Below are 55,902 nucleotides of genomic sequence, written 5' to 3' on the forward strand. Positions count from 1 at the left end.
GCTGGCTGCCGGGCGCGCGGGGGCGGGCGCGGCGGGCGCCGGCGCCGCGGGAGCGACGTCCTGTTCGACGGGCGCGGCTTCGGCCTCGCCGGGTTTGCCCAGGATGCGGCGGCGCTTGACCTCCACGACCACGGTGTTCTGACGGCCATGGCTGAAGCTCTGCTTCACCTTGCCCGTCTCGACCGTGCGCTTCAGCCCCAGCGGCGGGCGCATGCCCAGTTTCGGCTTGTCGTTGTCCGTATCACTCATCGACTGATCTCAAACCCTTCATTCTTGTCCGCCGTCATGCGCCCGTGGCGCATGAACCCTGCACCGCATTTGCGCAAGGCTCCGCTTCCGATTCACTTCCGATAAAATCCCGCCAGCGGACGATGGCGTTTTTCACGCGCTCGGCTGCTGCCCGATCGGTCACCGCGACATGGACCGCGTTCTCGCGGCCCAGCGCCATCGACAATATAGTGCGTCCCACCGGCAAAGTCATGCCCCTGAGGTCGCTTCCTTCGGCATCGCTGCCCACGCGCCAGGCCTGGTCGAGCTTGCGCGTGCCGTCCGCGCTCGCATCGGCGGCGTGGAGCAGCAGGCGGACCTGGCCCTTGCGCGCGGCATCCTGGATCTTTTCCGATCCGATCAGCACCGCGCCCGATCGCGATTCGAGGCCGAGCCGGTCGAGCGCGTCACGCTGCAACGCGTCCGCGATGCGCGCGCCCAGATCGGCGGGCGCCGAAACCGTGCCGGACTTGAAGGCGCGCGCCAGCGCACCCTTCAGCTTGCCCTTGGCATTGGCGGTGTCGAGCGTCGCCCGGTCCACGCCGATCCAGGCGCCACGGCCCGGCGCGCGCGCGCGGATGTCGGGCGCGACCACGTCGTCCGGGCCCAGGGCGAGCCGGATCAATCCGTCGCGTGCCTCACGCTCGCCCGACAGGATGCACTTGCGATCGTTCATCCGCGCCCTCCCCGGTGGAAGGGCGCGTCCGAAGGTCGCGATGCCGTTCGATTACGCCTTAGCGTCTCATTGGGAGGTATCCGCAACCGCGTCCTCCCCTTCATCCTCGAACCAATGGGCGCGCGCGGCCATGATGATCTCGTTGCCCTGTTCCTCGCTCAGCCCATATTCGGCGAGCACGCCGCCCTTGTCCTCCGGGCGGTTGCCGTCGTTGCGGCGGCGCGGATCGTTGCGCTTCTTCTGGATCAGTTCGTCGGTGGCGAGATCGGCGAGATCGTCGAGCGTCTTGATGCCCGCCTTGCCGAGCGTGACGAGCATCGCCTCGGTCAGATAGGGCATGCCGGCCAGCGCATCCTCCACGCCGAGCGAGCGGCGCAGTTCGCGATTGGCTTCCTCGCGGCGGTCCAGCGCTTCCTGCGCGCGGTTCTGCAGCTCGGCGGCCAGTTCCTCGTCGAAGCCCTCGATCATCGAAAGCTCGTCGGTCTCGACATAGGCGACTTCCTCGAGCTCGCCAAAGCCCTCGGCGACCAGGAGCTGGGCCAGCGTCTCGTCGACGTCGAGTTCGTTCTGGAACATCTCCGAACGCTCGATGAATTCGCGCTGGCGCTTCTCGCTCGCGTCGGCCTCGGTCATGATGTCGATCGCCTTGGCCGTGAGCTGGCTGGCGAGGCGGACATTCTGGCCGCGACGGCCGATGGCGAGGCTCAACTGATCGTCGGGCACCACCACTTCGATCCGGTCTTCTTCCTCGTCGAGGATCACGCGGCTGACGCTGGCGGGCTGGAGCGCGTTCACCACGAAGGTCGCCGTGTCCTCGGACCAGGGGATGATGTCGATCTTCTCGCCCTGCATCTCCTGCACCACCGCCTGCACGCGGCTGCCCTTCATGCCGACGCAGGCGCCGACGGGATCGATGCTCGAATCATGGCTGATCACGCCGATCTTGGCGCGGCTGCCCGGATCGCGGGCGGCGGCCTTGATCTCGATGATGCCGTCGTAGATCTCGGGCACTTCCTGCGCGAACAGCTTCTTCATGAAATCGGGGTGCGCGCGCGACAGGAAGATTTGCGGCCCGCGATTCTCGCGGACGACGCGCAGGATCAGCGAGCGGACGCGATCGCCGACGCGGACCACTTCGCGCGGGATCTGCTGGTCGCGGCGGATGACGCCCTCGGCGCGGCCCAGGTCGACGACGACATGGCCGAACTCGACGCGCTTGACGACGCCGGTGATGATCTCGCCCGAACGGTCCTTGAATTCCTCATACTGGCGCTCGCGCTCGGCATCGCGCACCTTTTGGAAGATCACCTGCTTGGCGGCCTGCGCGGCGATGCGGCCGAATTCGATCGGCGGCAGCGGATCGACGATGAAATCGCCGACGACCGCGTCCTTCTGCAGCTTCTGCGCTTCCTTCAGGTTCACCTGCTTGAAATAGTCGTCGACCGCCTCGACCACCTCGACGACGCGCCACAGGCGCAGGTCGCCGCTATTGGGGTCCAGCTTGGCGCGGATGTCGTTCTCGGCGCCATAGCGCGCGCGCGCGGCGCGCTGGATTGCATCTTCCATCGCCTCGATCACGATGCCCTTGTCGATCATCTTCTCGCTGGCGACCGCATTGGCGATCGCGATCAGCTCGGCCTTGTTTGCGGAAATGGCTGTAGCCATGGCTTAGTCCTGTCCTTCCACTTGAATGCTGTCCGCGCCGTCGGCTGAAAGCGGCGCGGTCGCGGCGATCAGCCGGTCGGTCATGACCAGCTTCGCGCTTGCGATATTGGCGAAGGGCGCGCGCATCTCGCCCGCCTTGTTTACATCGATGACGACGATATCGCCATCGATTCCGATCAGGTTGCCGGTCAGTTGCTTGCGGCCGTCCTGCGGCTCGGCAAGGTTGATCCGCGCCTCGTGCCCGGCCCAGTCCGAGAAATCCTGGAGCCGGGTAAGCGGACGGTCGATCCCCGGCGAGCTGACTTCGAGGCGATAAGCCTCGTCGATCGGATCGCGGCCCTCGGCCTCCAGCGCGTCGAACCGGTCGGAAATGCGGCGCGACAGCGCGGCGCAATCGTCGATGGTGAGCTGGCGGGTATCGGGGCGTTCGGCCATCACCTGCAGCGTCCGGTCACCTTCGCCGCCGAACAGCTTGACGCGCACCAGCGCGAAGCCGAGCGCTTGCGCCTCGGGCTCGATCAGGCTGGTCAGTAGGTCGATGTCGGCCATCGGGTCTCCGGAAATGAATATGCGGCTTTGCCGCCGGAACCTTGCGGTTGCCGGCCTCGCCATTGTTACCGATGTCGAGAAAGCACGTGCGATATAGTGCGGCTTCGCGCCGGGAGCAAGCGGTGATGCGCGATCAGGCCGGGTTGTGCTTCGTCAGGAACGCTTCGAGCCGGTCGAGCCAGTCCTGCATGTTGGCGGGATCGCTGAAACCATGTCCTTCGGTCTCGTAGGTCCTGAACTCGACATCCTTGCCCGCGCGCTTCAGTGCCTCGGCATAAAGGCTCGATTGTTTGTAGGGCACGGTGCGATCCTCCTTGCCATGCGCGAGCAGCACGGGGATGCGCAGCCTGTCGACCTGCTGGAGCGGCGAGATGGTCGCGAGATCGAAGCCAGGCCCGCCGCGCACGGTGTCGCGCCAGTCCTTCCGGTAGCGCTTCGATATGGCGTAGGTCAGGCTGTATTTGAGCTGGCGGTTGAAATCGCTGACGCCGGCGAAGCTGGCGGCGCAGCGATAGCGTTCCGGATTGCGCGTCGCGCCCCAGAGCGCGGCATAGCCGCCATAGGATGCGCCGACGATGCACACGCGCTTGGGATCGATCAGTCCCTGCTTCGCCAGCCAGTCCATGCCATCGTCCAGATCGTCCTGCATCGCGCGGCCGATCTGCCCCTCGCCCTTTTCGTAGAATTGCTTGCCATAGCCGCCAGAGCCCCGGAAATTGGGCTGGAACACCACATAGCCGCGATTGGCGAGGAACTGCACCTCGGCATCGAAGGCCAGCTTGTCGCGCACGTCATAAGGGCCGCCGTGCGGCAGGATGATCAGCGGCAGATTCTTTTCCGGCCGGCCACGCGGCAAGGTGAGATAGGCGGTGATCGCCAGCCCGTCGCGCGCCTGATATTCGACGGCGCGGGTGGGGGAGAGCTGGTCCGCGCGCAGATCCTTGTTCACATAGGCGACGCGCCGCAGCACGCCGTCGTCGATATTGTAGAAATAATAATAGCCGGGATCGCTGGCCGATCCGATCCAGTACAGCATCTTCTTGCCGTCGGTGCTGCGGTTGACCAACCGGCTTTGCCGCCCCTTCAGCGCCGCGTCGATCTGCGACTGATGCGCCTTCATCGCGGGATCGAACCAGACGACGCGATCCTGATCGTCGACATAGCGGATCGCCTCCACGCCGGTCCCGTCGTCGTTGAGGTCGACATCGGAGAGATCATATCTGGGATCGCCGAACACCAGTTCGCCGCGCGTCCGAGTCGCGTAATTATATTTGTAGAGCGCGAAGCGGCCGGTTTCCTTGTTGGACAGGACGAACCCCTCGTCCGATTCGCGGTTGAAGCGGAGCAGGTCGAAGCTCGCCTCGTCATCGTCGTAGCGGGCCTTGCCGACGGTGCGGAACTTCTCGTCGGCGCCCCTGCGGTAGACCAGCGACCAGGCCCGCTCGCGAAAGGCCATGCCGGCGCGCACCGTGCCGGCCGAATCGGCGAACCACTCCCAGACCGGCGCCATCGGCTTGACGATCTCCTGCATCGCGCCGGTGGCAAGCTCGACACGGTAGACCGACGGCCAGTCGTAGATCGTCTTCTGGATCTGCATCAGCAGATAGACGCCCGCAGGATCGACATGGAGGACGTCGTCGCCCTCCAGCCCCTGATTCTTGCGGCCGATGAAGCTCATTTTCTTGGTCGCAAGATCATAGGCGAGCAGGCGGGTCAGCCGCGCCTCGTCGTCGAAATAGGGGACGGTGGACGCGATGCTGACCAGGATACGGCCGGGGCCGGCCCAGCGATACCAGGCTATCTCCGCCTTTTCGGGTTCGCCGAAGGAATCATAGGTGCCGTCCGCCAGCGTGAAGATCGCGATGCCGTCGCGTCCGCCGCTGGTGGTGCTGGCCAGCAGTTTCAGCCCGTCGGGCGAAAGCTTCGGCCCACGCAGCGTCGGCTGCGTCGCGAAGGTGGCGCTCGGAATCCTGGCGGGCGGGCCAGCGGGACGGGCGGGTTCGCTCGCGGCCGGAGCGTCCGTCGCAACCGGCGCCGTCTGCGCGAATGCGGCGGCGGACGCGCACGCCGCGCCGAGCGCCAACATCGAAAAACCCCGTTTCAAGCCCGCTCCCCCGAACGCCCCATCGGCCCGGATTATGGAAATACGGCTTCGGCTACAAGGCGTTCGGTCCATTTCGGACCCGATAAAGCCCGATAAAGAAAGCCCCGCCCGGACACTGTCCGGACGGGGCGAAGTCGATCGATGCGTGTTCGGTTACATCGCGCCGTGCGCCAGCGCCGCCAGCAGCAGCAGCGCGACGATGTTGGTGATCTTGATCATCGGGTTCACCGCCGGACCGGCCGTGTCCTTGTATGGATCGCCAACCGTGTCGCCGGTCACCGCGGCCTTGTGGGCTTCGCTGCCCTTGCCGCCATGATGGCCGTCCTCGATGTACTTCTTCGCATTGTCCCAGGCGCCGCCGCCCGAGGTCATCGAGAGCGCGACGAACAGGCCGGAGACGATCACGCCCAGCAGCAGCGCGCCGAGAGCGGCGAAGCCGTTGGCCTGCCCCGCCACCGCCGTGATCACGAAATAGACCACGATCGGCGCGAGCACCGGCAGCAGCGAGGGGATGATCATCTCCTTGATCGCCGCCTTGGTGACGAGGTCCACCGTGCGGGCGTAATCGGGGCGGCTGGTGCCGTCCATGATGCCCTTGTTGCTGGCGAACTGCTCACGCACGTCCTTCACCACGTCGCCCGCCGCACGGCCGACGGCGGTCATGCCCATCGCGCCGAACAGATAGGGCAGCAGCGCGCCCAGCAGCAGCCCGACGATCACATAGGGATTCTCGAGGCTGAAACTGACCTGCAGATCGGGGAAGAATTCCCGAAGGTCGGTGGTGTAGGCGCTGAACAGCACCAGCGCGGCGAGGCCCGCCGAGCCGATGGCATAGCCCTTGGTGACGGCCTTGGTGGTGTTGCCCACCGCGTCGAGCGCGTCGGTCTTCTCGCGTACGCTGTCGTCCAGCCCCGCCATTTCGGCGATGCCGCCGGCATTGTCGGTGACGGGACCATAGGCGTCGAGCGCGACCACCATGCCGGCCAGCGCGAGCATCGAGGTGGCGGCGAAGGCGATGCCGATCAGCCCGGCGAGCTGATAGGCGATGACGATGCCGACGACGATCACCAGCGTCGGCAGCGCGGTCGCTTCAAGGCTGATGGCGAGGCCCTGGATCACGTTGGTGCCATGGCCCGTTTCGGACGCCTTGGCGATCGAGCGGACCGGGCGATAGCCGGTGCCGGTATAATATTCGGTGATCCAGACGATGAGCCCGGTGACGGCGAGGCCCACCATCATCGACCAGAACAGGTCCATGCCGGTGAAGGCGCCGATGCCGCTCAGATCGCCGCCGATCGGCGTGCTGAGATCGCCGAGCGTCCATTGCGTGACCCCGAAGATCGCGGGGATCGAGAGGATCGCGGTGGCGAGGAAGCCCTTGTAGAGCGCGCCCATGATCGAGTTGCTCGAACCCAGGCGGACGAAATAGGTGCCGATGATCGAGGTGAGCGCGCAGACGCCGCCCACGCCGAGTGGCAGGCTCATCAGCGCCAGCAGCGTGCTGTCGTCCACGCCCGAGACGAGCAGCGCGGTCAGCACCATGGTGGCGCCGACGGTGACGACATAGGTTTCGAACAGGTCGGCCGCCATGCCCGCGCAGTCGCCGACATTGTCGCCGACATTGTCGGCGATCACGGCCGGGTTACGTGGATCATCCTCGGGAATGCCCGCCTCGACCTTGCCGACCAGATCGGCGCCGACATCGGCGGCCTTGGTGAAGATGCCGCCGCCGAGACGCGCGAAGATCGAGATGAGCGAGGCGCCGAAGGCGAGTGCCACGAGCGCGTCGATGACGGTCCGATCTGCGGGATTGCCGACCGGGTGCCCACCGGGGCCGGTCAGATACCAGAAAAACGCCGAGATCGCGAGAAGCGCGAGGCCCGCCACGAGCATGCCGGTGATCGCTCCGGCCCTGAATGCGACGGTCAGGCCGGATTGAAGCGACCCGCGAGCGGCTTCGGCGGTCCGCACATTGGCGCGAACCGAGATGTTCATGCCGATGAAGCCGGTCACGCCCGACAGCACGGCGCCCAACAGGAAGCCGATCGCGGAGGTGAGGCCGAGAAAGAGGAAGACCAGCACCGCGACGACGACGCCGACTATGGCGATGGTGCGATATTGCCGGCCAAGATAAGCCTTTGCGCCTTCTTGTACGGCGCCTGCGATTTCCTGCATCTTTTCGTTGCCGGCGGATGCTGCGAGCACCTGTCGGCTGGTAATGAAGCCATAGAGCACGGCTATCAGGCCGCACACTATGGAAAGGGTGACGACGGTCATCAGGTTTCCTTCCCCTGTTCCGGGCATATTGAAGCACGCGAACACTCGCCCCCTGTTGTGGTTTTTCGGGGCTATGCAGGGGTATAGGGGGCGGTTTCTCGCTTTTGCAAGCCAGTGCGGGCGCGGCGAGGATTATCCGTGGAGATAGCCCAGCCGGGCGGGTGGCGCGACGGCCTCTTCATGATGGCGGATCGAGAGCCCGCCGCCCGCCGTGACGACGCCGATGCGCGTCGCCGGAACGGGGGGCATGATGGCGGCGGGGGCCGCGAACAGCAGTTGATAATCGTCGCCGGCGGTCGCGGCGGCCAGGCGCGCCTCGCGGCCGTCGCCGTTGAGCGCGCGATAGCCGTCAGACAGCGGCACCGCCTCCAGTTCGATCGCGATCGCGACGCCGCTCGCTTCCGCCATGCGGGCCGCATCGAGCAGCAGCCCGTCGGATACGTCCATCATCGCATGGACGACGGGCGCGAGCGCGCGGCCGTCGGCGAGGCGGGGGGTGGGGCGGCGATAGGCGGCGAGCAATACGGGATCGGCGGCGATCAGGCCCTGGGCCATGGCGAGGCCCGCGCCCGCGTCACCGATCGTGCCGGTCACGAACAGCGCGTCGCCCGGCCGTGCGCCGGTGCGCGAGGGCGCCGGGCCTTCGGTGCGCCCGATCGCGGTCAGCCCCAGCGTGCGCGGCGCGCCCGCCGGCAGCGAGACGGTGTCGCCGCCCAGCAGCGGCACGTCATAGGCGGCGAGCACCGCGTCCAGCCCGGTGAGGAAGTCGGCTTCCCATCGGGTGTCGGCGGCGAGCGCATAGCCTAGCAACACCCCGGCGGGCACGGCGCCCTTGGCCGCCAGATCGGAGAGGTTGACCGCGACCAGTTTCCACGCGACGTCGCCCGGCGGATCGTGCGGCAGGAAATGCACGCCCTCCGCGATCATGTCGTGCGTCAGCACCAGCCCGTCGAGCACCGCCGCGTCGTCGAGAAGGCCGCGCGCCGCCGGATGGCGCGCCAGGCCGCGAAGCGCCGCGATGAAGGCGGCCTCGCGGCTCAGCCGCGCACCGCCTTCGCCACCGCGTCGAGCAGGCCGTTGACGAACCCGGCCTCGCGCTTGTCGTAAAAGGCGTGCGCGACGTCGAGATATTCGCTGATCACGCTGCCGGTGGGCACGTCCGCGCGGGCGAGCAGTTCATAGGTGCCCGCGCGCAGGATCTGGCGCATCGGCTTGTCGAGCCGTTCGAGCGACCAGCCGCTGGCGAGCTTGCCGGCCACGATCGCGTCGATCTCCGCGCGGCGCGCATCGACGCCCGCCACGACATCGTCGAAGAAATCGATCTCGGCATCGGCATATTCGACCTCCTCGATCGTCGCGCCCAGCCGGTGCTGGTGGAATTCATGGAGCAGCACGCGCAGCGGCGTGCCTTCCATCTCCATCTGGTAAAGCGCCTGCACGGCGGCGAGGCGGGCGGCGGAGCGGGATTGGGCGCGGTTGGCGGGTTTGGTCATCGATCGATCTTATCTCAAAATAGGCGCGGTCAGGAGAGGCGGAGCGCGACCGACCTGGCGTGCGCCGGCAGTCCTTCCGCATCGGCGAGCGCGACGGCGGCGGGGCCGATCCGCTGGAGGGCGGCGGGATCGCAGGCCAGGAAGCTGGTCCGCTTCATGAAGTCGAGCACCGAAAGCCCCGACGAGAAGCGCGCGCGCCGCCCGGTCGGCAGCACATGGTTCGGCCCGGCGACATAATCGCCCACCGCCTCGGGCGTGTGGCGGCCGAGAAAGACCGAGCCGGCATGGCGCACGCGCGCGAACAGCGGCTCGGGATCGGCGACGGCGAGTTCGAGATGTTCGGGCGCCAGCCGGTCGACAAGCGGTAGCGCGGCGTCCAGCGACGGCACCAGGACGATCGCGCCATTGGCCAGCCAGCTTTCGGTCGCGGTCGCGCCGGTGGCCAGCGAGGCGAGCTGGCGCGTGACGGCGGCGGCGACGGCATCGGCGAACGGCGCGTCGTCGGTGAACAGGATCGACTGGCTGGTCGGGTCGTGCTCGGCTTGGCTCAGCAGATCGGCGGCGATCCATTCGGGATCATTGTCGCGATCGGCGACGACGACGATCTCCGACGGGCCGGCGACCATGTCGATGCCGACGACGCCGTAAAGCTGGCGCTTGGCCTCCGCCACCCAGGCATTGCCGGGGCCGGTGACGACATCGACCGCGCCGATCCGGGCGGTGCCATAGGCGAGGGCGGCCACCGCGTGCGCCCCGCCGACGCGCCATACCTCATCGACGCCCGCGATCTCGGCGGCGGCGAGGACGAGCGGATTGGTCTCGCCACGCGGCGTGGGCGTCACCATGGTCAGCCGGTCGACCCCCGCGACGCGCGCGGGAATCGCGTTCATCAGCACCGAGGACGGATAGGCGGCGCGCCCGCCGGGAACATAGACGCCGGCGGCGTCGACGCCGCGCCAGCGCGCGCCGAGCCGGACCCCCGCCGCGTCGACATTGTCGCTGTCGGCGGGCTTCTGCTTCAGGTGATAGGCGCGGATGCGATCGGCCGCGAGCTCCAGCGCGGCGCGCAGTTCGGCGGGCAGGCAGTCGAGCGCGGCGCGGCGCTCGGCGCGCGGGACTTCCCAGCCGGTCGTGTCGAGATCATGGCCGTCGAACTTGAGCGTCAGCGCGTGGAGCGCGGCGTCTCCCTCCGCCCGGACGCGGGCGAGGATCGCGGCCACGTCGCGCGAGACATCGGCGTCGCTTTCCCGGCGCGCATCGACCAGCGCGGCGAAATCGCGCGCGAAATCGGGCGCGGCGGCGTCCAGGCGCAGCGGTCCGGCGTCAGGCCGCATCGCGATTTCCGGCGATTTCGCGGAACCGGTCGACCAGCGGCACGATCTCGCCCGCGCGCATCTTGAACGCGGCGCGGTTGACGATCAGCCGCGCGGACACCTGCGCGATCACCTCGACCTCGACCAGGCCGTTCTCCTTGAGCGTGCGGCCGGAGGAGACGAGATCGACGATCCGGCTCGACAGGCCGAGCAGCGGCGCCAGCTCCATCGCGCCGTTCAGCTTGACGCATTCGGCCTGCACGCCGCGCGCCTCGAAATGCTTCCGCGTCAGATTGGGATATTTGGTGGCGACGCGCACATGGCTCCAGCTTCGCGGATCGTCCTTCGCGGCGAGATCGACGGGTTCGGCGATCGACAGGCGGCAATGGCCGATGCCGAGATCGACGGGCGCGTAGAGCTCCGAATAATCGAATTCCTGCAACACGTCCGATCCGACGATGCCGAGCTGCGCCGCGCCATGCGCGACGAAGGTCGCGACGTCGAACGCGCGAACGCGGATCAGCGAGATTCCCGGATGGTTGGTCGAGAAGCTGAGCGCGCGGCTGCCCTCGTCCGAAAACGCGGGTTCGGGCACGATGCCCGCGCGTGCGAGCAGCGGCAATGCCTCTTCCAGGATGCGCCCCTTGGGCACGGCGATGATGATCGGCTGGGCCATGATGGCCGGCGCTTTACTTGGGCGGGCACAATAGGGCAACTGAGCCGTGGCCAGCCAATCAGACTCCACGGTGCTCGACACGTTCCGCGCGCAGGCGGAGGCGTGCCGTGAGATGGGGGCGCCGCGCACCGCCGCGATCATCGACGCCGCCGCCGACCTCGCCGATCCGTCCACATGCACCGGCCGCCGCATCCTGGGCATCACCGGCGATTCGTCGCGTTTCGGCGGGGCGACGGGGCTGCGGCTGGCAGGCGGCCTGCATGCGCTGGCGCGCAGCGGCGCGGTGCCCGAACTCAGCGCCTATTACGCGGCGGCCAGCGACGACGCGCACGCCGCCGTCGCCGCCGCGCTCGGCGCGCGGGATGCATGGCTCGAATCCTGGCTCGATCTGCCGCCCCAGACCAACGAGACCGCGCGCTCGGCCGCGGTGATGGCCGGGCTGCTGGTGATGGCCGAGCGGTTCGGCCTGCCCTTCGAACTGCTCGAACTCGGGGCGAGCGCGGGGCTCAACCTCAATGTCGCGCGGTATCGCTTCGATCTTGGCGGTGTCGTGGCGGGCGATCCCGCTTCGCCGCTGGGCTTCGCGCCCGAATGGCGCGGCCCGCCGCCGCCAGCCAATCCCGTGCGGGTGCTCGCCGCGCGCGGGGTCGACAGGGCGCCGATCATCGTCGCCGATCCGGCCAATCACGAGCGGCTGATCGCCTATATGTGGATCGACCAGCCCGAGCGGATCGCGCGGGTGGAGGCGGCGCTGGCGGTCGCGGCGGCGCATCCGCCCATGCTGGACCAGGGCGACGCCGCCGACTGGGCGGAAGCGCGGCTGGCGGAACCGCGCGCGCCGGGCGTCGCGCGCATCCTCTATCACACCGTCGCCTGGCAGTATTTCGACGAGGATGACAAGGCGCGCATCCGTGCCGCGCTGGATGCGGCGGGCGCGGAGGCGACGGCGGAGACCCCGCTCGGCTGGCTGGGGCTGGAGGTCAATGACGATCGCAGCGCCTATGAATTACGGCTGACGATGTGGCCGGGCGGCGAGACGCTGCACCTGGCCGATTCGCACCCGCATTGCGCATGGATTCAGTGGCACGGGATCGAACGGCATGGCTGACGCCGACACCAATTTGCAGGCATTCGAGGCGCAGGCGCAATATTGCGATGCCAATGACGCGCCGATCACTGCGCGATTGTGCCGGGGCATCGCCGCCGCGATCGATGCGGGGACGGAAACGGGGCGGCGGATCCTGGCATGGCCGGGCGCGCCGATCGCCGACGCGCTGCCGCTCAGGACGGTGGGCGGCTTCCATGCGCTGTGGCGTGACGGCCGCGCGCGCGACCTCGACGCGCTGTTCCAGGGGCGCGAGGCGGATCGTGAGCGGATCGCCGGGGCGGTGCGGGCCACGCTCGAGGCCCATGACGCGGAGATCGCGACCTGGCTGGGCGGTCCGCCGCAGACCAACGAGCCGGGCCGCTCGGCGGGGCTGATGGCCGGGTTGCTGGTGCTGGCGCGGCGGTTCGGGCCGCGCTTCGAATTGCTGGAGATCGGATCGAGCGCCGGGCTCAACCTGCTGATCGACCGATACCGGTTCGATCTGGGCGGGGTGATGGCGGGGCCGGCGGCCTCGCCGGTGCTGATCCGCCCCGAATGGCGTGGTCCGCCGCCGCCCGCCGCGACGGTCGAGATCGAAAGCGTGCGCGGCGTCGATATCCAGCCGATCGACCCGACCTCGGCGGAGGCGGAGCGCCGGCTGCTCGCCTATATCTGGGCCGATCACGCGATCCGCTTCCCGCGAGTCGCGGCGGCGATCGACATGATCCGCGAAAAACCGGTGATGCTCGATCACGGCGACGCGGCGGACTGGGTGGAGGCCCGCCTCGCCGAGCCACAGCAAGCCGGCGTCACCCGCGTGCTGATGCATTCGATCGTCTGGCAATATATCCCTGCCGCCGGCCAGGCCCGGATCGAGGCGGCGATGCGCGCGGCGGGCGAACGGGCGAGCGAGGAACGGCCGCTCGGCTGGGTCCATCTGGAAGCGGACCGGACGATGAACCGCCACGACCTGACGGTGCGGCACTGGCCCGGCGGCGGCGAACCGGTGCTCCACGGCCATGCCCATGCGCACGGCTTCTGGGTGGAATGGCTGCAATAAATTCCTCCCTGGAGGGGAGGGGGACCAACGGCCCATAGCTGTTGGTGGAGGGGTAGGCGCGATGCTGGTTAAGCCTGAAACGCCCGGATCGCCTGTGTCACCGCTTCGGGATTCTCCCACGGCACGAAATGCCCGGCATCGACCTTCACGATCTTCAGGTCGGGCACCAGTGCCTCAAGCCCATCGAGCTGGCAGGGGAGCAGCGCGGTGTCGCCCAGGCCCCAGATGACCAGCACCGGCATCCGGAGCGGCGGGAAGGGTTGGGAGAGGAAGGCTGGCGGTTCGGCATCCTCGCCGGTTTCCGGCACGACGATCGACGATGCGCGATACCAGTTGAGCATCGCGGTCATCGCGCCGGGCTGGCTCCACTGATCGAGATAGACCGCCCTTTCGTCGCCTACCTTCGCGGTATCGACATGCTTGGCGAAGGTGCCGTCGAAGAACGCCTCCAGCCCGATCGCCTCCAGATGCTTCTCGAGGTTCGGGTTGCGGAAGGCGCGGATATACTGGCTGGCGGCGCGCTGGGCCGCGTCCTCGATCAGCGATTTCTGGAAGACATAGGGGTGCGGCGCGTTGATGATGATCAGCCGCTCCACCCGGTCGGGCCGGGTGAGCGCCGCCATCCAGGCGATCGCGCCGCCCCAGTCATGACCGACCAGTGTGAAGCGGCCGATGCCGAGCGCGTCGGCGAGCGCGATCAGGTCGCCCACCGTCTTGTCGGGCGCATAGTCCGAAACCTCCGGCGGCTTGGACGAACGCGCGAAGCCGCGCTGATCGGGCGCCACGACGAAATGATCCTCGGCGAGGTCGGGAAGCTGGTGCCGCCAGGTGCGGTGCGATTCGGGAAAGCCGTGGAGGAAGATGATCGGCGGGCTGGCCGGATCGCCCCCCAGCGCCACGTCGAGCTCGACGCCCGTGGGCAACGCGAAACGTTCGTGCCTGATCTCAGCCATGCGATCCTCCCTGTGTGAGCGCAGCTTAAGACGGTCCGGCGGCGGAGGCGAATCCGCTACGGATAGCTGACGGTATTGGGGATTTCGGGGATCGGGATGAATTCCTTGTCGTCGCCCGGCACCTTGGGAAACCTGTCCTGGTTCCAGTCCTGTTTCGCCTGTTCGATGCGGTCGCGGCGCGAGGAAACGAAATTCCACCAGACATGGCGCGGCGTCGCGAACGCCTCTCCGCCGCACAGCATCACGCGGCCCCCCTGCTCGGATCGCAGCGTCGCGCGCGTGCCGGGCCTGAGCACGTAGAGCGTCATCGGATCGAGCACCATGCCGTCCAGGCTGGCCTCGCCGATCGCGACATAGAGCGCGCGCTCGTCGGCGTCGGCGTCGATCGGGATCGCGCTGCCCGCGCCGAGCAAAATGTCCGCATAGATGGTGCCGGCATAGGTGGTCGTCGGCGCGGTCTTGCCCCACAGGCTGCCCATGATGACGCGCGCCTGCACGCCCTCGTCCCTGACGATGGGCAGTTCGGCCCTGGCGACATGCTCGAAGGCGGGCGCGATCTCCTCGTCCCTTTCCGGTAGCGCCAGCCAGGTCTGGATGCCCGACAGCGCGGGGCCGGCCGCGCGCTCGCGCCGCGGCGAACGTTCCGAATGGACGATGCCGTGGCCGGCGGTCATCAGGTTCACCGCGCCCGGCTCGATCGTCTTGAAGGTGCCCAGCGAATCGCGATGGTCGATCGCGCCGGCGAACAGATAGGTGACGGTGGCGAGGTTGATGTGCGGATGCGGGCGCACGTCGATGCCCTCGCCCACCGGCAGGTGCGCCGGCCCCATCTGGTCGAAGAAGATGAAGGGGCCGACCATGGTGCGCGGGCGCGAGGGCAGGGTGCGGTGCACCTTGAATCCGCCCAGGTCGTGCGTCACGGGCGTTATGGTCTGGATCACGGGATCGTCGGTCATGCGGTTGCTCCGGTGGCTGTCTGGAGGAGTGCGACCAGATCCTCGGGATAGATGCGTTCGGGATGCGCGGCGATCTCATCGGGCGTGAACCAGCGCCACCGCGTCATCACGCGCCGTTCGAGTTCGGTATGACGTGCCGTGTCGATCGTGGCGTCGACCGAGCGGACCAGGAACCAGCGTTCGTCGGCGGTGACGGGCACCCCCTCCAGCGTGACGAACTCGATCTGCCGGCGCGCGATCTCCTCGCCCGGATCGGCGTCGATTCCGGTCTCTTCCAGCAATTCGCGCCGGGCCGCTTCGTAATAGCTCTCACCGGGATCGACCGCGCCGCCGGGCGTGCACCAGAAGGGCGGCCGATCGTCCGGATCGAAACGGAACAGCAGCGCCCGGCCCGCCGGATCGATCAGCAGGATGCGGGCAGCGGGGCGGGCGGTTCGGACATCGGTCATGCGCTGAGCCTAGAGCGGTTCCGGGACAGGTGAAATCGCCTGCCGCGCCGGGATCCGCGACGGACGAACGTCGATCCGAAATGTGAATCAGGCGCTAAGCGACAGGGTGAGGGCGCGATTCACGCTTTCATGGGCTATTCGCCCGGCGCGCGCGCCTTGATGGCGAGCGCGTGGACCGCGCCCTGCATCAGGTCGCCGAGCGCGTGATTCACCATGCGCTGCCGCGCGACGCGGTTCTGGCCGGCGAACGCCGCGCTTTCGATCTCGACGGTGAAGTGCGATTCGCCGCTGCCGTCATCGCCCATATGACCGCGATGCTGCGCGCTGTCGTTGATCACGGCGAGCCGTGCGGGAGAGAGGGCCGCCGTCAGCCGTGCTTCGATTTCAGTGGCCACGGGGCCTTTTGTCGGGGTCTGCATCGGCCCTATATAGGGGGTTTGATCGGGATCGGGAGCGGTTTTGAGCGACGGACAGACAGATGAGGGCAAGCGGCGCTCGCGCTTCCATGGGCGCGTGGAAGGTGGCGGGCGGCTGTGCGATCATGCCGGTTGCGACCAACCGGGCGAGTTCCGCGCGCCCGGCGCCCGGCGTTCGGGGTTTGACGGCCCGGGCGACTGGCGGTGGTATTGCCTGGATCACGTCCGCGCGTTCAACGCGGGCTATAATTTCTTCGAAGGCATGGATGCCGATGAGATCGCGGCGGCGCAGCGCCCCTTTGCCGGCTGGGAGCGCGAGACCCGCGCCTTCGCGACGGGCGGCGCGGACCGGCCGCCGCGCTGGGCCGATTTCTCCGATCCGCTCGACGCCATATCCGCGCGCTTCCGCGACACCGCGCCGCAGCCGCGCGCCGACGGCAGGCCGCTATCGGGCGACAATCGCAAGGATCTGCAATTGCTGGGGCTGACAGCCGACGCGACGCGCAAGGAATTGCGCCAGCGTTACGCCGATCTGGTGCGGCGCTATCATCCCGATCGCAATGGCGGCGATCGCAGCCATGAAAAGGCGCTGGGCGATGTGATCGCGGCCTATACGCGGCTGAAGGGTGCCCCTGCTTTCGCTTAGGGGGCACGAGGCGGGTGAGTTCACTCGCTGGCCTGGATTTCAGTCCGTCGCTCCAGCGAAAGCTGGAGCGACAGGTGATGGGGGTGCCTCAACCGCCGCAGCCGCCGCACCCCCCGCCGCCGCACCCGCCTCCGCCTCCACCGTCACCACCCCCGCCGCCGCTGTCGCCAGAGCTTGCGCTGCGAAGCTGGTGAAAGGCGGCCCAGCCTGAACCGGCGAGCACCGTGGTGCCGAACAGCGCGACGGCAAGGCCGATCTCCGAGTTGGTCGGCGCCTGTTTGAGCCGCGCGGAGCGGGCGGTGGCCTGTTCGAGCGCGTCCTGGCCCGCCCGCGTCCGTCGGTCGACCGCGAAGAAGCGGATGAGCGCGAAGACGGCGGTGACGATCAGGAAGGCGGTGAGGAAGCCGACCGGGCGGCCGCGCGCGTCGCCGATCAGCCATTTGGTCGCGCCGAAGATGATCAGCAGCAGATAGGGCGATGTCTGCCAGAAGCGCATCTGGAACAAGGTCGCCCGATCCATCAGCAGGCCGGAGGCGGTGAGCCGGCGCTCGACCGGTTCGGCATAGGGGCGCAGCGTCTTTTCGATCGCCGGCCATGACATGGGCTGGGGCAGCGCGAGCACGCTGTGCTCGGCCGCGCCCTGGCCGGCATCGCGCGCGACGGCGCGGAAATTGTCCTTGCCGATCATGTCGAGCGCGCGAACCGACAGCAGCCGCGCCACGACGGCATCGGCGAAGCGCGCCGGGCCGCCCGCCAGCCATGCAAGGTCGTCCGCGTCGGTCACGCGCTGGCTTCGTCCGTCGGGGCGCAGCCAGCGCGGAATGGCGAAGCCCGCGAAGATGGTGAGGATCAGCAGTACCCCGTACAACAGCAGAAAGGGTCCGCCGGTCATGTCGAAGGGTCCAAGTGGCATAATCTGGGTCTTTCTCCCTACCAGTAAAGGAAATGGACGACGGCGATGGCGCCGGCCAGCCACAGCAGCGGCCGGACCACCCGTCTCGGAATGATGAGCGCGTCGCGCGGATGGACGCGCCGTGCCCTGGGATCGTCGATCAGCCGCCGCGCCGCGCTTGGCCACAGATCGGCGGGCGGCGGGGCGCCAAAGGCCTGTTCGTAGCTTTTGAGCGTCTCGGCATATTGTTCGAAATAGCGATGTTGCTCGGCGCCGCCGCCCGCGGTCGGCCCATGGTGGAGCGGCCGGCCAAGCACCTCCGGGCAGAAGCGCTCCCAGTAATCACGGCTGTAGGTGAGGTGGAGGTGCCAGGCCTGGTCGACCGCGTCGGACGGCGTCACCTGATGATCCACCGTCGCCGCGAGGAAGCAGAAGCGCTTATATTCCTCGATCACGCGCTGGGCGTGCGCGCCGGTCCAGCCATTGTCGCGCGCCAGCCGTTCGGCGAAGGGCAGGGCGGCGTCTTGGGGGCCGATGATGTAAGGGGAAAGCGCGGCCCAGACCGGGTGGTCAGGTGTTGCAAGCAGACTGTGTGTCTCGCTCATCTATTATGTCTATTAGCATAGTAGATATTGCGAATCGATGAAAAAAAGCCCGGCCTCAACCATCTGAGTAGAGCCTGATTCACGCCATCGGTGGAAGCGCGTAGCGCTTCCACCTCAAGCGATCAGGCTCTAGGCCGGGCTCGAAGAAATATCGCCCTGTCGATGCCGGTCAGTCGACGAGTTCGCCGTCCGCCGCGGCTTCCACCCTGGCGATGTCGATCCGCTTCATCGTGAGCATCGCCTGCATCGCGCGTTTGGCGCGGGCTGGATCGGGATCGCCGAGCAGCGCGATCATCCGCCGGGGCACGATCTGCCACGACAGGCCGAACCTGTCCTTCACCCAGCCGCATTGCTCGGATTCGGGCACGCTCGACAGCGCGTCGGTCAGCCGGTCCGCCTCGGCCTGATCATCGCACATGATCTGGAAGCTCACCGCTTCGTTGAACCTGAAATGCGGGCCGCCGTTCAGCCCGACGAAATTCTGGCCGGCGACGACGAACTCGACGGTGAGCACGCTGCCCGCGCCGCCGCTGGGATTGTCCGCCGGCGAGCGATGAATCGCGCCGACATGCGAATCGGGCAGGTGTTCGGCATAGAAGTTCGCGGCTTCCTCGGCATTGCCGTCGAACCACAGGCAGGGAATGATCTTCTCGGACATGATCCGTCTCCTTGTTTTCCGGTTTACTTGCCTGGTGCGACCAGGCCGAAAAGCGCGCCCTGGGGATCGATCGCGTTGAGCACCATCTCGCCGCCCGGCACGTCCATCGGGCCATGGGTGACGGTGCCGCCGGCCTGTTCGATCCGCGCCTTGGCGGCCTCGATCTCGGGCACGCGGAAGTAAAAGCCCCAGCCGGGGCGCACGCCCGGCATCGCCTTCATCACCGCGCCGATCGCCTCGCCGCCCTCGCTGTTGGCGATGAAGCTGTAATCGCCCATCTCGCCCATCTCCATCACACCGACCTTCTTGATGTCGAAATGCGTGTCGTAAAAGGCGAGCGCGGCGGCATCGTCGGTGGTCTGCAACTCGTTCCAGCTCACATGGCCCATCGCATGCCGGCCATAGGCGGTGCTGGCCTCGTCGCTGGCCCCGCGCATCACATAGATGGCGACGCCCTGGGGATCGCTGACCATCGCGATGCGGCCGACATCGGGGATGTCGCTGGCGGGCAGATGGACCTGGCCGCCCGCCGCCACGATCGCGTCGACGGTGGCGTCGACATCGTCGACCCCGAAATAGCCCATCCAGCCGGGCACGGCGCCGCCCGCGACCATGTCCGCATTGAGCGCCAGCACGCCGCCGACGAAACCGTCGGCCGCCGCGATCATGCGATAATCCATGCCCTGGGAGGGCTTGTCGCCGATCGTCCAGCCGACGACGCTGTCGTAGAATGCCTTCGACGCGTCCGGATCGGGCGTCATCAGTTCGTACCAGATGAATTCGCCATGCGCATTGGCCATGACCTGTCTCCCTCGTCCGTGTTCAGAGCTGTTCGAGAAAGCGCGGAAGAGCGCTTTCTGGCGGCACCGGCTTTCCCCAAAAGCCTCTCAGGCGTCCACGAGCGGCGAGAAGCCGCCATAGATCATGCGCTGGCCGTCGAAGGGCATCTCGGAGCCGTCGGGCTTCATCCGCTCGTCCTCCATCACCTTCTTCCAGCCTTCCTGGCGAGCTTCCTTCGACGGCCATTCCACCCAGGAGAAGACGGTATTCTCGTCGCCCTGGGCTTTCACGGCGCGCGCATAGTCGGTGACCTTGCCGGTGGGCACGTCATCGCCCCATGCTTCCACCACGCGCGTCGCGCCATGATCGAAAAAGACCTGCGACGCCTTGGTCGCCAGCGCGCGATAGGCTTCCTTGTTGCCGGCGGGCACGGGCACGAGATAGCCGTCCGCATAGCCCATGGCGCCTTCGCCGCTGTCGTCGACGATCGCCTCGAAGCCGCCGACGATCATGCGCTTGCCGTCAAACGGCATGTCCGCGCCCATCGTCGCCATGCGCGGATCGGACATCATCTTCTCGACGGCGGCATCGCGCACCGTCTTCGACGGATATTCGAACCAGGAGAAGACGACGACCTCGTCCTCCTTCGCCTGTACCGCGCCCTTGAAATCGGTCACCTTGCCGTCGGGCACGTCGTCGCCCCAGCACTCGACCATCCGGGCCACGCCAAATTCCTTGAACAGCGGCAGCGCCTGTTCGGCGTGCTTGCGATAGGCTTCCTTGTTGGCCGCCGGCACCGCGGCGACGAATCCTTCCACATAGGTCATTGCATCTCTCCTCATGCGAACGGGCGGGGGCTTCGCGCCCCTCGAAAAAACCAAAGCTGACCAGCCGCCATCCGATCGGCCGGCCCTTGTCGTATCGCGCGGCTCAGGCGGCGGCGGGCTCGGCGCTCCACGCGGCCATCGCCGCATCGACATCCATCCACACCAGCTCGACGATATGGCCGTCGAGATCCTCGAAGCTGCGGCCGTACATGAAGTCGCCCATTTCCTGGCGCGGCGTCGGATCGGCCTTCGCACCGGCAGCGGTCGCCCTCGCCATGGTCGCCTCGACTCCATCGCGGCTGTCCTCGCTCAGGCATAGCAGCACCTGGGCGGTGGTGCGGGTGTCTGCGACGGACTTTGTCGTGAAGTCGTTGAACCGTTGATGTGACATCAGCATGAACGTGATCGTGTCGGAAAACGCCATCATCGCGGTGTCGTCCGTGCAGAAACGCGGATCGGCGGTGGCACCCACCGCTTCGTAAAAGGTCCGCGCCCTCGCTACATCCGCGACCGGCAGGTTCACGAAAATCATCTTCGCCATTTCTTGGTCCTCTCGCGACTCGTTGTTTGACCCTGATGCGCCCCGAGGTTATAAAAAGCAACTATGAAGTTACAAAAAATAACCGACTCGTCCGAAGCCGCGCAAAAGCGCCGTTATGACGATGCCTGCGCGGCCACCCATGGCATGGACATCATCGGGGAGCGCTGGGCGCTGCCGGTGATGCGCGAACTGATGCTGGGGCCGCGCCGCTTCAGCGAACTGCGCAAGAGCCTGCCCGCGATCAGCGCGAACGTGCTGACGCAGCGGCTGACCGGGCTGGAGGAAGCGGGCATCGTCACGCGATCGAAGCTGCCGCCGCCGATCTCCGTCCAGGTCTATGGGCTGACGCCCTGGGGGCAGGAGGCGGGGCCGGTGTTCCAGGCGCTGGGGCGCTGGGCAGCGCGTTCCCCCCGGCATGATCCGACGCGCCCGTTCAGCGCGGTTTCGCTGATGCTGTCGCTGCGCACGATGATCGATCCGGCGCGCGCGCGCGGGCTGACGATGCGGATCGGCTTCCATCTGGGCGAGGAGGCGTTCTTCCTGACGATCGACGACGGCGCGGTCGCGATCGGGCGCGGCGCGGTCGAGCGGCCCGATCTGGTGATGACCGGCGTGCCCTCCGGCGTGGCGGCGGCGGTCTATGCGGGCGTGCCGCTCGACGACCTCGCGCGGGAGGGGGTGCTGACGGTGGAGGGCGATCGTGCGCTCGCCGCGCACTTCACCACCTTGTTTCCGATTCCGGCGAAAGCGCCGCCGGGCGTTGTTTGACGCGTTCGCGTTGCATCCGCGCGCGCCAGCCTTTAACCGGGCCGCGACTCTCTTGCATGCAGGCCGATCCATGACCGACATTCCCAACGCCCAGCCCGACAGCCGCGAGTCGACGGTGCTCGACGCGCCCGACAAGCAGGTGAGCGTCCGCGACCTGTTCGGCATCGATACCGAGATGATGGTGCCCGCCTTCAGCGAGGCCGACGAGCGCGTGCCCGATCTCGATCCCGCCTATGTGTTCGACGGCGATACGACGCTCGCGATCCTGGCCGGCTTCGCGCACAACCGGCGCGTGATGGTCCAGGGCTATCACGGCACCGGCAAGTCCACGCATATCGAGCAGGTGGCCGCGCGGCTCAACTGGCCCTGCATCCGCATCAACCTCGACGCGCATATCAGCCGTATCGACCTGATCGGCCGCGACGCCATCGTGCTGCGCGACGGCCAGCAGGTGACCGAGTTCCGCGAAGGCCTGCTGCCCTGGGCGCTGCAGACACCGACCGCCCTGGTGTTCGACGAATATGACGCGGGCCGCCCCGACGTGATGTTCGTGATCCAGCGCGTGCTGGAGACCGAGGGCAAGCTGACCCTGCTCGACCAGAACCGCGTGATCCGGCCCAATCCCTGGTTCCGTCTGTTCGCCACCGCCAACACGGTCGGCCTGGGCGACACCAGCGGCCTCTATCATGGCACGCAGCAGATCAACCAGGGGCAGATGGACCGCTGGAACATCGTTGTCACGCTCAACTACCTGCCCGCGCAGGTCGAGGCGCAGATCGTGCTCGCCAAGTCGGGCGAATATGATCACGAGGGCGGCAAGAAGGAGGTGGAGAACATGGTGAAGGTGGCGGACCTGACCCGCCAGGGCTTCATCAATGGCGACATCTCCACCGTGATGAGCCCGCGCACCGTGATCACCTGGGCGCAGAACTCGCTGATCTTCAAGGATGTCGGCTTCGCCTTCCGCCTGAGCTTCCTCAACAAGTGCGACGAGGCGGAACGCGCGCTGGTGGCCGAATATTACCAGCGCGTCTTCGGCAAGGACCTGCCCGAAAGCGTCGTGGCGAAAGCCTGAGACAGGGTGGCCGAGCAGACGCCCCTCGACCGCTTCAAGGCGGTGCTGACCGGCACGGCGCGCGCGATCGCGCGCGAGCCGGAGGTGGAGCTCGCCTTCACCGCCGACGCGCCGGTGCAGGCCGGGCGGCACCTGAAGGTGCCGATGCCCGGCCGCAACCTGCCGCCCGAACAGGTGGCGGAGGCGCGTGGCTTCGCCGACAGCTTCGCGCTGAAGCTGCGCCATCACGACGCCGCGCTGCACGCGCGCGCGGCGCCGGGCGACGCGGTGGCGCGCGCCGCGTTCGACGCGGTGGAGCAGGTGCGGATCGAGGCGCTGGGCGGCCGCAACATGGCCGGGGTGAAGGCCAATCTGGCCGACGCCCATGCGATGCGGATGCGATCGGACCCGATCACGCGCGCCCGCTCGCGTGAGGAAGTGCCGTTGTCGAGCGCGATCGCATTGCTCGCACGCGAAAGGCTGACCGGCGAACCGGTGCCCGAGGCGGCGAAGGGCGGCCTTTCGCTGGTGCGCGACTGGATCGAGGAAAAGGCGGGCGCCGATCTCGACGCGCTCGGCCTGGCGCTCGACGACCAGGCCGCGTTCCAGAAGCTCGCCACCCGCCTGCTCGAGGATCTCGAGCTGATCGACGGCGAGATGGTGCCCGAATCGGGCGACGAGGGCGGCGAAGAGCAGGAAGGCGAGGATCCCGAGGAAGGCGACGAGAGCGAGGGCGAGGACGAGTCCGGCGGCTCGGACGGCCAGAGCGACGCGCGCGGCGAGCCCGATGGCAGCGAGTCAGAGGACGGCGAGGCCGGCGAGGCGCAGGAGGACATGGCGTCCGAAACCGACGCCGAGCTGGGCGACGAGGGCGAGGAGGGCATGTTGCCTGTCCGCCCCAACCGGCCGGTGCCCGATCTCAACACCCAGTTCGACTACAAGGTGTGGACCGAGCAGTTCGACGAGGTCGTGACCGCGCAGGAGCTGTGCGACGAGGACGAGCTGGAACGGCTGCGCGCCTATCTCGATCACCAGCTCGTCCATCTCCAGGGCGCGGTGACCAAGCTCGCCAACCGGCTGCAGCGCCGGCTGATGGCGCAACAGAACCGGAGCTGGGATTTCGACCAGGAGGAAGGGTTGCTCGATGCCGCGCGGCTGGCGCGCGTCGTGGTGAGCCCCGGCCATTCGCTGTCCTACAAGATCGAGCGCGAGACCGATTTCCGCGACACGGTGGTGACGCTGCTGATCGACAATTCGGGCTCGATGCGGGGGCGCCCGATCTCGATCGCCGCGATCTCCGCCGACATCATGGCGCGCACGCTGGAGCGCTGCGGCGTCAAGACCGAGATTCTCGGCTTCACCACGCGGGCGTGGAAAGGCGGGCAATCGCGCGAGAACTGGCTGGCCGCCGGCCGATCGCCGATGCCCGGCCGCCTGAACGACCTGCGCCACATCATCTACAAACAGGCTGACGAACCCTGGCGCCGCGCGAAGAAATCGCTCGGGCTGATGATGCGCGAGGGGCTGCTCAAGGAGAATATCGACGGAGAGGCGCTGCTCTGGGCGCATAGCCGCCTGATCGCGCGGCCGGAGGAGCGGCGGATCCTGATGGTGATCTCGGATGGCGCGCCCGTCGACGATTCGACGCTCAGCGTCAATTCGGGCAGCTATCTCGAACGGCACCTGCGCCAGGTGATCCACTGGATCGAGAATCGCTCGCCGGTAGAACTCGTCGCGATCGGCATCGGCCATGACGTGACCCGCTATTATCAGAAGGCGGTGACGATCATGGACGCCGAACAGCTTGGCGGCACGATGGTGGAGCAGTTGGCGGCGCTGTTCGACAACGACTGAGGGCGCCAAGAAAATAGCGCGCCAGTCCCTACGCCGTTCGGGCTGAGCCTGTCGAAGCCCTGTTCTTCCTTCGCATTGAAGTAGAAGGACAGGGCTTCGACAGGCTCAGCCCGAACGGTACGCGGCTTTCAAACAACGCGAGGGCCGGAAACCTTTCGGCTCCGGCCCTCCGGGGTCCGCGATGTACAGGTCGCGGCGTACCCCTTGTCCTCGTTACGCTACACCGAGGAATGTTGTTGGCTTAGCGGCAGCGGCTGTCCGACTTGTCGATGGCGCGGCCGGCCAGGGCGCCCACGGCGCCGCCGATGATCGTGCCTTCGGTGCGGCTGCCGCGACCGGCGACCTCGTTGCCGAGCAGGCCACCGGCGATCGCGCCGATGATGGTGCCGGCGGTGCCGTCGCGGCGGCAGCGATAATAGCCGTCATTGCCACGATAGCCGCGATCGTTGCGGTAACCGTAGCGGTCGCCGCGATAGCCACGATAACCGCGATCGTTGTAGCCGCGATAATTGTTGTAGCCGCGGTGATTGTCGTAACCGCGATAATATCCGTCGCGCTGCGCCATGGCGGGCGTCGCGGGGATCAGGGTGGCGGCGCCCATGGCGAGCGTGGCACCCACAAGGCTCAGTTTCTTGAACATGGTCTTCTCCTTGCGTTTCAACTCGGCGGCGGGGCCAACCTCCGTCCGATGAGATGCTTATGCCCTGATTCGTTTGAGGCTCGCCTGAACGCACATGTTATCCGCCGTTCAGATGCCGTTGCCCGCCGTTCAGGAAAGCTTGGGCTGGCAAGCGCGCCAGCCTTGGCTACAAGCGTCGCCGATGCGCCTGTTCAAGCCGTTACTGTTGCTGCCGGTCCTGCCGTTCATGCTGATGCTGGGCGGCGATGGCGAAACCTCGATGGTGCGTCAGGTGCTGGGGCCGAGCAGTCGGGTCTCCGCGATTCCGATCCCGCTCGACGCGTCGGATCCGAAGCGTGCCCGCGTCGGCCGCCTGCGGTATCTGAAGGGGTGGCGGCTGGAGAATCCCGATCCGGCCTTTGGCAGCTTCTCGTCGATGCTGGTGTCGGAAGACGCCTTCCTGCTGCTCAACGACGCGGGCGGATATGTCCGGCTGGCGCGCGGGCCGGGCGATGCCATCGGCGCGGCCCGGTTCGGCGATCTGCCCGACGGCCCCGGCGATCCCTATCTCAAGCGCAATCGCGACAGCGAATCGATGACGGTCGATCCCCGCACGGGGCAAATCTGGGTGGGCTTCGAAAGCCGCAACGCGATCTGGCGCTATGCGCCGGGCCTGTCGCGCGCGGAGGCGGGGCGCAGGCCGAGCGAGATGCGCAAATGGCCGGGCAATGCCGGGGCGGAGGCGATGGCCCGGCTGAGCTCGGGGCGCTTCCTCGTGCTTTCGGAAGGCGGCAAGGCGCCGCCGGGCGCCGATGCGGCGCTGCTGTTCGATCGCGACCCGACCGATCCCGCCGCGCGGAGCACGCGCTTCTATTATCGCCCGCCATCGGGCTTCCGCGTGACCGACGCCGCCGAATTGCCCGACGGGCGCGTGCTGGTGCTGCATCGCCGCCTGGGCTTCTGGCCGCTGTTCACCGCCAAGCTCTCGATCCTCGATCCGAAGGCGATCGAGCGCGACGGCCTGGTGACCGGCGAGGAGATCGCGACCCTGGCTCCGCCGCTGGCGGTCGACAATATGGAGGCGCTGGCGATCACGCGCGAGGGCGAGCGGATCATCGTCTGGATCGCGTCCGACGACAATTTCGGGACGCCGTTCCAGAAGAGCCTGTTGCTGAAATTCGCGCTGGAGGACGGCGGCCGCTAGCGGGGCAAGGCGTTCAGGCGAGTCGGGCGTGCGTCACCACCACCACCCGCCGTTCGGGCTGAGCCTGTCGAAGCCCTGTCCTTCTACTTCAATGTTAAGGAAAGGCAGGGGTTGGCCTACGGCCGACTTCGTCCCGACAGGCTCAGCCCGAACGGGCGCGGGCGCCGCGCCGGCGTGGCATGGCGATGGCGCCGGTTCCGGCTTGTTTCAAAGTTCACCGGACGCGACAAAGCGCCGCCCGGTTTTCACCGGCCGGCGCCACATCGTCCGAATCGATTTCGGCTATGCGCGGCTCAGGCCGCGGCCGAGACCTTCTTGGCGACTTCGCGCTTCAGGCGACGCGCCTTCAGGCTCAGCTTCTCGTCCGAGGTCTTCAGCAGCCAGTTGTCCAGGCCGCCATTATGCTCGACCGAACGCAGGCCGTGCGTCGAAACGCGCAGCTTCACGCTCTTTTCGAGCGAATCGGACATCAGCGTCACGTTCTGCAGGTTGGGCAGATAGGTCCGCTTGGTCTTGTTATTGGCGTGGGACACATTGTGGCCCACCTGGCGGCCCTTGCCGGTCAGTTCGCAAATGCGCGACATCGTCTTCGTCCTGCAATCAAAAGCGTCTGGAAAGCGTGGGCCACTAGCGGCCAAGGCGATTCGCGTCAACCTTCGTGCCCCATGAAACCCGCAAAGGCGTCGTTCGTTCAACCCATATGTCCGCCGCAACCGTCATCGCCGCGATCCTGCTGCCGCCGCTCGGCATCTTCCTGGCGCGCGGAATGGGGCGTGACTTCTGGATCGCGACGATCCTGACCGCGCTGTTCTTCCTGCCGGGCATGATCTTCGCGCTGTTCGTCGTGCTCGGCGGCTCGACCGCGCGGGTGGACGCGATGTTCGCGCGTCTGCGGCGCCCTGCCAAGGCCTGAGCTTCCGCAGGGGGCGATCAGCCTCTATGGCTCGGCAATGGCGTTTCCACTGCCCGATCCGATGCGTCAGGCGCTCATGCTCGCCGAAGCCGCTGCCCAGGCGGGTGAAGTGCCGATCGGCGCGGTGGTGGTGCGCGACGGCGTCGTGATCGCGAGCGCCGCCAACGAGACGCGCGCCCGGCCCGATCCCACCGCCCATGCCGAGATGCTGGCGATTCGCCGCGCGGCGGAGGCGCTGGGGCAGGAACGGCTGACCGGTTGCGACCTGTGGGTGACGCTGGAGCCCTGTGCGATGTGCGCGGGCGCCATCGCGCATGCACGCATCGCCCGGCTCTACTACGCGGCGTCCGATCCCAAGGGCGGCGGCGTCGAACACGGCGCGCGCGTGTTCGATCAGCCGACCTGCCATCATCGCCCCGAAATCTATGCGGGGCTGGGTGAAGGTGAAGCGGCGACGCTGTTGCGGCATTTCTTCGCCGCGCGACGATAGCCGCCACGCGGCCGTTGCTGCGATCGTCCGGGACGACCCGCTTCATCGTCCAGAAGGGTTTGCTTTCGAAATCCACTCAGCGGGGCCGTTCCCGATCGGGTCTCGGGCCCCGGAAACGCCTGCCTGGATCGCCGCATTGTCCAGCAAAGACAGGGATTCTGCTGCATATTGGCGATGACGTCGCCGATGGGCGGCCATGCCCGCCGAATCGCGATCGAACTAACTTGCATTGACGAACCAACTAAATCGGCATAGCTTCCTCAGCGAAACGACCGAGGGGCGCGGCCCGATCGGCGTCGAAAAAGGGAGGGAGTCCATGAACGGCATTCGTGCGCGCGTTTCGTATCTCGCAATCGCCCTGGGGCTCGCCTCCACCTGTTCCCCCGCCCAGGCGCAGACAGCGCCTCAGGCTCCGGCGGAGGAAACCTCGTCCGGCCCGCAACTCGCCGACATCGTCGTGACCGCGCAGCGCCGCGAGGCGACGGTGCAGGATACCGCCGCCGCCATCTCGGCGTTCGGCGGCGAATCGCTCGAAGCGGCCCGTGTGCTCAGCTTTGAGGATCTGGCGGGCGCCGCGACGTCGCTGTCCTTCACCGCGCTCACGCCGATCGACCAGGAATTCAACATCCGCGGCATCACCAACACGCGGCTCGACAGCCCGTCGGCGGACCAGTCGATCGGCATCTTCGTCGACGACGTCTATGTCGGGCGATCGGGCCTGTTCAATTTCGACCTGTACGACATCGACCGCGTCGAAGTGGTGCGCGGGCCGCAGGGCGTGCTGCTCGGCCGCAACGTCGTCGGCGGCGCCATCAACATCCTGACCGCGCAGCCGGAGGCCGAGACGGGTGGGGCGATCGCGGTCTCCTACGGCAATTACAACGAGAAGCTGGCGCGCGGACACATCACCGGCACGATTTCCGGCCCGCTCACCGCGCGGCTTTCGTTCCAGTATCGCAACCGCGACGGCTTCAACCACGATCTGCTGCATGATGTCGATCTCGACAATGCGGACAGCTTCCAGATGCGCGGGCAGTTGAAGCTGGCGCCGGAGGGCAGCGATTTCACCGCGCGGCTGGTGTTCGATTACACCAAGGACAAGTCGAACGGCTTCCACAGCGTCGCGCTCGACGGGCCGGCGGCGGGCTCCGGCCCGTGGAGCGCGGCGCGCGCGGCGATCGGCACGATCCGGGGCAAGCCGCTCGGCGTGCGCGAGAGCCTGCCCGAATGGCCGCGCTACAAGGGCGATGCGGCGGACACGCCGCAGCAGCTCAACCGCGAGGCATGGGGGCTTTCGCTCCGGCTCGACAAGGAACTGGGCGGGCTCGGCACGGTCAGCTCGATCACCGGCTATCGCAAGGGCGAGGCGTTCAACGTCTATGACCAGACCGGCATCGGCCCGGACAACGGCTATGGCGTGATCTCACCCACATTGTTCACCTTCCCGGTGAACGAGGACGAGAATATCCGCCAGTTCACGCAGGAGATCCGGCTGGTTTCGCCCGAGGTGGAGGAAAGCGGCTTCGATTATATCGTCGGCGCCTATTATCAGCACGACAAGGTGAGCAAGCTCGACAAATTCTGGGCGGAAGTGCCGCTGCCCGCGCTCACCACGCTTTCGGGCGAAAGCCATTGGGACAATCGCGCGACGAACGAGAGCTACGCGATCTTCGGCCAGCTCGGTTACCGCTTCAGCGAGAAGTTCCACATCGTCGGCGGCATCCGTTATTCGCACGACAAGAAATCGGGCCGCGTCACCGGCATCTCGGTGGAAGGCGGCGACAAGTTCAATCCCACCGACCTCGTCGCGCTGACGCCGCTGGCGGGCACGTTCCGCGAAGGGCAGAGCTTCACCACGCCCTATCGCGACACCTGGAGCGAGATGACGCCGCAGGTGACCGCCGAGTTCAAGCCCAACCGCAACATGCTGTTCTACGTGGCCTTCGCCACCGGCTATAAGGGCGGCGGGTTCGAGGACGATCCGGCGAACGCGGTGGCGGCGCAATCGAGCTACGATCCGGAAACCGTCGATAGCTGGGAAGCGGGCGCGAAGCTGGACCTGTTCGACCGCCGCGTCCGCCTCAACATCGCCGCGTTCAAGATGCGCTACAAGAATCTGCAGGTCACCCAGACCTCGGCGGCGTGCCTGTGCAACATCACCGACAACGCCGCCGACGCGAAGATCAAGGGCGTCGAGCTGGAAGCGACGGTGGCGGTGACCGACGGGCTGACGCTCAATGGCGGCCTGACCCTGCTCGACACCAAATATATCAATTTCATCGACTCGCTGGGCAACGACAATTCGGGCAATTTCCTCCAGCGCACGCCCAAATATCAGTGGAATGTCGGCGCCGATTTCGTGACCGACCTGGGAAGCTGGGAGCGCGGCTTGCGCGCCAACATCAACTATAGCCGCCAGGGCAAGCTCTATTGGGCGCCGGACAATCTTCAGATGGAAAAGCCCTATGGCCAGCTCGGCGCGCGCGTCTCGATCACGCCCAATCGCGGCGACTGGACCTTCTCGCTGTGGGGCCGCAACCTCACCAACACGCTCTATCGCACCAACATCATCGCTTTCTTCGGCGACGAGGTGAGCCGTCTCGGCGCGCCGCGCCAGTATGGCGCCGAAGTGTCGATCAAGTTCTAAGGCCCTCCCCGGCCAAACTGAAAGGGCGGCGACCGCAGGGGTGCCGCCCTTCTTGTTTTTCCGATCAACCTCCGTTCGGGCTGAGCCTGTCGAAGCCCTGTCCTTCTCATCCACAGTGCCGAAGAAAGGACTGGACTTCGACAGGCTCAGTCCGAACGGTGTGGGCGGCTTCCGAGCCTTGGATCAAAACCGCGTATAGCTCAGATCGCCGCCGCCCTTCTCGCCCATCACCATGCGCGGATCCTCGGGCTTGAACAGGCCCAGGCACCAGCCTTCGCGCGACGGCATGTCGTGGTTCCAGTCGAACGCCATCTTGCGGTGGAGGATGCGCCATTCGCCGTCGCGGCGGACGAACTTGTCGACGATGCGGCCGCCGGTCAGCGTGTCCCAGGGTTCGTCGCCCTTGGGGAAGCGCGCGAAGGTGAGCAGGTAGCTTTCCACCCAGGCGGTATCGCCGTCGAGCTCGACATGCATGTTGCAGACATAGTGGCAGATCGTGCCCGTCTTCATCAGCCGCTGCACCGCGCCGTCGACATAGGGGCGGGCGGGGCCGGAATAGCTGCTGCCATGTTCCTCGATCGCGTCGTCCCAATAGCAGCTATGGAGCAGCGGCCCGTCGGCGCGATCGACGCCGCGGGCGTAGCGCGCCATGACATCCTGGATATCCTGTTTGGCGAGCAGGGTCTCGATCGTGTTCGCGTGCATCTCAGCGCCTCCCGTCGTGCAGCGCCTTGACCATCGAGCGCTTGATCGTGTGCGGATCGCGCGCGAGGAACGCGCGCACCGAAACCGAATGGGGATCGGTGTCGTGCTCGTCGATCCGGTGTTTGACCGCGAGCAGCCCGGCCTTGCCGATGTCGCGCGGCGTCGATTTCTCCTGCCAGGTGACGTGGCTGGCCATGCGGGTGTCGACCGATCCGACGATCAGCGCGGCCACATGCGTTCCCTGCGGCTCCAGCTCGGCGCGGATGCAATCGCTCGCCGCGCGCGCCGCGAATTTGGACGGGCTGTAGCCGCCCATGCTGGGGACCGCGATGATGCCGCCGGCGGAGAGCACATTGACGATCGCGCCGCCGCCATGCGCCTTCAAGATCGGCGCGAAGGCGCGGCACATGGCGACGAGGCCGAGATAATTGGTCTCGATCTCCTGCCGCATGGCGCTCAGGTCCGGCGCGTCCATCAAGGTCACGCGGTTGAACGCGCCGGCATTGTTGATCACCAGATCGACATCCTGGCAGTGCGCGGCGGCAGCCGCGACCTGATCCTCTTGCGTCACGTCCAGCGCGATCGGCACCAGCCGTTCGGGATCCTTCGCGCAGGCCGCTTCCGCATCGGCCAGCGCGCGGGCGGCGACATAGACGCGACGGGCGCCCTGTTCGATCAGTTCCTCGACAAAGCCCTCGCCGATCCCGCGATTGCCCCCGGTCACGATCGCCGTGCATCCCTCGATCTTCATGCCGCTGCTCCTTCGCGCCGTACGGCCCATTCGCCATAGAGGATGTCGTGCGGCTTCTTCGCGCCGCGCACCGCCTTTGCCATGTCCGGAATGATCATGCCGCGCCCCCAGGTCTCGTTCACCGGCATCTCGTGGTTCCATTCCCAGGCGAGCCGGCGATGCGCGATCCGCCACGCGCCGTCGCGCCGCTCGAACCGGTCGACGCAGCGCGCCATGGTCAGGCTGTCATAGCTGTCCTCGCCCCCCTCCCGGCGCGAGAAGGTGAGGAAATAGCATTCGCTGAGCGCGTGATCGCCATCCAGCTCGATCGTGATGTTGGTGCAGATATGCGTCATCAGCGGCGCCGTCGGCAGGATCTTGCGCATCACCGCGACATAATCGCTCGCAGGCCCGACAAAGACGCCGCCATGATCCTCGATCGCGTCGGGATGATAGGCGGCGGCGATCAGGTCGGCGTCGCCGCGATCGGCGCCGCGCGCATAGCTGATCAGCACATCCTCTATCTCCTGCCGATCGAGCAGTTGCTCCACCGTCAAACGCATCATGCTCTCCCTTTTGGACTGTCGCGCCGGGCGTCGGCGTAAAGATCGGCGAAGGCGGCTTCCGCGCCGACGAATTCGCGCGCATCGGCCATGTCGCCGATCGTGGCGATGTTGGCGGCGATCCAGGCGGGGTCGGTATCGGGCGCGCTCGCGCCCGGCGCCTCCATCACGCGGGCGCGGCGGAAGCGCCGGCCGCCCGCCATCATGATCTGGCCGTTGAGGTCGCACGCGGCGCTCGTCAGGTGGAGCGCCATGGCGGCGGCATTGGCGGGCGCCATCAGCGGATCGCTCGGCTCGCCATCGGCCACCGTCATCGCGGTGGCGGCATAGGGGCAGATCACGTTGGTGCGGACGGTGCTGCGCCGCATCTCGTCCGCGATGGTGAGCGCGAAGGCGTTCACCGCGCCCTTGGACGCGGCATAGGGCGATCGCCCGCGTACGCCGTGCAGCCCGGCGGCGGAGGAGACGAACAGCAGCCGCCCGGCCGGGCTCGCTTCCAGATGCGGCAGCGCCGCCTGCGCCATCGCGGCCGTCGCGAAGAAATTGATTTCCATCACCGCGCGAAGATCGGTTTCCGCCATCGCGCCCAGCTTGGCGGCGGGGCCGGTGATCCCGGCATTGAGGATGACGGCGTCGACCCGGCCATAGGCATCGATCGCGGTGCGCAGGATCGCGTCCGCCGCGCCGGGCGCATCGACCGCATGCGTATCGGCGACGGCGTCACCCCCGGCGGCGCGAATCTCCGCCGCCACGGCTTCGGCCGAGCTCGGCTCGCCGGCGCGCGCGCGATTGTTCACGATCACGCGCGCACCCTGTCGGCCCCAGGCCCGCGCGAAGGCGGCGCCGAGCCCCTTGCCGGCGCCCGTCACGATCACAACCCGTCCGATGTCGTCGTCCATCGCATCGCTCTCCCTAACGGGATGCTAGCGATGTAGGTATGATAATGAAAGTAAGAATCGTGTCAGGCGGCGTCGCGTTCGTCGCCTTCGACGATCTCGAATTCCACCTCGTCCGGGCGGATCGGCTTGCGGCATTCCGAACAGATCACCTGTGGATCGAGCGGCTGCCCGCACGCCTTGTGCGTCAGCAGCAGCGGCGGCCCTTCGGGCGAGCAATAATAGGTGTCGCCCCACTTCATCAGCATCAGCAGCGCGGGATAATAATCCACGCCCTTGCGCCGCAGCTTATATTCGTAGCGCGGCGGGCTGGTGGCGTACTGGACCTGGCGGATCGCGCCGATCGAGGTGAGCCAGGCGAGCCGTTCGGACAGGATGTTGGTCGCGATCGCGGTGTCGCGGCGGATATCGTCGAAGCGATTGATGCCGGTGAAGATCGACCGCATGATCAGGCTGGCCCAGCGATCGCCCATGATCCGCGCCGCTTCGTCGAACAGCGAGGTCGCGTCTTCCGAACTGTCGCGCTGCTGCCGCCGCCGACTGTAGAGCGGCGCCATCAGGCCGACGCCGGGGCCGGGTTTCCAGTCGACCACGGTGGCGTCGATTGTCTCGTTGCACGCCCCGCAGGCGGGGGTGGGCTCGAAGGTCTTGCCGCAGGGCTTGTGCGTCAGGATCACGCCGATCTTGCCGGCGCGGTCCGCCCAGCGCTGTTCCCAGCGCAGCAGCATCAGCGAGGTCCAGTAGACGTCGCGCCCCTTGCGGGTGAGCACATATTCATGGCGCGGCGGGCTGGTTTCGTAGAGCCGCTTTTCCAGCATGCCCGATTCGACCAGCCGTTTCAGCCGGTCGCTGAGCAATGCCTTGAGCAGGCCGGTGCGCCGGCGCAGCACGTCGAAACGCCGCGCGCCGAGCCATCCCGCCTCCAGGATCAGCAATGTCGGGGTGTCGCCCACCACTTCGAGCGCGCGCCAGATGGAACAGGTCCGGATGAGATTGTCGCCATGCATCACGATTCAAGCATATAGGCCCGATGCCGCCTGGGTCGAGTGCCCCGCGTGCGATGCCAGCCGCGCGGCGCGCCAGAAGAACAGCGCGGCGATCAGGTAACCGAGCGGCGCGACGATCGCGATGGCGTAGCGGATGCCCGATTCGAACGGGAACAGCGTGTCGCCCAGCAGCGCCGTCGCGGTCGGCCCCAGCCCGAGCCCGACCAGGTTGATGACGAAGACATAAGCGGCCGAAACCGTCGCGCGCATCCGGTTCGGGGTGAGCTGCTGCAAGGTGGAGGGGGCCGCGCCCACCGTGACCGCGGCGGCGGAGAAGAACAGCACGAAGGCGATCGCGAAGCCGCCGATCGACGGCACGAGCGGGAAGGCGGCGGCGCCCAGCGTGCCCGCCGCCGTCGCCCAGGCGCAGAAGCGCATGCGTGCGCCCGGCGCCCCGCCGCCATAACGATCCATCAGCAGGCCGCCGCCGATCATGCCGATCAGCCCGCCCAGGATCAGCAGCCCGCCCGCCAGATAGCCCGCGTCGTGCATCTCCATGCCGAATGCGCGCATCAGCATCGCCGGCAGCCAGGAAACCGATCCGAGCACCGAGAAATTGACCGCGCTCACGCCGATGAAGATCGACCAGAACAGCCCGCCATTGCGGCCGACATGATCGACCACCTCGCGGATCGGCGGCGGGGCGGCGGATGCGCCGCCGGCATCGTCCCCGCGCGGCGGTTCGGGCAGCAGCAGGAAGATCAGCGCCACCAGCACGCCCGGCAGCCCCGCGCAGACAAAGGCGAATTGCCAGGGTTTGAGCGTGCCGATCAGCGGCACCGCCACGTCCCCGGCGCGCGCGACCAGCGTGATCACCACCGCGCCGATCATGAAGGCGAGCCCGGCGCCGATCGCCGAGCCCAGGCCGTAGACACCCATCGCCAGCCCCAGGCGACGGCGCGGAAAACTGTCCGAAATGATCGAATACGCGGCGGGCGACAGCACCGCCTCGCCCACGCCCACGCCCATGCGTGCGACGAAGAACTGCCAATAGCTGGTCACCGTGCCGCACAAAGCGGTCATCAGGCTCCACAGCGCGATGCCCGCCGCGACCACCTTCATCCGCGGAGCGCGGTCGATCAGCCGCCCGATCGGCAGGCCGGCGATCGTGAAGAACAGCGCGAACGCCATGCCCTGCAACAAGCTGATCTGCGTGTCGCTGAGGCCGAGATCGGCCTTGATGGGTTCCACCAGCAGCCCGATGATCATCCGGTCGATGAACGAGAAGATATAGGCGACGAACAGCGCCGCCACGATTCCCCAGGCGAGGACCGGACGTGGATAGGCGGGGTCGGGCGGTGCGTCGCGCCGCCCGTCCGCGGCCATCCTATTTATCCTCGGATTTGTGGAAATCCTCGCTCAGGCCCATTTCGCGGACCAGCATCGCCCGGTCGTAATATTCGCGCCAGGCCTTGATCTTGTCGCCTTCGACCTCGAGCACGCCGACGACGGGGACGGCGCCCGCATGGCCGTTATAGACGAAGCGGTCGACCCGCTCGACGAACACGACATCGCCGACGCGGCCGATATTGCGCACGTCCAGCTTGATCGATTCGGTGCCCGCGCCCAGTTGCGCGATGCGTTCCGCGATCGCCTTTTGCCCGTTGATCGGCGCGATCATCATCGAATGGAGCACGGCATCGTCGGCGAACATCGCGCCCGCGCCCGCCCAGTCCTTGGTGTTCCAGGCCTCGATCTGCCGTTCGACCACCGCGATCTTCGGATCCTTCGCCATGCTCTTCTCCTGTTGCGGCGAATCGCCTGCGAAGGCGGGGGCCGAAATCACGGCCATCAGCGCCGCTGCCAGCATCCCGAAACGCATGCTCTTCTCCTATTGGTATGACTATGAAAGCGATGCTGTCGGGTTGCAGCGCGCAGGTCAAGCCCCATGGGTCGACAAACTTGCGTAACCAGACCGATGCGCGTATTGCAACTGAATGACACGCAGCAAAGGTGCAGCATGAAGGTAGAGCGTCTGCCGCCCATTCGATCGTCGCTCCAGCCGAGCAACCACCCCTATTTGAACGGCGCGTGGACGCCGCAGATGGAGGAGGTGAACGCGATCGACCTCGACGTGATCGAGGGGGAGATTCCGCACGATCTCGACGGCATCTATCTGCGCAACACCGAGAATCAGATCCACCAGCCGGCCGGGCGCCATCACCCGTTCGACGGTGACGGGATGATCCACCAGATCGACATCCGCGACGGCAAGGCGAGCTATCGCAACCGTTTCATCCGCACACGCTGCTTCCACGCCGAGCAGGAGGCGGGGCGCTCGCTCTGGGGCGGGCTGATGGACGGGCCGGGCGTTTCGGAACGGCCGGGATATGGCGCGCATGGCCGGTTGAAGGACAGCGCGAGCACCGATGTGATCGTGCATGGCGGCAAGGCGATCGCGACCTTCTACCAGTGCGGCGAGGCCTATGTGCTCGATCCCGAGACGCTGGAGACCGAGGGGGTCGCGCCCTGGGTGCCGATCGACGGCATCTCCGCGCATCCCAAGCTCGATCCGCTGACGGGCGAACTGCTGTTCTTCAACTATTCGACGCACGCGCCGTACATGCATTACGGCACCGTCGACGCGAGCGGCCGGCTGACCAGCTATGTGCCCGTGCCGACGCCGGGGCCGCGGCTGCCGCACGACATGATCTTCACGAAGAACTGGGCGATCCTGAACGACATGCCGGTCTTCTGGGATGCGGAACTGCTCAAGCGCGACATCCATGCCGTGCGCCTGCACGAAGGGGTACCGACGCGATTCGCGCTGGTGCCGCGCGACGGCGACGGCGATATCCGCTGGTTCGAGGCGGAGCCGACCTATGTGCTCCACTGGAACAATGCCTATGAGGACGGCGACGAGGTGATCGTCGACGGCTATTTCCAGGAGAATCCGACGCCCGATCCGATCCCGAACGAGGATGGCTATGGGCATCTGATGGCCTATCTCGACCAGTCGAGCATGCGGCCCCGGCTGCACCGCTGGCGCTTCGACCTGAAGACCGGCGAGACGCGCGAGGAGCGGCTGGACGATCGCATCCTCGAATTCGGCATGATCAACCAGCGCTTCCTGGGCCAGCCCTATCGCTACGCCTATAGCGCGGTGGCGAAGCCCGGCTGGTTCCTATTCAACGGGCTGGTCAAGCACGACCTGGTGACCGGCGAATCCTGGACGGTGACGCTGGAGGACGGGCGCTACGCATCCGAGGCGCCCTTCGCGCCGCGCACCGGCAGTACGCAAGAAGATGACGGCTATCTGATCAGCTTCGTCACCGACGAGAACAGGGGCACGTCGGAATGCGTCATCATCGATTGCAAGCGCTTCGAGGATGGCCCGGTCTGCCGCATCGCGCTGCCGCACAAGATCTGCAGCGGCACCCATGCGCATTGGGTGGAGCGCAAGGATCTGGAGGCGGCGAAGGCCGAGCGGCGGGAAGCGCTGGCGGCCTGAGGGGGGCGGAGTCGTGCTTCACGCCATTCCATCGCGCCCGGCATCAGGATAGCGCGCCGGCACTCACCCCGCTCGGGCTGAGCCTGTCAAAGCCCTGCCTTTCCTTGGCATCGAAACAGAAGGACAAGGCTTCGACAGGCTCAGCCCGAACGGTGTTGGGGGATCAGGCCTCCGCCGCCAGCACCAGCGCGCGCAGATCGGCGCGCATCACCTTGTTCATCGCGTTGCGCGGCAGGGCGGGAACCGCGACCACGCGTTCCGGGCGCTTGAACACCGCGACGCCCGCCGCCGCCAGCCGCTCGCCGAGTTCGCGGACGCTGGGCGGCTCGGCACCGTCTTCGACGACCACCGCCACCGCGACGCGCTCGCCCAGATCGGCGTCGGGCACGCCGACGCTCGCCGCCTCGCGCACGCCGGGAATGCCGACGAGCAACTCGTCGATCTCGGCGGGCGAGATGTTGACGCCGCCACGCACGATGATCTCCTTCGATCGGCCGACAAAGCGGTAGAAGCGTTCGAGCGGCCCGTCCCCCGCGATCTCGAACAGGTCGCCGGTGCGGAACCACTCGCCGTCGAACGCGGCCCGGGTGAGCGCCGGCGAGCGCCAATATTGGGCGAAGGTGGTGCCGCCGCTGATCTGCATCTCGCCGGGCTGGCCGGGCGTGGTGATTTCCTCGCCGCTGGCTTCATCGATCAGCCGGGTGCGCATCACGCGCGCGACGGGGCTGTCCCAGGTGACGCCGGCCGCGCCGAAGCGCGGGAAGAAATGCGCGCGTTCCGCCCGGTCGGGCACGTCGGCAGGGCTGGAGATCAGCGACATGCCCTCGTTCGATCCGAAGATGTTGCAGATCTCTATGCCATAGCCGTCCGCCCAGCCCTCGATCAGCCAGGGGGTGAGCGGCGCGGAGCCCGATCCGATCGCGCGCAGCGACGAGATGTCGGTATCGCCCATGATCGCGGGCTGCTTCAGCAGCGCCGTGAGCACGGCGGGCGGCGCGATGGTATAGGTGACGCGCTCGGCCGCGATCTGCTTCAGGAACACGCCCAGGTCGAACGGATGATGGAGCACCAGCTTCCCGCCAATCTCCAGCCAGGGCATCACCAGCCCGCCGATCGAGGCGATGTTGACCAGCGGGAAGGGGTTCAGCAGCACGTCCCCCGGCACCATCTCGCACGCCCAGACCAGTATATGGGCGTTGAGCACCCAGTGATTATGGTCGCGCGGCACGCCCTTTGGCCGCGCCTCCGTGCCCGACGTCCAGCAGATCGTCAGCACCTCGCCCGCGTCGACCGGATTGCCGGCCAGCCAGGGCGCCACCGTCGCGGGATCGGCGTCGTCGATCGCGGCGCGCAGGTCCACGCCATGCGCGGTCGGGCCGAACACCAGCACCTCCATGCCCGGCCGCCCCTGGGCGAGCGCCGCCGCCATCGCGGCATGGTCGTGGCCGTGAAAGCCGGGAATGGTGATGAAGGCGCGCGGTTCGGCCTGTTCGACGATGTGCGACAATTCGTGCGCGCGATATTGCATCACGACGGGGCTGACGATCAGCCCCAGCCGCGCCGCCGCCAGGAAGATGGTGACCGCATCGATCGTGTTGGGAAGCTGCACGCAGATGCGGTCGTCCTTCGCCAGCCCGCGCGCGATCAGCGCGGCGCATGTCCGTTCGACATGGTCCTGCAGTGCAAGCCACGTCAGGCGTTCGGGGGGGCGCCCGTCCAGCGCTTCGCGGTTCAGCGGGTCGACGATCGCCTCCGCCGCGCCGCCTGCCGTGGCGGCCCGCTGAAACAGCGAATCCACGCAGGCGCCGTCCCACCATCCGCGCGAAACATGGTCGGCGGTGCGCTCGGCCGGCGTCAGGAACATCGCTCTCTCCCTCTTGTGCTTTCAAACTTTCATAAAGATACTGACATCGCCGGGCAAGTGATCTACGATCGCAGCATGACGCCGCGCTGCGGCCATGACGAACGAAATTTCTGGGGGGAGAGCAGCGATTCCGATCCGAGTCATCCAATGGGCGACGGGCTCGATGGGCCGTACCTCGCTGCGCCGGATCATCGATCATCCCGCCCTCGAACTGGCCGGCGTCCATGTCTATTCCGCCGACAAGGCCGGGCGCGACGCTGGCGAGATCGCGCGGCGGCCGCCCGTCGGCATCATCGCCACCAATGATCGCGACGCCATATTGGCGACGGCGGCGGACGTCGTGATCCACGCGCCGCGCATCACCCTGCCCTATGACGCGCTGGTGCCCGATGTGGAGGCGCTGCTGCGATCGGGCAAGAATGTGATCTCGACGGCGGGCTTCCATTGGCCCTCGGCACAGGGCGCCGAATATGCCGACAGGCTGCGCGACGCCGCGATCGCGGGGGGCGCGACGCTGGCGGGCGTCGGGGTGAATCCCGGCATGATCGTCGAGCGGCTGGCGCTGGCGGCGACCGCGATGTGCGTCGATCTCGATTCGCTCACCGTTTCCGAAACCGTCGACGCCTCCGCGATGGCCAGTCCCGCCTTCGTGTTCGACCTGATGGGGCTGGGCAGCGATCCGGCGACGCGCGATATCCGCAAGGGGCCGCTCGCCGCGCTCTATTCGACGCTGTTTTCCGAAGTGCTGCATTTCGCGGCGCACAGCATGAAGACGGTGATCGCGTCGATCTCGCCCGATCACCGGCTGACGCTGGCGCCGCGCGATATCGCGGTGCAGGCGGGGGTGATCCCCGCGGGCACGGTGGCGGCGACCGAGTGGCGCTGGACCGCGCATCTTGCCAATGGCGCGGATTTCACGCTGTCGATCCTGTGGACCGCCGACCCCTCGCTCCACGCCAACACCAACGGCCATTGGGATATCCGGATCGAGGGGCGCCCCAATATCCGCATGAGGCTCGACATATTCGAGGCCGATCCGGCGGCGCCGCCCTCGCGCGCGCTGACCGACGCGACGATGGCGGTGGCGATCAACGCGATTCCCGATGTGGTCGCGGCGCCCCCCGGCCTGTTCGCGTTCACGCCACCCACGGCCTGGCGGGCGGCGGCATGAGCGCCGTCTATATCCATGACGCGCTGCGCACGCCGCGCGGCAAGGCGCGCGGCGATGGCGGGCTGGCGGGCGAGACGCCGCAATCCCTGGTCGCGCATCTCGTCGACGCGCTGGAGGCGCGCGGCCATGATCCGCGCGGGCGCGCGGGACGGCTGACCCTGGGCTGTGTCGGCCAGATCGGTGCGCAGGGCGGCCATGTCGCGATGGTGGCGAAGCTTAAGGCGGGATTGCCCGACGCGATGCCCGTCCACACGATCAACAATTTCTGCGCATCGGGCCTCAGCGCGATCGGCCTGTCGGCCGCTGCGGTCGCGGCGGGCCAGACGCAATGGGCGCTGGGCGGCGGGGTGGAGATGCTGTCGCGCGTCACCTTCATGGCGGACGAGGCGGATTATTACACCGCCACCGACATGGATCCGTCCAGGCGCTATATCCCCGTCGCGCTCGCCGCCGATCTGCTGGCGGAAAAGGAAGGCATCGACCGTGCCGCGCTCGACGCCGTCGCGCTCGCATCGCAGGCGCGCGCCGTGGCGGCGGAGGGCCGGCCGGAACTGCTCGCCTCGCGCATCGCCGTCGCCGGGCTGGATCGTGACGAGGCGGTGCGCCCGACCGACGCCGCGCGGCTCGCGGCGCTGCCGCCCGCCTTCGCGGTGCTGGCCGATCAGTATCGCGGCGTGATCGGCGACGCGCCGGTCGACCATCGCCACAGCGTCGGCCACGCGCCGCCCATGGCCGACGGCGCCGGGCTGGCGCTGCTCGGCCCGAAACAGGGCGCGCGGGCGCGCATCCTGGCGATCGCGGAATCGGGTGGCGATCCGCGCGACTCGCTGACCGCCGGTTTCGCCGCGATGGACATCGCGCTCGATCGCGCGGGGCTGACGCTGGCGCAGCTCGACCGGATCGAGTTCATGGAGGCGTTCGGCGTCACCATCGCCAAGTTCATGCGCGATCGCGCGCCAGACCCCGCCCGCGTCAATGTCGGCGGCGGCCATATCGCCAAGGGGCATCCGATGGGGGCCACGGGCGCGATCCTGCTGTCGACATTGCTTGACGCGCTCGACGCGGCGGACGGAACATTGGGGCTGGTGGTCGCGACGGGCGCGCAGGGCGTCGGCGTCGCCATGATCGTGGAGCGGATCGGATGATCGAGAAATTGCGCCTGCCGGTGGTGGCCGCGCCGATGTTCCTGGTGTCCGGGCTGGACATGGTGATCGCCGCCGCGCGCGCCGGCATCGTTGGGGCCTTTCCCACGCCCAATTGCCGCACGGCGGAGGAGCTGGACGGCTGGATGGCGCGGATCGCGGCGGAAACGGCGGATGCGCCGGGCCTGTGGGCGGCGAACCTCGTCACCCATTCGAGCAATGCGCGGCTTGCCGACGATCTGGCGCTGGTGGCGAAGCACAAGCCGCCGATCGTGATCACCGCGCTGGGCAGCCCCGCGCCCGCGATCGAGGCGGTGCATGGCTATGGCGGCAGGGTGCTGGCCGACGTCATCAACGTGCCGCTCGCGCGCAAGGCGGCGGCGGCGGGGGCCGACGGGCTGGTCTGCGTTTCGGCGGGGGCGGGCGGGCATACCGGCTTCCTCTCCCCCTTCGCCTTCATCTCCGCGTTGCGCGCGGAATTCGGCGGGCTGATCTGCGTCGGCGGCGGCATCGCCGATGGCGCGGGCGTGGCGGGCGCCATCGCGGCGGGCGCGGACCTCGTCTATATGGGCACGCGCTTCCTGGCGGCCGAGGAAAGCATGGCGGTTGCCGGTTACAAGGATATGGTGGTGGCGAGCGGGCTGGAGCACCTGATCGTCAGCGCCGCGATCACCGGCACCCCGGCATCCTGGCTGATCCCCTCGCTTGTCGCCTGCGGTTACGATCCCGCCACGCTGGGCGGAACGGCGACGCGCGATTATGGCGGCGACGCGCACAAGAAGTGGAAGGATCTCTGGGCGGCCGGGCAGGGCGTCGGCGCGGTTCGGGGCATCGAACCGGTCGGCGCGATCGTGGACGAGATTGAGCGGCAATATGCGGCGGCGGTTGAACGGCTGGCGGGATAGCCGCACTTCGCATCGGCATTCACGCCGTTCGGGCTGAGCCTGTCGAAGCCCTGCTCTTCTTCGACATTGAAGTAGAAGGACAGGGCTTCGACAGGCTCAGCCCGAACGGATGTGTTGGCGGTGGCGCTGTTGAGACTTCAAACCCGCTTCGGTGGCCAGGGCACGAAGCCCGAGGTTTGCCGCACATAGTCCGCATAGCCTTCGCGCGTCTTGCCCAGGCGGCGTTCGATCGTCGGCGCGCCGGACCATTTCATCAGCGTCCAGGTGAGCAGCACCGGTCCGGGGAGCGCCCACAGGCCGGTGCCCGTTTCCGCCGCGATCAGCCACAGCCCCCACCAGGTGAGCGCGTCGCCGAAATAATTGGGATGGCGCGTATAGCGCCACAGTCCGCGATTCATCACTTGCCCGGCATTGGCGGGATCGCGCTTGAAGCGGACGAGCTGCGCATCGCCCACGGTTTCGAACAAGATGCCGGCAAGCGCCACGCCCGCGCCGATCCAGCCGAGCACGCCCACCGCCGGCAGCGCATCGACCTGGCCGAGCTGGACGGGCAGGCAGACGACGAACAGCAGCGGCGCCTGCGTCGCGAACACCAGCAGCGCGGATGCCTTGGCGAAGCTCCAGCCCTTCGCGGATTCGGCCTTGCCCAGCAGCGCCTGGTAACGCCGGTCCGGCCCATGATCGCGCCAGCGCCAGATCATGTAGCTGCCCAGCCGCGCCGCCCACAGCCCGCACAGGCCGAGCAGCAGCAATTTTCGCTGTGGGTCGCCGCCGGCCTGGGCATAGCTGGTCGCCGCCATCACCAGCATGCCCCAGGCCCAGAAGCTGTCGACGGGCGTCACGTCGCGCATCGGCAGGCAGATCAGCCACAGCAGCGCGAAGCAGCCGGCCAGGATCAGCGCGTTGGTCACCAGTATCGAAAGCAGCATCGTCGTTCCCCCAGAGTTGGTTGGAAATTCGCCTGTCGGCGAATTTCCGGTCACCGCACCGGCCCGCTCCCCCACCCGGCCGCCCACGGAAGTGTATCCTGATTGGGCGGCCGGGTGGGGGAGCGGGCCGGTGCGGTCATTCTCAGACGACCCGAACGTCGTCGCCCGGCACATCCGCGAACACGCGCTCGACCAGCCCGGCGCGATGGTCGAGCACGGCGCGGCGGTTGATCGTGCCCTTGTCCGAAACCTCGTGCGCGCGCGGATCGGGCGGCGTGTCGAACAGCGCGACGCGGCGCACCGTCGCCGATCCGCCATGTTGCCCCTCATTGGCCTCCGCCACGCCGGCCGCGATCGCATCGAGCGTGGCGCCCGGCCGGGGCCATGCGATCACCGCCAGATAGGGGCGGCCGTCGTCGGCGAGGACGAGATCGGTCACCTGCCCGGCAAGCGCCTTCAGCAGCCGCTCGCGCAGCGCGCCGCCATGCACCCAGGTGCCGTTGGCGAGCTTGAACTCCTCGGCCAGCCGGCCGGCGAAGGCGAGGCCCTGGCCCGGGTCCGCTGGATCGTGGAAGGTCGCGACATCGCCGGTGCGGTAATAGCCTTCCTCGTCGAACACCGTCGCGTTCTTCTCGGGTTCGTCGAGATAGCCCTTCATCACATTGGGGCCGCGCAGCCGCACCTCATATCGCCCGTCATAGGGAACCAGCTTCAGCTCGAGCCCGGGTGCGGGCAGGCCGATGCCGACGCGCGTGGTCGGGAAATGGATCGCCATGCAGCCGGAGACCGTCTCCGTCATGCCATAGCCCGTCGTCATATGGATGCGGTGCCCGGTTTCGCGCACCGCCAGCGCCTGCAGCCGGTCATAGACATGCTGGGGCAGGCCGGCGCCGCCATAGAGCATCAGCCGCAGCTTGCGGAAGAAGCTGGCGCGCAGCGCCGCGTCGCCCTCCAGCGCCTCCACCAGCATCGCATAGCCGGCGGGGACATTGTTGAAATAGGCGATCGAGACGTCGCGCAGATTGGCGATCGAGGTCTCGAACAGGCCCGGCGCCGGCTTGCCCGCGTCGATATGCAGCGTGCCGCCTTCGAGCAGGCAGGTCCGCAGCACCGATGCGCCGGCGGCATGGTGCCAGGGCAGCCAGTCGAGCATGACCTGATCCCAGCCCGCCGCCTTGCCGATCATGTCGAGACCCTGTGCGCCGCAGGCGGCGAGCGCGCGCATCGATTGCGGCACCACCTTGGGCAGGCCGGTCGAGCCCGAGGTGAGCATATGGATCGCGGGTGCGTCGGGATCGATCGCGGCGATCGCCCGGGCGACGGCATCGCCGGGTTCGGTGGCGACAACCGCGTCATAGGCGGTGCCACGCCCGAACGCGTGCGGATCGGTCGAGATCACGACGGCGTCGGCGTCGAACACCGCGTTGACCGCCGTCGCGATCGCGGGGTGGGGGTCGGCATAGACCGCCCCGGGCCGCGTCTTGCCGACGACGTGGCGCAACCGGCCATGATCGCCGCCGACCAGCCCATAGGCCATGCTGACGGGCACCAGCACCACGCCCGCGGCGAAGGCGGCGAAGCTGAGCACCGCGACGGGCAGGCTGTTCTCCGCCATCACCAGCATCGCCGATCCGCGCGGCAGCGTGTCGAGCATCCATTGGGTGGCGCCGTCGATATCGCGCTTCAGCTCGGCATAGCTGCGATAGGCCCATGCGCCCCCGGCATCGCGCCAGCCGATCGCCGGGGCGTCGCCGCGTTCGGCCGCGCGCGCCGCGAAGGCGCGTGGCATGTTGGGATCATGATCGCGCAGCGGCACCCGGCTGCGGATCACGATCGTCCCGTCGGGCCGGCGATCGACATCGAGGTCGACCGCCATGAACTCCGCCTCGCGGAAGGGCGCCTCCGTTGCGCTCGTCATGCGGCGGGGCGGCCGATCAGTTCGGTCACCTGCGGCGGATAGGCGCCGCCCGCCTTCATCGCGTCGATCGTGGCGCGATCGACATAGTCGCGCCACCCGGTGATCTTGTCGCCGCGAAACTCGATCACCCCGGCATAGGGCGCCGCGACCTGCTTGCCGTCGGTGGTGACATATTCGTCGACCCCCTCGACGAACAGGCGGTCGCCATCCTCGGCATGCGCGAAGATCCGCCAGCGCACCTCGCCGATCGACTTGCCGAAGCGCTCGATAAAGGCGCGCGCCTCCGCCTTGCCGCGCGCGGGCGGCGCGATCGCGGCGGCATAATGCCAGACGATATCGTCGGCCATCTGGCCGATGACGAATTCCACATCCTTGCGCTTCCACGCATCGATCACGGCCTGGAACTGTCGGAAGCGCGTATCTTGCATCTGTTTCTCTCCTGCCTGGGCGTTGCCGCCGATCGCGAGCGCGGCCGCGCCGATCCCGGCGCCGATGATCGCGCGCCGGTTCATCATGCCGCGCGTTCGACCACGAAGCTGACGGTGGTGGTGGTGGATCCGCCGATATTGAGCGTCTGGACGCGGCGGGCATCCTCAACCTGCATGTCGCCGGCCTGTCCCGTCACCTGACGGCTGGCGTCGAGCAGCATGCGCACGCCCGTCGCGCCGACGGGATGGCCCAGGCCGATCAGCCCGCCCGAGGGATTGATCGGCAGCCGGCCGCCCATCTCGATGTCGCCGGCCTCGATCGCCTTCCACGCCTCGCCCGGCGCGGTCAGGCCGAGATGGTCGATCGCCATATATTCGGTCATCGCGAAACAGTCGTGCGTCTCGACCGCGTCGATCGCCTCCACCCCGCCGATCCCGGCGCGCGCGCGCGCATCGTCGATCGCGCGCTTCACCTGCGGGAAGACGTGGCTGGCGCCTTCGCCCATCCGCAGCTTGTCGCGATAGCCGATCGGCGAGGACCGGTGGCCCCAGCCCGAGATCCGCGCCAGGCTTTCGATCGGCACGCCATGTTTCGCGGCATATTCGGCCGCCTTTCGGGGGGAGGCGAGGAAGACCACGGCCGCGCCGTCGGTGATCTGGCCGCAATCATTCTTGCGCGTGCGGCCCTCGACCACGGGGTTCGCCTCATCGTTCTCTGTGAAGCTGTCCGGCCCGAATTGCCAGCCGCGCGTCTGCGCATTGGGATTGCGGCGGGCATTGCCGAAATTCACCTCCGCGATGCGCGCCAGATGCTCGTATTTCAGGCCCCAGCGCTGGTCATATTCCTCGGCGAGATCGGAAAAGGCGCGCGGCCAGACGAACGCGGCGTCGGCGAATTCGCGGCCGGTATAGGCGGCGGCGGCGAGGTGCTCGGCCGCTGTCTGGCCCGATACGTTGCGCATCAGTTCGATGCCGACGACGCAGGCGAGGTCGTAGCGGCCCGCCTCGATCTCCGCCGCCGCCGCCAGCACCGCGACGCTGCCGGATGCGCAGGCGGCCTCGTGCCGCGCGGTCGGCAACCCGTCGAGCGCCGGATCGACATAAGCGAAGAAGCCGCCGAGCAGACCCTGGCGGGCGAACAGGTCGCCGACGAAATTGCCGACATGGCCGCTCTCGATCTCGGCGGCGTCGAGGCCGGTCGCCTCCAGCCCGTTGCGGACCGTGTCGACGAAGCCGTCGCCGATGCCCATGCCCTGGCGATCCCAGTTCCGCGCGAAGTCGCTCTGCCAGCCGCCCAGGACATACACCATCGCATCTCTCCCGATTCTCATGGGTCCGGATTTCTATAGGTATGGTTATACAAGTTATATGGGCGGGGCAATGGCAAGCGTGCATGGCGGCCCTGTTTTCACGGCGATCGCCCGTCGGAGCCGGATTGTCCAAGAGTTCGTGTTGACAATTTTCCAATTGGGACCAGAATGTCCCGTTCAGAACATATCGAGGGGATCGGTCCGTGGCAGGATGTTGCTTCGGGCCGAACGAGGGGGACGGACATGCGATCGATCAAGTTATTCGCCGCCGCCGCGCTGATGCTGGTCGCGGGCGCGACCGCCGCGCAGCAGGCGATCAATCCCGCGCCGACGATCCTGCCGCCGCCGGCCGCCAAGCCCGTGGCTGCCGCCGCCGGAACCGCCGCCGTTCCCGTTTCCGCAACCCCCGGCCAGCCCGCGCTCACCAAGCAGGATGTCGATGGCTGGCTCGACGGTTATATGCCCTATGCGCTGAAGACCGGCGATCTCGCGGGCGCGGTGGTGGTCGTGGTCAAGGACGGCCAGGTGCTCACCCAGCGCGGCTTCGGTTATGCCGATATCGCCAAGCGCAAGCCCGTCGATCCCGAACGTACGCTGTTCCGCCCCGGATCGGTCTCCAAGCTGTTCACCTGGACGGCGGTGATGCAGCAGGTGGAGGAAGGCAGGATCGACCTCGACGCCGATGTGAACAGCTATATCGATTTCAAGATCCCGGCGCGCAACGGCAAGCCGGTGACGATGCGCCAGATCATGACGCACACCGCGGGCTTCGAGGAGCATGCGAAGAACGTCATGTTCTACGACGTCAAATATCTCGCCCCGCTCGGCGACTATCTGAAGGAATGGGTGCCCAAGCGCATCTTCGACGCGGGCACCACCCCGGCCTATTCCAACTATGCCACCGCGCTTGCCGGTTATGTGGTGGAGCGCGTCGCCAAGATGCCGTTCGACGATTATGTCGAGCGCCGCATCTTCCAGCCCCTGGGCATGACGCATTCCAGCTTCCGTCAGCCGCTGCCCAAGGCGCTGGCGGCGGATATGGCCTCTGGCTATCGCGCGGCCTCGTCGCCCGCCGCCCAATATGAGATCGTCGGCCCGGCGCCCGCCGGCAGCCTCGCCTCTCCGGGCGCGGACATGGCGCGCTTCATGATCTCGCATCTGAACGGCGGCGCCGGGCTGATGAAGCCCGAGACGGCGAAGCTGATGCACGACACGCCGACGACAATCCTGCCGGTGGTCAACCGGATGGAGCTGGGCTTCTTCGAAACCAACATCAACGGCCGGCAGGTGATCGCGCATCTGGGCGACACGCAGGTGTTCCACACCTCGCTGCACCTGTTCATGAACGAGAATGTCGGCTTCTACGTGTCGTTCAACGCGCTGGGCAAGCAGGGCGCGTCCGGCCGCCTGCGCAGCGCGCTGTTCGAGGATTTCGCCGACCGCTATCTGCCCAATATCGCGCCCAAGGACGGCAGTATCGACGCCAAGACCTCGGCCGAGCACGCCCGGATGATGGCCGGGTTGTGGCAGAGCAGCCGCCGTGGCGAAACCAGCTTCCTGGGGATCACCAACCTGCTCGGCCAGACCGAGGTGAGCGTGGGCGCCAAGGGCGAATTGCTGATCCCGGCGCTGACCGACCTCGCCGGCCAGCCGCGCAAATGGGTGGAGATCGCGCCCTTTGTCTGGCGCGATGCCAATGGCCATGAGCGGCTCTCGGCCAATGTCGTCGATGGCAAGGTCGTGCGCTGGTCGTTCGACAGCGTCTCGCCCTTCATGGTCATGGACCGGGTGCCGGCGTCACAGTCGGGCGCATGGCTCATGCCCCTGCTCTATGCGAGCCTGCTGGTGCTGCTGCTGACGCTGCTGCACTGGCCGATCGCCGCGCTGATCCGCCGCCGCTACAAGGCGCCGCTCGCGCTGGAGGGCCGCGCGCGGCTCGCCTATCGCGCGGTGCGGCTCGGCGCGGGCCTCGACCTCGCGATGCTCGGCGCCTGGATGTTCGCCATCACGGTGCTGATGGGCGATCTCGCCAATCTGACCGCCGCCTCGAACGGGATCCTGTGGACCCTGCAGATCGTCGGCCTGATCATCTTCGTTGGCGCCGTGGCGCTGGCGGTGTGGAACCTCCTCGTCACCTTCAAGGGCAATCGTCGCTGGACGAGCAAGCTCTGGGCGGTGCTGCTGGTTGTCGCCACGCTGACCGTCCTCTACGTCGCCTGGACCTTTGGACTCATAGCAATGACGGTGCACTTCTGATGTCACGCCTTACTCTCGGTACCTCTGTCGAAACCATGCCGTTCGCGGCGCCCTTCCGCATTTCCGGCTATGTGTTCGAATCCGCCGAATGCGTTCTGGTGACGCTCGACGACGGCGAATATCGCGGGCGGGGCGAGGCGGCCGGCGTCTATTATCTGGGCGACGACGTGCCGCACATGCTCGCCGCGATCGAGGCGGCGCGCCCCGCGATCGAGGCCGGCGTCTCGCGTGAGGAACTGCGTTCGGTCATGCCGGCGGGCGGCGGGCGCAACGCCGTCGACGCCGCCTTGTGGGAGCTGGAATCGAAGCGGACGGGCCGGCCGATCTGGGAACTGGCCGGGCTTGAGCCGCCGCGCCCGCTCGTCACCACCTTCACCCTGGGCGCCGACGAACCGTCGGTGATGGCGGAGGGCGCGAAGGCGTTCGATCATGCGCGCTCGATCAAGATCAAGCTGACCGGCGAGCTCGACCTCGATATCGCCCGCGTGAAGGCGATCCGCGCCGCCAGGCCCGATGTGTGGCTGGGCGTCGACGGCAACCAGGGCTTCGACATCTCCGATCTCGACGCGCTGGTCGAAGCGATGGTCGCGGCCGATGTGAAGCTGATCGAACAGCCGCTGAAGCGCGGGCGCGAGGCGGACCTGGACGGCTATAAATCGCCGATCCCGCTCGCCGCCGACGAAAGCGCGTTGACGCTGGACGACGTGCCCGGCCTGGTCGGCCGGTTCGACGTGTTCAACATCAAACTCGACAAGTGCGGCGGCATGACCGAGGGCCTGATGATCGCGCGCGCCGCGCGCGAGGCGGGCCTGGGCGTGATGGTGGGCAACATGGTGTGCACCAGCCTGGGCATGGCGCCCGGCTTCCTGGTCGGCCAGCTTTGCGACATCAACGATCTCGACGGCCCGATCTTCCTGAAGCAGGATCGCAAGCCCGGCATCCTCTATCGTGACGGCACCGCCTGGTGCGACGAGAAGGTGTGGGGCGCCGAAAGGTCCGCCGTCGCATGAGCGACGACACGGCGCGCGGCTGGTTCGGCCAGCCGCGCGGCCTGACCATATTGTTCCTCACGAACATGTGGGAACAATTCTCCTATTACGGCATGCGCGCGCTGCTGGTCTATTACATGACCAAGCAGCTCCTGATGAGCCAGGGCCATTCGTCCTTCGTCTACGGCGCCTATACGGCCTGCGCCTATTTCACCCCGATCGTCGGCGGCGTGATCGCGGACCGGCTGCTGGGCAAGCGCCGCGCGGTCATCATCGGCGCCAGCATCATGGCGCTGGGCCATTTCATGATGGCGTTCGAAGCGCTGTTCTACGTCGCGCTCGCGACGATCGCGCTGGGCAACGGCCTGTTCCTGCCCAGCCTGCCGAGCCAGATCAACGATCTCTACAAGGCGGGCGATCCCCGGCGCGGCTGGGCCTATAATGTCTATTATGTCGGCATCAATATCGGCGGTTTCCTGGCGCCGCTGATCTGCGGCACGCTGGGCGAGCTTTACGGCTGGCATTACGGATTCGGCGCGGCCGGGCTCGGCATGCTCGCCGGGCTGGTGATCTATCTGGCGGGGCAGCGCTATTTGCCGCCGGAGGCGCCGCGCGCGCCCACGGAGGATCTGCCCCCCATGCGCTGGGCCGATCACCGCCGCACCTTCATGGTGCTGGGCGCGATCGCGCTGTGCGTGACGGTGTTCCGCGGCGCTTACGAGCAGGTGGGCAACACCGTCGCGCTGTGGGCCGATGCGGGCATCGATCGCGCGGCGGGCGGCTTCACCATTCCGATGACGTGGTTCCAGTCGCTCAATCCGCTGATGGTGATGCTGATGACGCCCGCCTTGCTGGCTTATTGGCGCAGGCGCGCCGATGCGGGGCGTGATACGCCGCCGGCGCGGCGCATGGCGACGGGGGCGCTGATCGTGGCCGCCGCCTATCTGATGCTGGCCGGGGTCGAATGGTCGTCCGACGTGCGCGCGGGCTGGATCTGGCTGGCGATCTTCTTCGTGATCTTCACGCTGGGCGAGCTGTTCATCCTGCCGACGGGCCTTGGCCTGTTCGCGCGGCTGGCGCCGCCCCGGCTTGGGGCGACGACGGTCGCCGCCTGGTATCTCGCGATTTTCACGGGCAGCCTGTCCGCCGGTCTGGTCGGCACCTTCTGGAGCCGGATGGATCATGGCGGCTTTTTCGCGCTGCTGGCGGTCATCGCGACGGTCGCCGCCGGGCTGCTGCGATTGCTCGACCGGCAGGTGCGTGCGGTCGATCCGACATGGATCGCCAAAGTCGATTGACATTTTTCCGATCAGGACAATACCATCCTTGATTGGATCAGTGTTTCAGGGGGGATGTGGGATGCCGGAAGTTGCGCGCATGGGTCGTCGTGCCGTTCTGCGGGGCGCGGCCGTCGCGACCGCGCTCGGTTTCCCGATGATCAATTCGGGCAGCTATGCCGCCGCCCCGGGCTCCACGAAGCGCTATTCGAAGCGCGCGCTCGACCTGATCGAAAAGACGCTGGTGATCGACATGCTGGCGGTGCCCAAGATCGACATGTCGCCCGACGTGTTTGCGCGGCCGCTCACCCCGCAGCAGATCGCCGACTTCAAGGCGTGCGGCATCACCGGTTTCCATAATGCCGAGGGGATTGGCGGCCCGAAGGCGCGCGAGGAGGCGCTGACCTTCCTGGCGGCGTGGCAGGGCTTCGCCGGGCGCAATTCGGACCTGTTCTCGCTGGTCGGCACGATCAAGGATCTCGAGCGCGCCAAGGCGGAGCGCAAGATCGGCATGATCATGGGCATCCAGAATGCCGAACAGTTCAACGGCCCCGACGATGTCACCCTGTTCTACCGGCTCGGCCTGCGCTGCGCCCAGCTCACCTATAACACCCAGAACATGATCGGATCGGGCAGCACCGAGCGTGTCGACGGCGGCGTCAGCGATTTCGGCGCCGAGATCATCGAGGCGATGAACAAGACGGGCATGCTCGTCGATGTCTCGCACAGCGGCGACAAGACCACGCTCGACGCGATCGCGCTGTCCAAGCCCGCGCTCGCCTTCACCCATTCCAATTGCCGCACGCTTTCCAACCACCCGCGCGCGAAAACCGACGAGGCGATCCTGGCGCTTGGCAAGGCCGGCGGCGTGATGGGCATCACTGGCGTGCGCATGTTCGTGAAGGACAAGGATCCGACGACGCTGTCGGACATGGTCGATCATATCGAACATGTCGTGAAGCTGATCGGCGTCGAGCATGTCGGCATCGGATCGGACGCCGATCTCTACGGCTATGACGATATGCCGCCCGATCAGTACAAGCAGCTCAAGGCCTATTACAAGGCGAGCTATGCCTTCCGCGAAAAGATCGACATCGACGGGTTCGACCATCCGCTGAAGATGTTCGACCTGACCGAGGAACTGATCCGGCGCGGCTGGTCCGACACGAACATCGCGCTGGTGCTGGGGGGCAATTTCAAGCGGCTGCTCGGAACGATCTGGAAATAGACTGGGGACGGCCCGGTTCCGGCCGGGCACATGGATATAGGAGATGACGATACAGCACGGTTCCACCACCGCGGGCGCACTGGCCCTGCCGCAACCCTATCTGCTGTTCCTGGGAGACACCACGATCGCGGGTTATGCGAAAACGGCCTTCGGCCTGCGCGACTGGGCGGGCGACCGCTGCGTGGGCGAGTTCGCGCTGCCTGGCGCGACCGTGTCCGCCGGGCTGGCGCCGATGACCCCGGCCGAGGCGTACGCGAAAGGCGCGAGATCGCTGGTGATCGGCGTCGCCAATGTCGGCGGCGTGATCCCCGATGGCTGGATCGCGGGGCTGATCGCGGCGCTGGAGGCGGGGCTCGATATCGTCAGCGGCATGCATGCCAGGCTTGGCGATATCGCGGCGCTGCGCGAGGCGGCGGAGCGGCTGGGCCGCCGGCTGATCGACGTGCGCAAGCCGCCCGCCGGAATCCCGGTGGGATCGGGCGCCAAGCGCGGCGGCAAGCGGCTGCTGACCGTCGGCACCGATTGCGCGCTGGGCAAGAAATACACCGCGCTCGCCATCGCCCGGGGGCTGCGCGCGCGCGGGATCGACGCGACGTTCCGCGCGAGCGGGCAGACCGGGATCATGATCGCGGGCGCCGGCATGCCGATGGATGCGGTCGTCTCCGATTTTCTCTCCGGCGCGGCCGAGATGCTCAGCCCCGACGCGCCAGCCGATCACTGGGATGTGATCGAGGGCCAGGGATCGCTTTTCCATCCGGCCTATGCCTCGGTCTCGCTTGGCCTGCTTCACGGCAGCCAGCCCGATGTCTTCGTCGTCTGCCACGAGCCGGGCCGCACCGATATCCTCGGCCATCCCGGCTATGCGCTGCCCTCGATAGAAGCCGTGATCGAACAGACAATCGCGATGGGGAAGCGGACCAATCCGGCGATCCGCTGCGGGGGCATCAGCCTCAACACCGGCGCGCTTTCGCCCGAGGCGGCTGAGGCGGAGATCGCGGCGCACAGCGAACGGCTGGGCCTGCCCGCCGCCGATCCGATCCGGGGCGGCCCTGCGTTCGAACGGCTGCTGGACGCCTGCTTGTCCTGAGAGTCGGTTTGGGAAATGTGCGGAAGAGCGCTTTTCCAGAGCCCCACCAGCCCGCTCCCCCCCCCGGCCACCCAACGGCAGTATAGTCGGGGAGGCCGGGTGGGGGAGCGGGCTGGTGCGGTAATGCGCCATGGGCGCATTCAAAAACGCAAGGGACTTGGCACGGGGCTGATCCTGTATAAGGCGACCCGAAAGGGATTTATCGCCGAGGAGCAGCGCGCATGACCGAGCGGACATTGGAGATCGTCGAGGTCAGCGCGCGCGACGGGTTGCAGAATGAAAGCGTGCTGGTCTCGACCGCCGACAAGGTAGACCTGATCACCCGGATGATCGACGCGGGCGCGCGGCGGTTCGAGGTGGGGAGCTTCGTCAATCCGAAGCGCGTGCCGCAGATGGCGGACACGCCGGAGGTGATCGCGGCGCTGCCGGACCGCGACGATGTCCGCTATATCGGGCTGTGCCTCAACCGGAAGGGTGTGGAGCGCGCGGCGCGCTCGCGCGACGGCAACAAGCGCGGCGTTGACGAGGCGGGCTGCGTGACGGTGGCGAGCGATGCGTTCGGCATCGCCAATCAGGGGCAGAATTCGGCGGAATCGGTCGCGGAGAATCTCGCTATGCTGGCGCTGGCCCGGCAAGAGGGGCTGGTGCCGCAGGTGACGATCGCGACGGCGTTCGGTTGCCCGTTCGAGAAGACGGTGTCGCCGGATCGGGTGGTCGAGATCGCCGAACGGCTCGCGGAAGCGGATCCGGTGGAGATCGCGGTGGCGGACACGATCGGCGTGGCGGTGCCGGGGCAGGTGCGTGACCTGATCGGGCGGCTGCGCGCGGTGTTGCCCGCGCATATCCGGTTGCGCGCGCATTTCCACGATACCCGCGCCACCGGCGTCGCCAATGCCTGGGCGGCGTGGGAAGCGGGGGCGGACGTGCTCGACAGTTCGCTGGGCGGGCTGGGCGGCTGCCCGTTCGCGCCCGGGGCGACGGGCAATGTCGCCACCGAGGATCTCGCCTATCTGTTCGGCCGCTCGGGCGTCGCCACGGGCATCGATCTCGACAAGGCGATCGCGGTCAATCGCTGGTTCGCCGACGTAATGGGCAAGCCGCTGCCCTCCAATGTAGGGCGCGCCGGCGGATTTTGAGGAGAGTGCGAAATGTCCGATACGCTTGACGCCGGAATGACGCACCTGCCCCCAAACCGTTCGGGCTGAGCCTGTCGAAGCCCTGTCTTTCTACTTCCAATCCAGGAACAAGGCAGGGCTTCGACAAGCTCAGCCCGAACGGATCCGGCGGCGAGAGCGATATGGTCCCCCGCAACGCCCGGACCTGTGCCTGCCGCCCGCCAGAAAATCCCGGACACGATTGCGCGAACGCGGAAACGACCGGTGGCGGCGTGATAAAAGGCTCGTAGCCCTAGCCCAGCAGCAGCGACCGTACCGCGCGCGCATTGTCGAGCGCCAGCACGCCGTCCGCGCGATCGGGCATTTCGAACAATATGTGCCGGGTCAGCCGCTCATAATGCATGATGAAGCGCGCGACCGCCGCGTCGTCCATGATCGCGCCGCCATCCGCGC

At 67.4% G+C, this 55,902-nt stretch carries 55 protein-coding genes (1 of these 55 only partly in view); 20 read left to right on the forward strand and 35 right to left on the reverse strand.

Annotation, left to right across the window (positions count from 1 at the left end):
* The 10 genes from ACODTA_RS21710 to hisG all read right to left on the reverse strand — a co-directional run.
* Window positions 1-249: translation initiation factor IF-2 associated domain-containing protein (locus tag ACODTA_RS21710; RefSeq protein WP_489068530.1), on the reverse strand; the 249-nt coding region annotated here is incomplete at its 3' end.
* Between the two features lie 34 nt (window positions 250-283).
* A complete protein-coding gene (locus ACODTA_RS21715) occupies window positions 284-943 on the reverse strand; it encodes a DUF448 domain-containing protein (RefSeq protein ID WP_489068532.1) in 660 nt (219 codons plus the stop codon).
* 66 nt (window positions 944-1,009) lie between these two features.
* On the reverse strand, window positions 1,010-2,608 hold the full coding sequence (nusA, locus tag ACODTA_RS21720; protein ID WP_489068534.1) for a transcription termination factor NusA: 1,599 nt from the start codon (window positions 2,606-2,608) through the stop codon (window positions 1,010-1,012).
* Window positions 2,609-2,611: 3 nt separating this feature from the next.
* Window positions 2,612-3,157, reverse strand: a complete 546-nt coding sequence (rimP, locus tag ACODTA_RS21725) for a ribosome maturation protein RimP (RefSeq protein WP_489068536.1) — start codon at window positions 3,155-3,157, stop codon at window positions 2,612-2,614.
* A 133-nt stretch (window positions 3,158-3,290) separates the two neighbouring features.
* A complete protein-coding gene (locus ACODTA_RS21730) occupies window positions 3,291-5,243 on the reverse strand; it encodes an alpha/beta hydrolase family protein (protein WP_489068538.1) in 1,953 nt (650 codons plus the stop codon).
* A 171-nt stretch (window positions 5,244-5,414) separates the two neighbouring features.
* Window positions 5,415-7,538 carry a sodium-translocating pyrophosphatase gene (locus ACODTA_RS21735; RefSeq protein WP_489068540.1) on the reverse strand — a complete coding sequence of 708 codons (2,124 nt, stop codon included), beginning with the start codon at window positions 7,536-7,538 and terminating at the stop codon, window positions 5,415-5,417.
* Window positions 7,539-7,670: 132 nt separating this feature from the next.
* Window positions 7,671-8,579: a thiamine-phosphate kinase gene (gene thiL, locus ACODTA_RS21740; protein WP_489068768.1), complete on the reverse strand. Its 909-nt coding sequence runs from the start codon at window positions 8,577-8,579 to the stop codon at window positions 7,671-7,673.
* Window positions 8,576-9,031 carry a transcription antitermination factor NusB gene (gene nusB, locus ACODTA_RS21745; protein WP_222989142.1) on the reverse strand — a complete coding sequence of 152 codons (456 nt, stop codon included), beginning with the start codon at window positions 9,029-9,031 and terminating at the stop codon, window positions 8,576-8,578. Before nusB ends, thiL begins: the two co-directional genes overlap by 4 nt.
* Before the next feature lie 29 nt (window positions 9,032-9,060).
* Window positions 9,061-10,365, reverse strand: coding sequence for a histidinol dehydrogenase (gene hisD, locus ACODTA_RS21750; protein ID WP_489068543.1), 1,305 nt, complete (start codon window positions 10,363-10,365; stop codon window positions 9,061-9,063).
* The gene (gene hisG / locus ACODTA_RS21755) at window positions 10,355-11,020 is read right to left on the reverse strand and encodes an ATP phosphoribosyltransferase (protein ID WP_489068545.1); all 666 of its coding nucleotides are present in this window, start codon (window positions 11,018-11,020) and stop codon (window positions 10,355-10,357) included. Before hisG ends, hisD begins: the two co-directional genes overlap by 11 nt.
* A 46-nt stretch (window positions 11,021-11,066) precedes the next feature.
* On the opposite strand from hisG, the gene ACODTA_RS21760 reads away from it, so the two are divergent.
* Both ACODTA_RS21760 and ACODTA_RS21765 read left to right on the forward strand, forming a co-directional pair.
* Window positions 11,067-12,128, forward strand: coding sequence for a DUF2332 domain-containing protein (locus tag ACODTA_RS21760; protein WP_489068547.1), 1,062 nt, complete (start codon window positions 11,067-11,069; stop codon window positions 12,126-12,128).
* Window positions 12,121-13,167 (forward strand): DUF2332 domain-containing protein, encoded by a 1,047-nt coding sequence (locus ACODTA_RS21765; protein WP_489068549.1) that lies wholly within the window; start codon window positions 12,121-12,123, stop codon window positions 13,165-13,167. The genes ACODTA_RS21760 and ACODTA_RS21765 overlap by 8 nt, the downstream gene beginning before the upstream one ends.
* Window positions 13,168-13,235: 68 nt before the next feature.
* On the opposite strand, the gene ACODTA_RS21770 is transcribed toward ACODTA_RS21765, so the two are convergent.
* The 4 genes from ACODTA_RS21770 to ACODTA_RS21785 all read right to left on the reverse strand — a co-directional run bounded on the left by ACODTA_RS21770 (window position 13,236) and on the right by ACODTA_RS21785 (window position 15,944).
* Window positions 13,236-14,120, reverse strand: a complete 885-nt coding sequence (locus ACODTA_RS21770) for an alpha/beta fold hydrolase (protein WP_489068551.1) — start codon at window positions 14,118-14,120, stop codon at window positions 13,236-13,238.
* A gap of 56 nt (window positions 14,121-14,176) precedes the next feature.
* Complete coding sequence (locus tag ACODTA_RS21775) at window positions 14,177-15,076, reverse strand: pirin family protein (RefSeq protein WP_489068553.1); 900 nt, start codon at window positions 15,074-15,076, stop codon at window positions 14,177-14,179.
* Window positions 15,073-15,525, reverse strand: a complete 453-nt coding sequence (locus ACODTA_RS21780) for an NUDIX hydrolase (protein WP_489068555.1) — start codon at window positions 15,523-15,525, stop codon at window positions 15,073-15,075. The genes ACODTA_RS21775 and ACODTA_RS21780 overlap by 4 nt, the downstream gene beginning before the upstream one ends.
* A gap of 134 nt (window positions 15,526-15,659) precedes the next feature.
* Complete coding sequence (locus ACODTA_RS21785) at window positions 15,660-15,944, reverse strand: BolA family protein (protein WP_489068557.1); 285 nt, start codon at window positions 15,942-15,944, stop codon at window positions 15,660-15,662.
* A gap of 40 nt (window positions 15,945-15,984) precedes the next feature.
* Here ACODTA_RS21785 and ACODTA_RS21790 point away from each other — a divergent pair, with 40 nt between their 5' ends.
* On the forward strand, window positions 15,985-16,587 hold the full coding sequence (locus ACODTA_RS21790) for a J domain-containing protein (protein WP_489068559.1): 603 nt from the start codon (window positions 15,985-15,987) through the stop codon (window positions 16,585-16,587).
* A gap of 88 nt (window positions 16,588-16,675) precedes the next feature.
* On the opposite strand, the gene ACODTA_RS21795 is transcribed toward ACODTA_RS21790, so the two are convergent.
* From ACODTA_RS21795 to ACODTA_RS21820, 6 genes are all read right to left on the reverse strand, one after another.
* Window positions 16,676-17,479 (reverse strand): TIGR04222 domain-containing membrane protein, encoded by an 804-nt coding sequence (locus ACODTA_RS21795; RefSeq protein ID WP_489068561.1) that lies wholly within the window; start codon window positions 17,477-17,479, stop codon window positions 16,676-16,678.
* A 38-nt stretch (window positions 17,480-17,517) separates the two neighbouring features.
* Window positions 17,518-18,084, reverse strand: a complete 567-nt coding sequence (locus tag ACODTA_RS21800; protein ID WP_489068563.1) for a glycine-rich domain-containing protein — start codon at window positions 18,082-18,084, stop codon at window positions 17,518-17,520.
* Window positions 18,085-18,253: 169 nt separating this feature from the next.
* A complete protein-coding gene (locus ACODTA_RS21805) occupies window positions 18,254-18,742 on the reverse strand; it encodes a VOC family protein (protein WP_489068565.1) in 489 nt (162 codons plus the stop codon).
* A gap of 23 nt (window positions 18,743-18,765) precedes the next feature.
* Window positions 18,766-19,542 carry a VOC family protein gene (locus ACODTA_RS21810; RefSeq protein WP_489068567.1) on the reverse strand — a complete coding sequence of 259 codons (777 nt, stop codon included), beginning with the start codon at window positions 19,540-19,542 and terminating at the stop codon, window positions 18,766-18,768.
* A gap of 87 nt (window positions 19,543-19,629) precedes the next feature.
* Complete coding sequence (locus tag ACODTA_RS21815) at window positions 19,630-20,349, reverse strand: DUF1428 domain-containing protein (protein WP_489068569.1); 720 nt, start codon at window positions 20,347-20,349, stop codon at window positions 19,630-19,632.
* Window positions 20,350-20,452: 103 nt separating this feature from the next.
* Window positions 20,453-20,890 (reverse strand): VOC family protein, encoded by a 438-nt coding sequence (locus ACODTA_RS21820; RefSeq protein ID WP_489068571.1) that lies wholly within the window; start codon window positions 20,888-20,890, stop codon window positions 20,453-20,455.
* Between the two features lie 63 nt (window positions 20,891-20,953).
* Between ACODTA_RS21820 and ACODTA_RS21825 the strand changes: the two genes are divergently transcribed.
* From ACODTA_RS21825 to cobT, 3 genes are all read left to right on the forward strand, one after another.
* Window positions 20,954-21,658 (forward strand): winged helix-turn-helix transcriptional regulator, encoded by a 705-nt coding sequence (locus ACODTA_RS21825; RefSeq protein ID WP_489068573.1) that lies wholly within the window; start codon window positions 20,954-20,956, stop codon window positions 21,656-21,658.
* Between the two features lie 70 nt (window positions 21,659-21,728).
* Entirely contained in the window at window positions 21,729-22,733 is a 1,005-nt protein-coding gene (gene cobS, locus ACODTA_RS21830) for a cobaltochelatase subunit CobS (RefSeq protein WP_489068575.1), read from the forward strand.
* Window positions 22,734-22,739: 6 nt separating this feature from the next.
* Window positions 22,740-24,566 carry a cobaltochelatase subunit CobT gene (cobT, locus tag ACODTA_RS21835; RefSeq protein WP_489068577.1) on the forward strand — a complete coding sequence of 609 codons (1,827 nt, stop codon included), beginning with the start codon at window positions 22,740-22,742 and terminating at the stop codon, window positions 24,564-24,566.
* Between the two features lie 241 nt (window positions 24,567-24,807).
* On the opposite strand, the gene ACODTA_RS21840 is transcribed toward cobT, so the two are convergent.
* Complete coding sequence (locus ACODTA_RS21840; RefSeq protein ID WP_489068579.1) at window positions 24,808-25,206, reverse strand: glycine zipper 2TM domain-containing protein; 399 nt, start codon at window positions 25,204-25,206, stop codon at window positions 24,808-24,810.
* Between the two features lie 181 nt (window positions 25,207-25,387).
* On the opposite strand from ACODTA_RS21840, the gene ACODTA_RS21845 reads away from it, so the two are divergent.
* On the forward strand, window positions 25,388-26,389 hold the full coding sequence (locus ACODTA_RS21845; RefSeq protein ID WP_489068581.1) for an esterase-like activity of phytase family protein: 1,002 nt from the start codon (window positions 25,388-25,390) through the stop codon (window positions 26,387-26,389).
* 293 nt (window positions 26,390-26,682) lie between these two features.
* Here ACODTA_RS21845 and rpmB read toward each other — a convergent pair whose 3' ends face one another.
* The gene (gene rpmB, locus ACODTA_RS21850; protein WP_222989163.1) at window positions 26,683-26,973 is read right to left on the reverse strand and encodes a 50S ribosomal protein L28; all 291 of its coding nucleotides are present in this window, start codon (window positions 26,971-26,973) and stop codon (window positions 26,683-26,685) included.
* A 116-nt stretch (window positions 26,974-27,089) separates the two neighbouring features.
* Between rpmB and ACODTA_RS21855 the strand changes: the two genes are divergently transcribed.
* The 3 genes from ACODTA_RS21855 (at window position 27,090) to ACODTA_RS21865 (ending at window position 30,439) form a co-directional block, all read left to right on the forward strand.
* A complete protein-coding gene (locus tag ACODTA_RS21855) occupies window positions 27,090-27,302 on the forward strand; it encodes a YqaE/Pmp3 family membrane protein (RefSeq protein ID WP_489068584.1) in 213 nt (70 codons plus the stop codon).
* A gap of 37 nt (window positions 27,303-27,339) precedes the next feature.
* On the forward strand, window positions 27,340-27,792 hold the full coding sequence (locus ACODTA_RS21860) for a nucleoside deaminase (protein WP_489068586.1): 453 nt from the start codon (window positions 27,340-27,342) through the stop codon (window positions 27,790-27,792).
* A 316-nt stretch (window positions 27,793-28,108) separates the two neighbouring features.
* Complete coding sequence (locus ACODTA_RS21865) at window positions 28,109-30,439, forward strand: TonB-dependent receptor (protein WP_489068588.1); 2,331 nt, start codon at window positions 28,109-28,111, stop codon at window positions 30,437-30,439.
* A 183-nt stretch (window positions 30,440-30,622) separates the two neighbouring features.
* On the opposite strand, the gene ACODTA_RS21870 is transcribed toward ACODTA_RS21865, so the two are convergent.
* The 7 genes from ACODTA_RS21870 to ACODTA_RS21900 all read right to left on the reverse strand — a co-directional run bounded on the left by ACODTA_RS21870 (window position 30,623) and on the right by ACODTA_RS21900 (window position 36,201).
* A complete protein-coding gene (locus ACODTA_RS21870) occupies window positions 30,623-31,144 on the reverse strand; it encodes a nuclear transport factor 2 family protein (RefSeq protein ID WP_489068590.1) in 522 nt (173 codons plus the stop codon).
* Window position 31,145: 1 nt separating this feature from the next.
* Window positions 31,146-31,895 carry an SDR family oxidoreductase gene (locus ACODTA_RS21875; RefSeq protein WP_489068592.1) on the reverse strand — a complete coding sequence of 250 codons (750 nt, stop codon included), beginning with the start codon at window positions 31,893-31,895 and terminating at the stop codon, window positions 31,146-31,148.
* Complete coding sequence (locus ACODTA_RS21880) at window positions 31,892-32,437, reverse strand: nuclear transport factor 2 family protein (RefSeq protein WP_489068594.1); 546 nt, start codon at window positions 32,435-32,437, stop codon at window positions 31,892-31,894. The genes ACODTA_RS21875 and ACODTA_RS21880 overlap by 4 nt, the downstream gene beginning before the upstream one ends.
* Entirely contained in the window at window positions 32,437-33,336 is a 900-nt protein-coding gene (locus ACODTA_RS21885) for an SDR family NAD(P)-dependent oxidoreductase (protein WP_489068596.1), read from the reverse strand. Before ACODTA_RS21885 ends, ACODTA_RS21880 begins: the two co-directional genes overlap by 1 nt.
* A 62-nt stretch (window positions 33,337-33,398) precedes the next feature.
* Window positions 33,399-34,340 carry a winged helix-turn-helix transcriptional regulator gene (locus ACODTA_RS21890; protein WP_222989169.1) on the reverse strand — a complete coding sequence of 314 codons (942 nt, stop codon included), beginning with the start codon at window positions 34,338-34,340 and terminating at the stop codon, window positions 33,399-33,401.
* Between the two features lie 6 nt (window positions 34,341-34,346).
* Window positions 34,347-35,705 (reverse strand): MFS transporter, encoded by a 1,359-nt coding sequence (locus ACODTA_RS21895; protein WP_489068598.1) that lies wholly within the window; start codon window positions 35,703-35,705, stop codon window positions 34,347-34,349.
* 1 nt (window position 35,706) lies between these two features.
* Complete coding sequence (locus ACODTA_RS21900; protein ID WP_489068600.1) at window positions 35,707-36,201, reverse strand: nuclear transport factor 2 family protein; 495 nt, start codon at window positions 36,199-36,201, stop codon at window positions 35,707-35,709.
* Between the two features lie 138 nt (window positions 36,202-36,339).
* Here ACODTA_RS21900 and ACODTA_RS21905 point away from each other — a divergent pair, with 138 nt between their 5' ends.
* Window positions 36,340-37,830: a carotenoid oxygenase family protein gene (locus tag ACODTA_RS21905; RefSeq protein ID WP_489068602.1), complete on the forward strand. Its 1,491-nt coding sequence runs from the start codon at window positions 36,340-36,342 to the stop codon at window positions 37,828-37,830.
* 163 nt (window positions 37,831-37,993) lie between these two features.
* Here ACODTA_RS21905 and ACODTA_RS21910 read toward each other — a convergent pair whose 3' ends face one another.
* On the reverse strand, window positions 37,994-39,694 hold the full coding sequence (locus tag ACODTA_RS21910; RefSeq protein ID WP_489068604.1) for a class I adenylate-forming enzyme family protein: 1,701 nt from the start codon (window positions 39,692-39,694) through the stop codon (window positions 37,994-37,996).
* Window positions 39,695-39,857: 163 nt separating this feature from the next.
* Between ACODTA_RS21910 and ACODTA_RS21915 the strand changes: the two genes are divergently transcribed.
* Genes ACODTA_RS21915 through ACODTA_RS21925 form a run of 3 tightly spaced genes read left to right on the forward strand, consistent with a single transcriptional unit; the run spans window position 39,858 to window position 42,912 of the window.
* Window positions 39,858-40,865, forward strand: a complete 1,008-nt coding sequence (locus ACODTA_RS21915; RefSeq protein WP_489068606.1) for an NAD(P)H-dependent amine dehydrogenase family protein — start codon at window positions 39,858-39,860, stop codon at window positions 40,863-40,865.
* The gene (locus tag ACODTA_RS21920; RefSeq protein ID WP_489068608.1) at window positions 40,862-42,010 is read left to right on the forward strand and encodes a thiolase family protein; all 1,149 of its coding nucleotides are present in this window, start codon (window positions 40,862-40,864) and stop codon (window positions 42,008-42,010) included. The genes ACODTA_RS21915 and ACODTA_RS21920 overlap by 4 nt, the downstream gene beginning before the upstream one ends.
* Window positions 42,007-42,912, forward strand: coding sequence for an NAD(P)H-dependent flavin oxidoreductase (locus tag ACODTA_RS21925; protein ID WP_489068610.1), 906 nt, complete (start codon window positions 42,007-42,009; stop codon window positions 42,910-42,912). The genes ACODTA_RS21920 and ACODTA_RS21925 overlap by 4 nt, the downstream gene beginning before the upstream one ends.
* Before the next feature lie 137 nt (window positions 42,913-43,049).
* On the opposite strand, the gene ACODTA_RS21930 is transcribed toward ACODTA_RS21925, so the two are convergent.
* The 4 genes from ACODTA_RS21930 to ACODTA_RS21945 all read right to left on the reverse strand — a co-directional run bounded on the left by ACODTA_RS21930 (window position 43,050) and on the right by ACODTA_RS21945 (window position 47,497).
* The gene (locus tag ACODTA_RS21930; RefSeq protein WP_489068612.1) at window positions 43,050-43,841 is read right to left on the reverse strand and encodes a DUF1295 domain-containing protein; all 792 of its coding nucleotides are present in this window, start codon (window positions 43,839-43,841) and stop codon (window positions 43,050-43,052) included.
* Window positions 43,842-43,983: 142 nt separating this feature from the next.
* Window positions 43,984-45,759, reverse strand: coding sequence for an AMP-binding protein (locus tag ACODTA_RS21935; RefSeq protein ID WP_489068614.1), 1,776 nt, complete (start codon window positions 45,757-45,759; stop codon window positions 43,984-43,986).
* Complete coding sequence (locus tag ACODTA_RS21940; RefSeq protein WP_489068616.1) at window positions 45,756-46,271, reverse strand: nuclear transport factor 2 family protein; 516 nt, start codon at window positions 46,269-46,271, stop codon at window positions 45,756-45,758. The genes ACODTA_RS21935 and ACODTA_RS21940 overlap by 4 nt, the downstream gene beginning before the upstream one ends.
* A complete protein-coding gene (locus ACODTA_RS21945) occupies window positions 46,271-47,497 on the reverse strand; it encodes an acetyl-CoA acetyltransferase (protein WP_489068618.1) in 1,227 nt (408 codons plus the stop codon). The genes ACODTA_RS21940 and ACODTA_RS21945 overlap by 1 nt, the downstream gene beginning before the upstream one ends.
* 243 nt (window positions 47,498-47,740) lie before the next feature.
* On the opposite strand from ACODTA_RS21945, the gene ACODTA_RS21950 reads away from it, so the two are divergent.
* The 6 genes from ACODTA_RS21950 to ACODTA_RS21975 all read left to right on the forward strand — a co-directional run bounded on the left by ACODTA_RS21950 (window position 47,741) and on the right by ACODTA_RS21975 (window position 55,470).
* On the forward strand, window positions 47,741-49,753 hold the full coding sequence (locus ACODTA_RS21950) for a serine hydrolase domain-containing protein (protein WP_489068620.1): 2,013 nt from the start codon (window positions 47,741-47,743) through the stop codon (window positions 49,751-49,753).
* Window positions 49,753-50,763 (forward strand): dipeptide epimerase, encoded by a 1,011-nt coding sequence (locus tag ACODTA_RS21955; RefSeq protein WP_489068622.1) that lies wholly within the window; start codon window positions 49,753-49,755, stop codon window positions 50,761-50,763. The genes ACODTA_RS21950 and ACODTA_RS21955 overlap by 1 nt, the downstream gene beginning before the upstream one ends.
* On the forward strand, window positions 50,760-52,040 hold the full coding sequence (locus ACODTA_RS21960) for a peptide MFS transporter (protein WP_489068625.1): 1,281 nt from the start codon (window positions 50,760-50,762) through the stop codon (window positions 52,038-52,040). The genes ACODTA_RS21955 and ACODTA_RS21960 overlap by 4 nt, the downstream gene beginning before the upstream one ends.
* A gap of 79 nt (window positions 52,041-52,119) precedes the next feature.
* A complete protein-coding gene (locus tag ACODTA_RS21965) occupies window positions 52,120-53,247 on the forward strand; it encodes a dipeptidase (protein WP_489068627.1) in 1,128 nt (375 codons plus the stop codon).
* Window positions 53,248-53,290: 43 nt separating this feature from the next.
* Window positions 53,291-54,334, forward strand: a complete 1,044-nt coding sequence (locus tag ACODTA_RS21970) for an N-acetyltransferase DgcN family protein (protein WP_489068629.1) — start codon at window positions 53,291-53,293, stop codon at window positions 54,332-54,334.
* A gap of 221 nt (window positions 54,335-54,555) precedes the next feature.
* Complete coding sequence (locus ACODTA_RS21975; RefSeq protein WP_489068631.1) at window positions 54,556-55,470, forward strand: hydroxymethylglutaryl-CoA lyase; 915 nt, start codon at window positions 54,556-54,558, stop codon at window positions 55,468-55,470.
* Window positions 55,471-55,741: 271 nt separating this feature from the next.
* On the opposite strand, the gene ACODTA_RS21980 is transcribed toward ACODTA_RS21975, so the two are convergent.
* Window positions 55,742-55,902 carry the 3' end of a kinase gene (locus ACODTA_RS21980; protein WP_489068633.1) on the reverse strand. 754 nt of this gene lie beyond the right edge of the window, so the window shows 161 of its 915 coding nt (coding positions 755-915); the start codon falls outside the window, past its right edge; it ends in the stop codon at window positions 55,742-55,744.

This window comes from Sphingomonas sp. FG14 (assembly GCF_057809675.1).

Coding starts and splice junctions, on each gene's coding strand:
- ACODTA_RS21715 (WP_489068532.1), bottom strand. CDS start 943: ATGAACGATCGCAAGTGCATCCTGTCGGGCGAGCGTGAGGCACGCGAC.
- nusA (WP_489068534.1), bottom strand. CDS start 2,608: ATGGCTACAGCCATTTCCGCAAACAAGGCCGAGCTGATCGCGATCGCC.
- rimP (WP_489068536.1), bottom strand. CDS start 3,157: ATGGCCGACATCGACCTACTGACCAGCCTGATCGAGCCCGAGGCGCAA.
- ACODTA_RS21730 (WP_489068538.1), bottom strand. CDS start 5,243: ATGTTGGCGCTCGGCGCGGCGTGCGCGTCCGCCGCCGCATTCGCGCAG.
- ACODTA_RS21735 (WP_489068540.1), bottom strand. CDS start 7,538: ATGACCGTCGTCACCCTTTCCATAGTGTGCGGCCTGATAGCCGTGCTC.
- nusB (WP_222989142.1), bottom strand. CDS start 9,031: ATGACCAAACCCGCCAACCGCGCCCAATCCCGCTCCGCCGCCCGCCTC.
- hisD (WP_489068543.1), bottom strand. CDS start 10,365: ATGCGGCCTGACGCCGGACCGCTGCGCCTGGACGCCGCCGCGCCCGAT.
- hisG (WP_489068545.1), bottom strand. CDS start 11,020: ATGGCCCAGCCGATCATCATCGCCGTGCCCAAGGGGCGCATCCTGGAA.
- ACODTA_RS21765 (WP_489068549.1), top strand. CDS start 12,121: ATGGCTGACGCCGACACCAATTTGCAGGCATTCGAGGCGCAGGCGCAA.
- ACODTA_RS21770 (WP_489068551.1), bottom strand. CDS start 14,120: ATGGCTGAGATCAGGCACGAACGTTTCGCGTTGCCCACGGGCGTCGAG.
- ACODTA_RS21775 (WP_489068553.1), bottom strand. CDS start 15,076: ATGACCGACGATCCCGTGATCCAGACCATAACGCCCGTGACGCACGAC.
- ACODTA_RS21780 (WP_489068555.1), bottom strand. CDS start 15,525: ATGACCGATGTCCGAACCGCCCGCCCCGCTGCCCGCATCCTGCTGATC.
- ACODTA_RS21785 (WP_489068557.1), bottom strand. CDS start 15,944: ATGCAGACCCCGACAAAAGGCCCCGTGGCCACTGAAATCGAAGCACGG.
- ACODTA_RS21795 (WP_489068561.1), bottom strand. CDS start 17,479: ATGACCGGCGGACCCTTTCTGCTGTTGTACGGGGTACTGCTGATCCTC.
- ACODTA_RS21800 (WP_489068563.1), bottom strand. CDS start 18,084: ATGAGCGAGACACACAGTCTGCTTGCAACACCTGACCACCCGGTCTGG.
- ACODTA_RS21805 (WP_489068565.1), bottom strand. CDS start 18,742: ATGTCCGAGAAGATCATTCCCTGCCTGTGGTTCGACGGCAATGCCGAG.
- ACODTA_RS21810 (WP_489068567.1), bottom strand. CDS start 19,542: ATGGCCAATGCGCATGGCGAATTCATCTGGTACGAACTGATGACGCCC.
- ACODTA_RS21815 (WP_489068569.1), bottom strand. CDS start 20,349: ATGACCTATGTGGAAGGATTCGTCGCCGCGGTGCCGGCGGCCAACAAG.
- ACODTA_RS21820 (WP_489068571.1), bottom strand. CDS start 20,890: ATGGCGAAGATGATTTTCGTGAACCTGCCGGTCGCGGATGTAGCGAGG.
- ACODTA_RS21825 (WP_489068573.1), top strand. CDS start 20,954: ATGAAGTTACAAAAAATAACCGACTCGTCCGAAGCCGCGCAAAAGCGC.
- cobS (WP_489068575.1), top strand. CDS start 21,729: ATGACCGACATTCCCAACGCCCAGCCCGACAGCCGCGAGTCGACGGTG.
- ACODTA_RS21840 (WP_489068579.1), bottom strand. CDS start 25,206: ATGTTCAAGAAACTGAGCCTTGTGGGTGCCACGCTCGCCATGGGCGCC.
- ACODTA_RS21845 (WP_489068581.1), top strand. CDS start 25,388: ATGCGCCTGTTCAAGCCGTTACTGTTGCTGCCGGTCCTGCCGTTCATG.
- rpmB (WP_222989163.1), bottom strand. CDS start 26,973: ATGTCGCGCATTTGCGAACTGACCGGCAAGGGCCGCCAGGTGGGCCAC.
- ACODTA_RS21855 (WP_489068584.1), top strand. CDS start 27,090: ATGTCCGCCGCAACCGTCATCGCCGCGATCCTGCTGCCGCCGCTCGGC.
- ACODTA_RS21860 (WP_489068586.1), top strand. CDS start 27,340: ATGGCGTTTCCACTGCCCGATCCGATGCGTCAGGCGCTCATGCTCGCC.
- ACODTA_RS21865 (WP_489068588.1), top strand. CDS start 28,109: ATGAACGGCATTCGTGCGCGCGTTTCGTATCTCGCAATCGCCCTGGGG.
- ACODTA_RS21870 (WP_489068590.1), bottom strand. CDS start 31,144: ATGCACGCGAACACGATCGAGACCCTGCTCGCCAAACAGGATATCCAG.
- ACODTA_RS21875 (WP_489068592.1), bottom strand. CDS start 31,895: ATGAAGATCGAGGGATGCACGGCGATCGTGACCGGGGGCAATCGCGGG.
- ACODTA_RS21880 (WP_489068594.1), bottom strand. CDS start 32,437: ATGCGTTTGACGGTGGAGCAACTGCTCGATCGGCAGGAGATAGAGGAT.
- ACODTA_RS21885 (WP_489068596.1), bottom strand. CDS start 33,336: ATGGACGACGACATCGGACGGGTTGTGATCGTGACGGGCGCCGGCAAG.
- ACODTA_RS21890 (WP_222989169.1), bottom strand. CDS start 34,340: ATGCATGGCGACAATCTCATCCGGACCTGTTCCATCTGGCGCGCGCTC.
- ACODTA_RS21895 (WP_489068598.1), bottom strand. CDS start 35,705: ATGGCCGCGGACGGGCGGCGCGACGCACCGCCCGACCCCGCCTATCCA.
- ACODTA_RS21900 (WP_489068600.1), bottom strand. CDS start 36,201: ATGCGTTTCGGGATGCTGGCAGCGGCGCTGATGGCCGTGATTTCGGCC.
- ACODTA_RS21905 (WP_489068602.1), top strand. CDS start 36,340: ATGAAGGTAGAGCGTCTGCCGCCCATTCGATCGTCGCTCCAGCCGAGC.
- ACODTA_RS21910 (WP_489068604.1), bottom strand. CDS start 39,694: ATGTTCCTGACGCCGGCCGAGCGCACCGCCGACCATGTTTCGCGCGGA.
- ACODTA_RS21915 (WP_489068606.1), top strand. CDS start 39,858: ATGGGCCGTACCTCGCTGCGCCGGATCATCGATCATCCCGCCCTCGAA.
- ACODTA_RS21920 (WP_489068608.1), top strand. CDS start 40,862: ATGAGCGCCGTCTATATCCATGACGCGCTGCGCACGCCGCGCGGCAAG.
- ACODTA_RS21925 (WP_489068610.1), top strand. CDS start 42,007: ATGATCGAGAAATTGCGCCTGCCGGTGGTGGCCGCGCCGATGTTCCTG.
- ACODTA_RS21930 (WP_489068612.1), bottom strand. CDS start 43,841: ATGCTGCTTTCGATACTGGTGACCAACGCGCTGATCCTGGCCGGCTGC.
- ACODTA_RS21935 (WP_489068614.1), bottom strand. CDS start 45,759: ATGACGAGCGCAACGGAGGCGCCCTTCCGCGAGGCGGAGTTCATGGCG.
- ACODTA_RS21940 (WP_489068616.1), bottom strand. CDS start 46,271: ATGAACCGGCGCGCGATCATCGGCGCCGGGATCGGCGCGGCCGCGCTC.
- ACODTA_RS21945 (WP_489068618.1), bottom strand. CDS start 47,497: ATGGTGTATGTCCTGGGCGGCTGGCAGAGCGACTTCGCGCGGAACTGG.
- ACODTA_RS21950 (WP_489068620.1), top strand. CDS start 47,741: ATGCGATCGATCAAGTTATTCGCCGCCGCCGCGCTGATGCTGGTCGCG.
- ACODTA_RS21955 (WP_489068622.1), top strand. CDS start 49,753: ATGTCACGCCTTACTCTCGGTACCTCTGTCGAAACCATGCCGTTCGCG.
- ACODTA_RS21960 (WP_489068625.1), top strand. CDS start 50,760: ATGAGCGACGACACGGCGCGCGGCTGGTTCGGCCAGCCGCGCGGCCTG.
- ACODTA_RS21965 (WP_489068627.1), top strand. CDS start 52,120: ATGGGTCGTCGTGCCGTTCTGCGGGGCGCGGCCGTCGCGACCGCGCTC.
- ACODTA_RS21970 (WP_489068629.1), top strand. CDS start 53,291: ATGACGATACAGCACGGTTCCACCACCGCGGGCGCACTGGCCCTGCCG.
- ACODTA_RS21975 (WP_489068631.1), top strand. CDS start 54,556: ATGACCGAGCGGACATTGGAGATCGTCGAGGTCAGCGCGCGCGACGGG.